General features: G+C 44.2%; 38 protein-coding genes (1 of these 38 only partly in view). 2 read left to right on the forward strand and 36 right to left on the reverse strand.

Annotated elements, in window-relative coordinates; genetic code table 11:
- The 30 genes from FHW88_RS17965 to FHW88_RS18110 form a co-directional block, all read right to left on the reverse strand.
- Positions 1 to 238: the start of a discoidin domain-containing protein gene (locus FHW88_RS17965; protein ID WP_176627382.1), read on the reverse strand. Its footprint begins 2,729 nt before the window's first position; 238 of the gene's 2,967 nt are visible here — the first part of the coding sequence; its start codon is at positions 236 to 238; its stop codon lies beyond the left edge, outside the window.
- A 279-nt stretch (positions 239 to 517) separates the two neighbouring features.
- The gene (locus tag FHW88_RS17970; protein WP_176627383.1) at positions 518 to 2,794 is read right to left on the reverse strand and encodes a GH92 family glycosyl hydrolase; all 2,277 of its coding nucleotides are present in this window, start codon (positions 2,792 to 2,794) and stop codon (positions 518 to 520) included.
- Positions 2,795 to 2,841: 47 nt separating this feature from the next.
- A complete protein-coding gene (locus tag FHW88_RS17975; RefSeq protein WP_218117233.1) occupies positions 2,842 to 4,041 on the reverse strand; it encodes a DUF4185 domain-containing protein in 1,200 nt (399 codons plus the stop codon).
- A gap of 10 nt (positions 4,042 to 4,051) precedes the next feature.
- The gene (locus FHW88_RS17980; RefSeq protein ID WP_176627384.1) at positions 4,052 to 5,224 is read right to left on the reverse strand and encodes a prolipoprotein diacylglyceryl transferase; all 1,173 of its coding nucleotides are present in this window, start codon (positions 5,222 to 5,224) and stop codon (positions 4,052 to 4,054) included.
- 83 nt (positions 5,225 to 5,307) lie between these two features.
- Positions 5,308 to 8,400 (reverse strand): SusC/RagA family TonB-linked outer membrane protein, encoded by a 3,093-nt coding sequence (locus FHW88_RS17985; RefSeq protein ID WP_176627385.1) that lies wholly within the window; start codon positions 8,398 to 8,400, stop codon positions 5,308 to 5,310.
- A 40-nt stretch (positions 8,401 to 8,440) separates the two neighbouring features.
- The gene (locus tag FHW88_RS17990) at positions 8,441 to 10,147 is read right to left on the reverse strand and encodes a RagB/SusD family nutrient uptake outer membrane protein (protein WP_176627386.1); all 1,707 of its coding nucleotides are present in this window, start codon (positions 10,145 to 10,147) and stop codon (positions 8,441 to 8,443) included.
- 28 nt (positions 10,148 to 10,175) lie between these two features.
- Positions 10,176 to 13,274 carry a SusC/RagA family TonB-linked outer membrane protein gene (locus tag FHW88_RS17995; protein WP_176627387.1) on the reverse strand — a complete coding sequence of 1,033 codons (3,099 nt, stop codon included), beginning with the start codon at positions 13,272 to 13,274 and terminating at the stop codon, positions 10,176 to 10,178.
- A 96-nt stretch (positions 13,275 to 13,370) separates the two neighbouring features.
- A complete protein-coding gene (locus FHW88_RS18000; protein ID WP_176627388.1) occupies positions 13,371 to 14,375 on the reverse strand; it encodes a DUF4961 domain-containing protein in 1,005 nt (334 codons plus the stop codon).
- Positions 14,376 to 14,398: 23 nt separating this feature from the next.
- Positions 14,399 to 14,842 (reverse strand): DUF5004 domain-containing protein, encoded by a 444-nt coding sequence (locus tag FHW88_RS18005; protein ID WP_176627389.1) that lies wholly within the window; start codon positions 14,840 to 14,842, stop codon positions 14,399 to 14,401.
- A 25-nt stretch (positions 14,843 to 14,867) separates the two neighbouring features.
- Positions 14,868 to 16,619, reverse strand: a complete 1,752-nt coding sequence (locus tag FHW88_RS18010; RefSeq protein WP_176627390.1) for a RagB/SusD family nutrient uptake outer membrane protein — start codon at positions 16,617 to 16,619, stop codon at positions 14,868 to 14,870.
- A gap of 285 nt (positions 16,620 to 16,904) precedes the next feature.
- Complete coding sequence (locus FHW88_RS18015) at positions 16,905 to 17,735, reverse strand: alpha/beta hydrolase (RefSeq protein WP_176627391.1); 831 nt, start codon at positions 17,733 to 17,735, stop codon at positions 16,905 to 16,907.
- Between the two features lie 15 nt (positions 17,736 to 17,750).
- Positions 17,751 to 19,136: an SGNH/GDSL hydrolase family protein gene (locus tag FHW88_RS18020; protein WP_176627392.1), complete on the reverse strand. Its 1,386-nt coding sequence runs from the start codon at positions 19,134 to 19,136 to the stop codon at positions 17,751 to 17,753.
- Between the two features lie 42 nt (positions 19,137 to 19,178).
- The gene (locus FHW88_RS18025; RefSeq protein ID WP_176627393.1) at positions 19,179 to 20,873 is read right to left on the reverse strand and encodes an RICIN domain-containing protein; all 1,695 of its coding nucleotides are present in this window, start codon (positions 20,871 to 20,873) and stop codon (positions 19,179 to 19,181) included.
- Positions 20,874 to 21,002: 129 nt separating this feature from the next.
- Complete coding sequence (locus FHW88_RS18030) at positions 21,003 to 23,342, reverse strand: GH92 family glycosyl hydrolase (RefSeq protein ID WP_255485367.1); 2,340 nt, start codon at positions 23,340 to 23,342, stop codon at positions 21,003 to 21,005.
- A gap of 402 nt (positions 23,343 to 23,744) precedes the next feature.
- On the reverse strand, positions 23,745 to 24,803 hold the full coding sequence (locus tag FHW88_RS18035; protein WP_176627394.1) for an alpha/beta hydrolase: 1,059 nt from the start codon (positions 24,801 to 24,803) through the stop codon (positions 23,745 to 23,747).
- A 144-nt stretch (positions 24,804 to 24,947) separates the two neighbouring features.
- Positions 24,948 to 25,361 carry an SRPBCC family protein gene (locus FHW88_RS18040; protein ID WP_176627395.1) on the reverse strand — a complete coding sequence of 138 codons (414 nt, stop codon included), beginning with the start codon at positions 25,359 to 25,361 and terminating at the stop codon, positions 24,948 to 24,950.
- A 3-nt stretch (positions 25,362 to 25,364) separates the two neighbouring features.
- Positions 25,365 to 25,868, reverse strand: coding sequence for an SRPBCC family protein (locus FHW88_RS18045; protein WP_176627396.1), 504 nt, complete (start codon positions 25,866 to 25,868; stop codon positions 25,365 to 25,367).
- Positions 25,865 to 26,185 (reverse strand): ArsR/SmtB family transcription factor, encoded by a 321-nt coding sequence (locus FHW88_RS18050; RefSeq protein ID WP_090527244.1) that lies wholly within the window; start codon positions 26,183 to 26,185, stop codon positions 25,865 to 25,867. Before FHW88_RS18050 ends, FHW88_RS18045 begins: the two co-directional genes overlap by 4 nt.
- Before the next feature lie 50 nt (positions 26,186 to 26,235).
- Positions 26,236 to 26,616: a MauE/DoxX family redox-associated membrane protein gene (locus FHW88_RS18055; RefSeq protein WP_176627397.1), complete on the reverse strand. Its 381-nt coding sequence runs from the start codon at positions 26,614 to 26,616 to the stop codon at positions 26,236 to 26,238.
- A 130-nt stretch (positions 26,617 to 26,746) separates the two neighbouring features.
- Positions 26,747 to 27,946, reverse strand: a complete 1,200-nt coding sequence (locus FHW88_RS18060; protein ID WP_176627398.1) for a Gfo/Idh/MocA family protein — start codon at positions 27,944 to 27,946, stop codon at positions 26,747 to 26,749.
- 10 nt (positions 27,947 to 27,956) lie between these two features.
- Positions 27,957 to 28,964, reverse strand: a complete 1,008-nt coding sequence (locus FHW88_RS18065) for an FAD:protein FMN transferase (RefSeq protein WP_176627399.1) — start codon at positions 28,962 to 28,964, stop codon at positions 27,957 to 27,959.
- Between the two features lie 211 nt (positions 28,965 to 29,175).
- Entirely contained in the window at positions 29,176 to 29,931 is a 756-nt protein-coding gene (locus tag FHW88_RS18070; RefSeq protein ID WP_176627400.1) for a DUF6882 domain-containing protein, read from the reverse strand.
- Between the two features lie 419 nt (positions 29,932 to 30,350).
- Positions 30,351 to 32,480 carry a family 20 glycosylhydrolase gene (locus FHW88_RS18075; protein ID WP_176627401.1) on the reverse strand — a complete coding sequence of 710 codons (2,130 nt, stop codon included), beginning with the start codon at positions 32,478 to 32,480 and terminating at the stop codon, positions 30,351 to 30,353.
- A 96-nt stretch (positions 32,481 to 32,576) separates the two neighbouring features.
- The gene (locus FHW88_RS18080; protein WP_218117234.1) at positions 32,577 to 34,778 is read right to left on the reverse strand and encodes an alpha-galactosidase; all 2,202 of its coding nucleotides are present in this window, start codon (positions 34,776 to 34,778) and stop codon (positions 32,577 to 32,579) included.
- A 60-nt stretch (positions 34,779 to 34,838) separates the two neighbouring features.
- Positions 34,839 to 35,765 carry a metallophosphoesterase family protein gene (locus tag FHW88_RS18085; RefSeq protein ID WP_176627402.1) on the reverse strand — a complete coding sequence of 309 codons (927 nt, stop codon included), beginning with the start codon at positions 35,763 to 35,765 and terminating at the stop codon, positions 34,839 to 34,841.
- 4 nt (positions 35,766 to 35,769) lie between these two features.
- Entirely contained in the window at positions 35,770 to 38,109 is a 2,340-nt protein-coding gene (locus tag FHW88_RS18090) for a hypothetical protein (RefSeq protein ID WP_176627403.1), read from the reverse strand.
- A gap of 9 nt (positions 38,110 to 38,118) precedes the next feature.
- Positions 38,119 to 40,677 (reverse strand): hypothetical protein, encoded by a 2,559-nt coding sequence (locus FHW88_RS18095; RefSeq protein WP_176627404.1) that lies wholly within the window; start codon positions 40,675 to 40,677, stop codon positions 38,119 to 38,121.
- A gap of 175 nt (positions 40,678 to 40,852) precedes the next feature.
- Positions 40,853 to 42,697 (reverse strand): RagB/SusD family nutrient uptake outer membrane protein, encoded by a 1,845-nt coding sequence (locus tag FHW88_RS18100; RefSeq protein WP_176627405.1) that lies wholly within the window; start codon positions 42,695 to 42,697, stop codon positions 40,853 to 40,855.
- Positions 42,698 to 42,715: 18 nt separating this feature from the next.
- A complete protein-coding gene (locus tag FHW88_RS18105; protein WP_176627406.1) occupies positions 42,716 to 46,141 on the reverse strand; it encodes a SusC/RagA family TonB-linked outer membrane protein in 3,426 nt (1,141 codons plus the stop codon).
- A 288-nt stretch (positions 46,142 to 46,429) separates the two neighbouring features.
- Positions 46,430 to 47,557 (reverse strand): FecR family protein, encoded by a 1,128-nt coding sequence (locus FHW88_RS18110; RefSeq protein ID WP_176627407.1) that lies wholly within the window; start codon positions 47,555 to 47,557, stop codon positions 46,430 to 46,432.
- Between the two features lie 630 nt (positions 47,558 to 48,187).
- Here FHW88_RS18110 and FHW88_RS18115 point away from each other — a divergent pair.
- Complete coding sequence (locus tag FHW88_RS18115) at positions 48,188 to 48,757, forward strand: RNA polymerase sigma-70 factor (RefSeq protein WP_090527209.1); 570 nt, start codon at positions 48,188 to 48,190, stop codon at positions 48,755 to 48,757.
- Positions 48,758 to 49,014: 257 nt separating this feature from the next.
- On the forward strand, positions 49,015 to 49,704 hold the full coding sequence (rpiA, locus tag FHW88_RS18120; RefSeq protein WP_176627408.1) for a ribose 5-phosphate isomerase A: 690 nt from the start codon (positions 49,015 to 49,017) through the stop codon (positions 49,702 to 49,704).
- Positions 49,705 to 49,707: 3 nt separating this feature from the next.
- Here rpiA and FHW88_RS18125 read toward each other — a convergent pair whose 3' ends face one another.
- The 6 genes from FHW88_RS18125 to FHW88_RS18150 all read right to left on the reverse strand — a co-directional run bounded on the left by FHW88_RS18125 (position 49,708) and on the right by FHW88_RS18150 (position 57,670).
- Positions 49,708 to 50,304, reverse strand: coding sequence for a TetR/AcrR family transcriptional regulator (locus FHW88_RS18125; protein ID WP_176627409.1), 597 nt, complete (start codon positions 50,302 to 50,304; stop codon positions 49,708 to 49,710).
- A 3-nt stretch (positions 50,305 to 50,307) separates the two neighbouring features.
- Positions 50,308 to 50,907, reverse strand: coding sequence for a TetR/AcrR family transcriptional regulator (locus tag FHW88_RS18130; protein ID WP_090527202.1), 600 nt, complete (start codon positions 50,905 to 50,907; stop codon positions 50,308 to 50,310).
- 247 nt (positions 50,908 to 51,154) lie between these two features.
- Complete coding sequence (locus tag FHW88_RS18135; protein WP_176627410.1) at positions 51,155 to 52,564, reverse strand: efflux transporter outer membrane subunit; 1,410 nt, start codon at positions 52,562 to 52,564, stop codon at positions 51,155 to 51,157.
- 36 nt (positions 52,565 to 52,600) lie between these two features.
- Complete coding sequence (locus FHW88_RS18140) at positions 52,601 to 55,756, reverse strand: efflux RND transporter permease subunit (RefSeq protein WP_176627411.1); 3,156 nt, start codon at positions 55,754 to 55,756, stop codon at positions 52,601 to 52,603.
- A gap of 51 nt (positions 55,757 to 55,807) precedes the next feature.
- Complete coding sequence (locus FHW88_RS18145) at positions 55,808 to 56,980, reverse strand: efflux RND transporter periplasmic adaptor subunit (protein ID WP_176627412.1); 1,173 nt, start codon at positions 56,978 to 56,980, stop codon at positions 55,808 to 55,810.
- 102 nt (positions 56,981 to 57,082) lie between these two features.
- Entirely contained in the window at positions 57,083 to 57,670 is a 588-nt protein-coding gene (locus FHW88_RS18150; RefSeq protein ID WP_090527190.1) for a TetR/AcrR family transcriptional regulator, read from the reverse strand.
- Between the last annotated feature and the right edge of the window lies 1 nt (position 57,671).

Genomic DNA, 57,671 nt, shown 5'->3' on the forward strand with positions numbered 1-57,671 from the left:
CGTATGATGAAAATACAGTACCAGGTACAATAGCCTTTACCCAATCAGTAGCGGCGTAACCGCTTTTGTGGATGTCAAGACTATCGGCTCCCAGGTCGGTCTGGGCTTTTACTTTCCATGTAATTTGTTTATTGGTGTTGTTGAGGTAAAAGATTTCCTGTGCTGATGCCGGGTTGAACAGCAGTATCACCGAAGTAAGTAATAGAATTGACTTTTTTATTTTGTAAATATTGATCATAAAATCGTTTTAGCGGTTGCGTGTTTATAAACGTCATTATAAAGAACGAAGCAATCCCCGATTTGCAAACCGGCTCTGTATAGTTTGGGATTGCTTCGTTCCTACCCATGACAACTTAAAACGGGTGTCATGCTGAGCCTGTCGAAGCATGGTGGGTAGGCCTCTGCGCCCGAGTCTTCGACAGGCTCAGCCTGACAGGCCCTCTTTTGTCATTTCACCTTCAGAGGCCTCCGGATTTAAACATTCGCAATGACGTTTTCCATATTCTTCTTAATTTTGTTATTGAGCTTTTGAAAGCGAAAACGGTCTATCTTCAGAACCAATGCCACGGTTTATAGCCGGTTTATCACCCATTTCAAAGTGTAATACGCCCCCGTTCATAATATCAGCATGACTGATCCAGTTATGGGTATAAGGCTTACCATTAAGCGTCGCCGACTGGATATATACATTTTCCTTGCTGTTATTATTAGCTTCTATCACGAACTTTTTGCCATTTTCCAAAGCGATGGTCATCTTTTTAAATAGCGGACTGCCAATTACATACTGATCGGTACCTGGGCAAACACTGTAAAAGCCAGCGGCACTCAACACAAACCAAGATGACATCTGGCCTTCATCCTCATCGCCGGGATAACCGTTTTCGCCTGCGTTGTACATCTGATCCATTACATCGCGCAAATGCTGCTGCGCCTTCCATGGCTGGCCGGCATAGTTGTACATGTAAAGCAAGTGGTGAATAGGCTCGTTGCCCTGGGCGTATTGCCCCATTTTAAATTCGGCCATCTCTGTCATTTCGTGGATCACCTGTCCGTACCCTCCTACCTTGATGGTTCCAGGCTCAGTAAATACCGAATCAATCTTAGCAGTAAAATTCTTCTCTCCGCCCATCAGGTTGATCAAGCCCTGCGTATCCTGAAAAACAGACCAGGTCCAGTGCCAGGCATTACCTTCGGTATAGGGGCCACCCCAATCCATAGGGTCAAAAGGTTCAATCCAATTACCTTGGGCATCTTTCGCGCGCATGAAACGGGTTTTGGTATCAAACAGGTTTTTATAATTGTACATCTGCCGGGTAAAAACATCTTCATAAAATTTATTACCGGTGAGTTTAGCCAGTTGATATCCGCAAAAATCATCGTATGCAAACTCCAGCGTCCAGGCAGTTGAACCAAGGGTTTGCGGCGTAAAAGGCACATAACCATTGGCATAATATTCCTTCCAGCCCGGGCGGCCATTGGCACTGCCCCACGGACCTTTATTGGTAGCTTCATGATAGTAAGCCTCCAGGGCTTTTTTGGGGTCGAAGGTGCGGATCCCTTTTACCCAGGCATCGGTTAATAGGGATATGGCATGGTTACCGAGCATTCCTCCCGTTTCACCCGGGAACGACCAGGCCGGCAACCAGCCGCATTGCTGCTGCGCATCAAGCAAGGCATTTACAAGCCGGCCTTCCATCTTGGGGTGCAACACCGTATTAAGCGGGAATTGGGCACGGAAAGTGTCCCAAAAACCATTATCGGTATACATATAACCGTCATGTACCTTGCCATCGTAAGGGCTATAATAGTATGGCTTCCCATCTTTATTATATTCAAAAAACTGGTGTGAGAATAGATTGGCGTGATACATGCAAGAATAAAAAGTCGCCTTCTGATCTTCCGTAGCCCCCTCAATGGTCATACGGCCAAGCAACTGGTTCCATACTTTATCAGCAGCTTTCCGGGTATCATCAAATGATTTGTATTTACCCAGTTCAGTTGTCAAAGTAAGTTCGGCCTGCTCCGGGCAGATATAGGACGAAGCTACTTTCGCTTGTACAGTTTCTCCATCTTTAAATTTGATATAGGCCCCGATACCTTCGCCCTCTGCCGATCCATTCTTTTCCGAAAGGGTATTCTTTTTATTTTCCCAGGTGCCGTAATCGGTAAAGGGTTTATCAAAAATAATGACAAAGTAGTTCCGGAAATCTTTAGGGGCCCAGCGGCAATTGTTTACGTACCCTGTTATTTTCCGCTCGGCCGGGATGATTTTTACCCCGCTCATTTTAGTGTAGCCATCTAAAACAAGATAAGAGGCTTTACCTTTCGGGAACGAAAACCTCAGGTGCGCTCCCCGTTCGGTCGGCGACATTTCGGTTGTAATATTATTATCAAGTTTTACCTTATAGTAACCTGGTTGCGCTATCTCGTTATCGTGGCTAAATGATGCCGCCCGTTCATCTTCATTAACAACTAATTTCCCTGCAACAGGCATGAGCGAAAATACCGCATAATCATTTACCCACGAACTGCACTGGTGCGATTGCTGAAAACCGCGAATGGTGTGCTCAAAATACTGGTACTTCCAGCCATCGCCGTTTTTGCCGGTTTGCGCCGTCCAGGTGTTCATGCCGAAAGGCAGCGAAGTAGCCGGATAGGTGTTACCGTACGACAACTCATATTTGGTATTAGTGCCCTGCCGGGTATTCACATACTTAACAAGGTTAGCCTCCTGTGCAAACAGGTTTCTGGCATAAATAAGCGCAGCAGCGCATACAAGCGAACGTATTTTCATTGGGTTATATTAAACACTAATTCCATTCGTGCTCCTTCAATTCGAGCCTATTCGTGTTCGTTAAACTTTACCCTGATAAATCTTGGCCTGTACAGGTTTGGATATTTCTTCAGATCGTTTAAAAAATCAACGGAGTTAATATTGTAGCTGATCAGCAGTTCACCGGGCTTTGATAAGCTTGGATGCGCCTTGGCATTATAAACCACAAACGTTTTGGCGATAAGATCAGGCTTGCAATCCCATAATTTAATGATCGGGCCAAACGGACCTACCGGGCTTGCACCTATCCGCATCCCCACCGATGTGGTCATCCCCCCTACCTGGAATATCAGCGCGTAACGACCATCCGGCAGCGGGCTAAAACTTAACTCATTTGATACGCTGCTTGTTACATTGGCAACCTGTTCCATATCGGCAACCCAGGCTTTGCCATTATAGAAAGTCCACTTACTATAATTTTCAAAATCCCCTGGTAGTACACGGGCAACCATCAGGTGCTTGGCCATGCCACGTACCCCATAAACATAAATATAGCCATCGGGCTTTGGCGCACCGGCTTCTTTGGTATTTACGTAAATGCCGGCACCAAAAGAGCCGCTTTCCCCTTTCTGATCTACCAGGTAAAACGGCGTATCCATTTGTTTAAGATCTTTATACGGCGGCTTGCTGTTTGCCGGGATCTTGAGGAGAGTATTGCCAACTTCCCTGAAACCAAATGCTTCGTTGCTTACGTTATGCACCCTGTACCCAAAAATGTAGATATTGTTATTCAATGCCTGGTTTACAAAGCCATCGCCAAGCCAGTAGTAATCTGTAGCTCCTGTTTTAGGTGTATGCGGGATGAAAATAGACTCCGGCTTTCCTTTGGCATTTTTATCCCAATAAAATTTCATTTGTTTATCCAAAGGCTCGTTGCCTTTTAGTTCAGCTACCGCATTGTGGATCATGATGGCCCCCGGAGCCATAGTGTTATCACGCACCGCGCCTATCATGCTATCGCTGAAAATAAAAAGCACTTTATCGTTATGTTTTGCCTGGCCGGTCTCCTTCCCATTCAAAGGGATAGTATAAATACCATCGCCCCCGAACCAGCCCGAATCACGCTTTAAAATTGCCGACCATTCCGGCGCGGCCTCTACCTTAAATTTAATATCGGTAAGATTAACGGTATCAGCTTTTTGCGCAAAGGCCCTATTGGTTAAACCCAAGCTCAAACAAGCTAAACAAACAAGGGTAATTTTCTTCATTAAATAATATTTATACAGGTAAATGTTTATGATGATGGCTTTTGTGTTTAGCAAACAGCACAATAAAGCCTGTTAACCCTCCCATCAGCATTAAAAAGCCAATGAAGCCGGCCTGGGTAAATGGTAAACCTAAAAAATGATAAACCGGGTTTATCCGGATCTGCTCTATCAAAAAACGTTCGGTACCGTTGAGCACAAGGTAAAGGAAAAACATAAAACCGGGTGTAACTATCCGTTTACGAAAAACCCACATCAGCAAAAACATACCAGTGCAAAGAGCAGCCTCATAAAACGGCGTGGGGTATACCGGGTTAGCCAGTTGATTGCAATAGTTACCCAGGCAACCGGGCAGCAGTGTACCGGCATTGATAGCATTATGCGGATAATTGAACGCCCACATCCAATCGGGCAGCCAGCTTAAAAAACCGGGTTTTAGATGTGCGTTAACCTTACCCCAATCACCATCACCCGCCAGCTGGCAACCAATACGACCAATGCCATACGCCAGCATCATACCCGGCGAACCGATATCGGCAAGGTGCACCAGTTTCATGTTATGCCGGTGGCCGATATACAAATAAGTCAATGCGCCAAAGATCAGGCCGCCGTAATAAGCAAACCCATTGGCCGAAAATATAGTACCCAGCGGATCATGTCTCAACCTGCCAAAATGCTCAACGATATCAAAAAGCTTGGCGCCAATGAAACCGAAAAATCCAACACTAAAAACAATCAGCCCCATTAATTGATAAGGGTGTACAGTATATTCGGTTGTTTGCGGTTTAGGCAATGCAAATTTCTTTCGTTCGCGGTAAATCCAAAAGGCAAATGCACCGCCAATGAGTACGCCTGCTGTTAAATTTCCCTGCAATGAAAGAATATATGCCCGCGGGTTTGCAGCAAAAACCTGGTAATTAAAAACGGCTCCAAAAAGTTTAAAGCCAAATAAAAAACCGGGCAAAAAATTAATGATCATTTCAGTTGCTGAAGCTGGTTTTCCGATGATTACCTTCCGCTTAAATGCACTGATCTTTCCAATGGCTTCATATCTTTTAAATTCTGAAGTAAACACTATGTAGGCAAATAAAAAGGCGAGTGCAATAAAAAAGCCAAGCGTTTGGATAGGAAATCCAATCCGGATATGGAAGAGATGATATATCAGATCGCCGATGGTTGGAAACATATCCTAATTTAAAGTTTATCTGCCAAATCAAAAAAGGAAGCCGGCACCGCAACGCCGGCCCCTTATGGTTTATCTATTGGTTTTTAAAAACCTGCCTGGATGCCCAGGTTAATCACCCGCTGGTTAATGTACGCATCGCCCGCGGTATTGGTAGCAATTTCCGGGTCCTGCTGATATTTTTTGTAGTTATCAAAAGTGAGCAGGTTATATGCGCTCATATAAATGCGGGCGTTGTTAATCTTAAATGGTAACAGCTTGGTTGGCAATTGATAACCGATATCAACCGTTTTTAACCGCACGTAATGCGCGTTTAATAACCAGTAATCAGAAAAATAAGCCGTAGGGCTGTTTACCGAAGTTGGATTGGTAGTTAACCTTGGGAAGGCGGCATTGACCAGGTTTTCGGGTGTCCAGCGTTCCTGGTGTATGGGTTGAAACTGGCTTTGAAATGGTTCGATACCTGTACCAATCACCGCGAAACTGTAATTGAACGATCCCTGCAAAAGCACACTTACACTAAAACCTTTGTAAACTGCCTGCAATGAAAGACCGAGTATGGTATTTGGCAGGTTTGGATTGCCTATCGGCCTTTTGTCAAAAACGTTAATAATGCCGTCACCGTTCAAGTCCTGGTATTTCAGATCGCCGGGCTGCAGTGGGATACCGTTATCTGGCACGGGTACCGATTTGCTTCCCGAATTGATGGCGGCAATATCGGCAGCGGTATAGTATCCTAAAAAGTGATAACCATATTGCTGCCCGATTGAATGACCGGTTTGCGCCAGCCATGGATATGCCGGGGTAGCCTCATCTTCATATAGGATCTTATTTTTAGCATACGAGAACACGAAACCAACGTTGTACTGTAATTTGCCAAGCGTGCTATGATAGCTGATCTGCCCGTCAAGGCCCTGGTTACGGGTTTTACCGATGTTTACGGCAGGCAAACCAACACCCAAAATCTCCGGTATACTCCCCGGTGTAATCAGCTGATTGTAACGGATATCGTGGAAATAATCGGCCGTGATGGATATTTTATCATTAAACAAGTTGGCATCCAGGCCTATGTCGATCTTTTTGGCACGTTCCCAAACTACGTTCGGATTGCCCAATGAGCCTTCATATATAGTATTGTAGTTTTGAGCTGTTTCGCCAAAATTGTAACCACCGCCCTGATTGTAAACCTGGTTATATACATAACGGTTACCCGGCGCTGCATCCGAACCAACCAAACCATAACTGCCCCTTATTTTCAAAAGACTGAACATAGGGAGAGCCTTTTCAAAGAACGACTCTTTAGCGATGTTATAACCAAAGCTCACAGCCGGAAAAATCCCAAAGCGATGATTAGCGGCAAAGCGGTCGGTGCCGTTATAGGCTACGTTAAAGTCGAACAGAAATTTCTGTTTAAAGTCATATCCCACCTTGCCCGATATACCGCGGAACTTTTGCGGCACACCAACCTGCGCGCCATCAAGCAGCGGATAGGTGAAATACGTTTGCGAAGTTTGATTGAACAACAACAATCCCGAAAAATGGTGCGAACCACGGAATGTCCTGTCGTAGTTGGCATAAAGCTGCAGGTTGTAATTATTGGTATTGATATCGGTGCTGCCCGTTAAAGCATAAGTTTGATACACATAAGTAGCACCCGGCCTTAAGGAATATTGATTAGTAGCCGGATCATAATGATAGGCAGGGATACCGCCGTTAAAAATTTGCTTGGTAAATTGTTCAATACTTGAATAAGCAACCCTGCCTGTTACCGAAAGGCCATTGGTTAAAGCATCAAGCCTTTGCGTAGCACCAAAAAGTACATTAAAATCGGTACGGCGGGAGTGTTGATAGCCTCCTGTTGCCAGCCTGGCGTTAAGCGTTGGCAGGTGATCGGGATTAAATGATGAATAGGCGTATGAATAACTTCCGTTAGGATTAAGATATGGCGCCGTAAAAGGCGTTTCCTTGGTAAAATTATATACCTCGCTTACGGCGTTCTGGTTATAAGGCTGGTTCAGATCCGAAAAACGGGTGGTAATGTCCAGTCGCAGATCAAGCGTTTTATTGGCTTTCAGATCGAGGTTTGAGCGAAAGTTATAGCGTTTGAAATAGTAATTGGTATTCACCAAACTTTGCGGATCGGCAAAATCACGTACCAAACCATTTTGGTTTAAGGCACCTCCGGAGATAAAATATTTCACCCCGGTTGTACCACCCGAAATATCCAGGTTGGCATTGGTTTGATAGGTATATTTCTTGAAGATCTTGTTATACCAATCAACATTGGGGTGACCGTATGGATCGGATCCATTTTTAAACAAGTCAAGGTCCTGCTGGGTAAAGCTAAGCGGGATGCCGTCATTATGCTGGGCCTCATTAATCAATACCGCTGTATTATATGAATCTAAAAACTGCGGCGTTTTAGTAGGCTGCTGGATGCCACTTTCCACACGCAGGTTCACTTTAGGGGTGCCGGCCTTGCCGCGGCGGGTGGTTACCACCAATACGCCGTTAGCACCTTTGATACCGTAGATAGCTGTAGTTGACGCGTCTTTCAGAATCGAGATGCTTTCTATCTCATTAACATTGATCTGCTGCAGCTGGTCATAGCTGTACTCGATGTCATCTACAATAATCAGCGGCTGGTTACCCGATGGGTTTAACGAACTTACCCCGCGGATATAAAAATCTGAAGCATCCTTACCCGGCTGGCCCGAACCCTGCTGCGAAAAAAAGCCCGGCAATTTACCGGTTAAAGCATTTTGCACGTTGGCCGTTGGCACGGTACGGATCTCGCTGGCCGAAATGGAACTTACAGCACCGGTATTGGTGATCCTTTTTTTGGTTCCGTAAGCTACTACGGCTACTTCATCCAAACCGTTGGTATTGGTTTGCAGTATGATATCCATTCTGCCCGATTCCGACACGCGGAGCTCACGCGGGATATAACCGATAAAACGCACAATGATGGTATTTGACTGCCCTTTAAGAACAAGCCTGAACTTACCACCCTGATCTGTAATAGCACCGTTGTTAGGAACACCTTTTTCAATTACCGATACCCCTGGCAATACCCCGGTAATATCGCGTACAGTACCTGTTACAGTCCTGCTTTGCGCAAATGACACCGCCGGGAGCAGGATCATTAATATCTGGAAGAGAAGTATTATTTTTCTCATAAAGCTTAATTTTTTTGGTTTAACTGGCTGAAGTTTGAGATTACCATCCTGGATTTTGTTTCATATTCGGGTTCTTCAAAACCTCGTCATAAGGTATTGGGTACAGGTACATCTTAGGCGCTTCGAATTTGGTAGTGAGCGCGTTCACCACATTATAGGTAAGGCTGGAGCCTATCTTCACAATGCTGATCCCCTTTTGTGGCTGGTTCATAACCGTTTCAGCAATTTTCCAGCGGCGGATGTCCCAGTAGCGGTTCTCTTCAAAAGCCATTTCCAGGCGCCGCTCATTTTGGATGATGGCGCGCATCTCCGCTTTGCTCATACCGGCTTTAAGTCCGTAATTGCCGGTGCCCGCATCTATCCCTGCCCTTTTCCTGATGCTGATAACAGCATTATAAACCTCGGGAGTTGCTCCGGCCGATTCATTGAGTGATTCGGCATAGCCTAAAACCACATCAGCATAGCGCAGGATCTGCCAGTCTATGACATGAGCAGCGTAGGCATTGGTGTTTTCAAAATTGCCCATGAACTTGCGAATGTAATAGCCTGTTTTGGTTTGCTGTAATGAGCCGTTGGGTTTGCTGGCCCCTCCTTCATACAATTGCAGATCTGAGTTAAGCCATCTTGCACCGTTATAGAGCACGGTATAGGTTAAGCGCGGGTCGCGGTTCTGGTAAGGATTATCAGGGTTATAACCTGATGCCGGATCAGTAATAGCCAAACCGCTTTTCATGGGGAAGGCATCAACCAATTGCTGTGTCGGACTGGTTTGCCCCTTGCCTACTGCCCCGGTAAATCCAACCGGACCGTTAGTGGTTTCAATCGAGGATGAATTATCTGTTTGCCGGATAAATATATTTTCAGAGCTGTTTTGAGTCAGAAATACATCTTTAAAGCTGGGCAATAACGAATAAACATTCAGGTCCATTACCGCTTTTTCGGCAGCAGCAGCCTGTGCCCACCTGTCGGCGCTAAAATCGGTGTAACCTGTTAGCGGATTTGAGGCATCAATATTCTGTCCGTTAAATAATGGGCTTGCAGCATATAGCAGTACTTTGGCCTTTAAAGCCATGGCGGCGCCTTTGGTAGGGCGGTGATAATCGGCATTAGGGTTGCTCAGCGGCGCGGTCATCAGGGTATCCTTAATGGCATCGCATTCGCTTACAATGTAGTTGATACAATCGGCAAAGGAATTACGTGGCAAGGCCACATTATCCGTTATAGTAAACACCTTGTTGCCCAATAAGGGAACGCCACCGTAACGTTTAACCAGTTCAAAATAATACAGTGCCCTTAAAAAACGTGCCTCGCTTTTCCATACATATTTCATGGAGTAACCATGGTATTGTGCAAGTACCGGCACTACATCAATATTGTTCACAAACTCATTTGCCTTGCGGATGCCTGCGTAGTAATAAGCCCAAAGGTTTTCACCGGCGGGGATGGTATATGAATTATAAGATGCTGTTGAAAGTATGGTTACTACATTTGATGATACCGAAGCCGATGACATGGCATCATCACTGGCCGCGTCAAGGTAGTCGTTCCCTACCCTGTTGTGCCCGTTTTGGAGCGCTGCATAAATCCCATACAGGAACATTTGGGCATTGGTACCTAAGGAGTCCTTTTTGTCAAACACGTAATTGATAGTCACCTTATCAACCGGGAACTGCTCATATTTTTTACAGCCGGCCATTATGGTTAAGATGCCGGTGGCCGCTAAAATTATTTTGTTGAAACTCTTCATGATCGTAATATTTTTATGATGGCCAAAATCAAAGCTTAATGTTAACGCCGGCATTTATTACCCTTTGAATTGGGTAAGCAGTACCGTATACCTCCGGATCAAAATCTTTGTAGCCATACAGTGTATACAGGTTTTCGCCGTTCACAAATATTCTCAAGCCCGATAGCCTAAGCTTATGCGCCCACTCATAAGGCAGGTTGTAACCTACCTCGGCATTTTTAAGCCTTATATAGTTGCCCTTGCGCAGGTACAAGGTTGAGTTGGCGGTATTATTGGCGTTACCTATTGATAACCTTGGCGCAGTAGCCGTAGCAGCGGTTTCGGGTGTCCACCGGCCTAAAATGGTGTTGTACGCCTGCCCGCTGTAAGTAAGCCCGAGGAAACCCACACCTGCAAAGCCGTTCACCTGCGAGTTATTGAACATCAGCTCACGGTTCGCTACGCCCTGTAACAGGAAACTCAGACTAAAACCTTTGTAATTGAAACCCGCCGAAAAGCCATAATAAACCAGCGGCCGGTTACCGCCTATAGCCGAAACATCAAACTGGTTGATAATATGATCGCCGTTAAGGTCTTTGTATTTTACATCTCCTGCCTGTGCGGTGTAACCGGTAGTTGTTGCACTGGTGGCAGCATCCTGGGCATCCTTGAAATAACCGATAGTCGTGTAACCATAAATAGCGTTGGTTGAGCGACCGGTATGCCTGAGCCATGGGTAAGGATATGGCTCTTCGTCGCTAAAAATAATTTTTGACGATTGGATAGAGGCATTACCCGAAATAAAGTAATTGAAATTTTGGATGTGATTTTGATAAGTTAAAGTAAGCTCAGCGCCTTTGTAAAGATTAATACCCAAATTTTCGTAAGGATATGAAGTACCTAACAAAGCAATACTGTTTCCTCTAACCTGCAACAGATCATAATACCTGTCGTGGTAATAATCGGCAGTAATATTGAAATGATTATTAAACAGGGAAATATCGGCCCCTATATCCAGCTTGCGGGCTTTTTCCCAACGGATGTATGGGTTGGCCAATGTGTTTTCAAAATAACCCTGTACCGGGCTTTTGCTGGTACCCGTGCTGTATGAATAACCCTGCGAAGGGCCGTAGGTTTGCAAAAAGTTATAATAACCGTAATTATCTACGTTGTTGTTTCCGGTTTTACCATAGGTGGCGCGCCATTTCCATGAGTTTATCCAGCTGAAATTATCTTTAATAAAATCCTCTTTACCCATTTGCCAGCCAATACCGCCGGCGTAAAACAAGCCATATTGATTGCCCGGAGGATAACGGTTATAACCGCTACTGTTGACAGCCGCTTCAATAAAGTATTTACCGTCATAATTATAACCCGCTTTTAATGCACGGTTTGTTGTTACCTGCGAAAGGTCATAGTTTAATACAACCGAGCGTACATCATACAGTGCCATACCGGTTATATTGCTTTTGCCAAAAGTCCTGTCGTAATTAACTGATGCCTGGGCAAACGAGTAGCGGGCGCTTGAAACTGTACTGAACGAATTACTTTGCGCAACTGATGAGCCCACTGCCGAATAAGAACTGTCGGCGTTAAAGGAATAGGCATTATTTTGCAATGAGCGATTTAAAAAACTTTGCGATGAAAAAGCAAGATTGCCTTTTGCCTTTGCCGATAAGCCTGGTGTTATGCTGCTGAGGTCATAATTCAGATCGAGGTTGGCCAGTACATCATTGCTGCTGGTACGCTGATAGCCTGAAAACTCGGTTTGCGAAAGCAGGTTGTTGGTATATGTTGTTGTACCGCCAAATGTGTTATTTGGATTATAAAGCGGATACGCATTATTTGGCGTGCTGTAAAGTGCGCCCAATATGTTTCCATACCCTGCCCCTGGCTGTGTGCTTTGCTGGATACGGCCGAATAACTGCAGATCGACAGTGAATTTTTTGGTTACGTTAACTGCGAGATCGGAGTTAATGATATAGCGGTTAAGATCATTATTGGTGTTGTATGGTACAGCCGATGAGGTGCGGAACATCCCGGCCTGGTCAAGGTAGTTTAATGAAACACTGTACCGCGCTACCTGGGTACCGCCGTTAACATTAAGCTTGTAGCTGGTCATCGGCGAATTATCGCGCAATATGGTTTTAAACCAGTTAACGTCCGGATGCCGTAAAGGGTCGGTGTGGTTGCGGTAGGCGTTAAAATCGGCACTGCTGTAAAGGGCCGGCTTACCATCGTTTTGTAACGCTTCATTATATAAATACGCATATTGATAAGCAGGCAGCGGGTTTGGCAAGCCTAAAGGCTGCTGGGTGCCTGTTTGTGCAGTGAATGAAATATGCGGCGTACCCACCTGACCACGTCTGGTAGTAATAAGTAAAGTACCGCGCGAACTGTTGATGCCCAGCATCATATTTGAAAGCGCATCCTTTAATACCGAAACCGATTCGATACTTTCCGGATCAAGCGACGCTATCTCACGCTGAACACCATCGATAATCGTTATCGGCCCCTGCCCTCTTAATGAAAGGCCGAATTCCGTATTATCATTGGCCGAATAATTATTGTGCTGTACTACCGCCCCGATAAAATCATTTACAGTCTGCACACCGGTTTGAGGTGCGGCGAAACCGCTATACTGCTGGGTATATAAACCGGGGAGTTGTCCGGGTAAAGCATAGGTATACAAAGTTGCAGGGGTGCTGGTAAGTTGATTGGTATAGATAGTTGATATGGCACCCACATTTTTTGATGTGCTTATGGTATCATAAAGCACATTAATGGTTTTAGATGCCTGAATATAGGTATCTATGAGCCTCACCGTTAAGTTAGCAGTGTTTTTAACAGTAACCTGGCGGGCATTATAATTCGCAGCGGTAAATACCAGGGCATCTCCCTTTATGGCGTTGATAGCAAACATGCCGTCTTTACCGGTAGTCAGGGTACTATTTTTTCCTTTATTGATTACTTTAACACCCTGCAGTGGGTTACCATACTCATCAAGTACAATACCGCTTACCTGACCGGGCCGTACAGGCGCCACGGCAGTTGTATCCTGCTGCATGGCTGCATAGCTGGTTTTAACCAGTAGCAGCATCAACAGCGTGATACCTGTTAAACATTTATTTATGTAGCAATAAGCCATATTTTTCAGGTTTAAAATTGTTGGCAAAAGATTTAAATATCGTTTTAGCAGATCCTGTATAGTTAGGTGCATCTGCTTGTTTATTTCATCTACAGATCAACCGCATTTAAATGTATAGGTGAACGGGGCATCAGTATTACCATAGCCTACCTTTACCTTGCCTGTTTTATCGGTAAGGAAGTACTCCATTCTTGTGATGGTTTGCGTATCCCCTGCATTAAAGAATGATCTCGGCCAAAACGTAAGCTGGTACTTTTTACTGGTGGCAGTAGTTTGTTTCAATAATGTTTTAGAGGTTTGCTCACAAACGTTTATGGTTTTCCCATCGCTGGTGTAGGCCTTTGCGCACAGGTAAACTTCACTTGCGCCGCTTAACTGTGTATCGGTAACTGTACCATCAAAAGTCAGGGTTACAAAATCGTTATCCAATGATTTTGGCGGATCGATTGTGGTAAGCTGCGGGTTACAAAAGTCAACCAGGTCACCGCTGCCGCCGGTTACTTCAAAACAGGTATTACCAAGCAGCACACTGTAATAAGTACCATTGCCATCGCTGGTAAAACCGTTGCCGCTATCGGTTATGGTATAGCCCAGTTTAACCAACATGTTATTATTATCGGCGCCTACTTTTGTTTTGATATTCAGGTCGACAATAAACTCTACCCCACCGGTATGGCTGTAGGCTTTATCAGTTTGGTAAGCCACCCATTCCATATCATCAATAAGGTTACCACCGTTACCGAAAGTTTTTTTCATGTATGCCGACCAGGTAAGGCCGTCGCCCTTTTTGGGCAAAGTACCGTCGGGTATCAGGGACATGGTTCCATTACCTTGTTTGCTGGTGTAAGTTATGGTGGTATTCTGCGCTGCCTTCCAGCCTTTAGGTACCAAAAAACCAAAAATGAGGTAATCGGGGCCCCCATCTCCCACGGTAGGGATATCACAGTGTACCGTTATCGGCACAACTGAACCTACGGCAGCTGTGGCCGGCTGATCAACACTGGTAATTTGCTCACCACAGCAGGCTAAAGCAATACCCAGCACCACCAAAGCACACAGCTTCCATAAATTTTTACCTTTTATATGTAAATATGATTTCATAATTTATCGGTTGCTTTAGTTTATCAATTGGCTTTTTCAAGCACGTACACATAAGTATTATTGGTACAGCCCGGACTGAAGGTTATGCTAAGCTGCCTTTTGCCGTTTACTATAGGATAAGTAAAAGCTGTTGAAACCGGCTTATCGCCCGTGGCAGTAAAGGTGATCTTAAACGGATACTGCGGATCATCAAGTGCAAAAGCACCATCCTTGCTTACCAGGAAGGGCAGCTTATTTACCAGTGTGTATCCCTTATCGGTGAAATTGATCCGGAACTGGCTAAAATCAATAATGGAAGTTAAATCGGTGCCATTACGGGTAGCTTTGATCACCCGCCAGTTGCCGGCGATATCTTTGGGGGCCTCGCTTCCGGGAACTATCTTTTCGGTTTTACATGATGATACTGCCATCATAAAGACAGCTATCAACAGCAGGTAAAACCATTTTGCTTTGTAATTATATTTCATATCAATACTACTATACTGTCGGTGATTAATAGCCCGGGTTCTGGGTCAGTTCGGGCGATTTGGCTACCTCGCTTTGCGGGAAAGGCCACAGGTACATCGCTTTACGGAAATTGCGTTTGCGCACATCAAATTGTTTGTATGCTACTGCCGCACCATCCCGGTCAACCTCCATACCTTTAGTAACAATGTTGTCAGTTTGGTCGGCAATTTTCCAGCGGCGCACATCCCAAAAGCGGTGCTCTTCAAAGGCCAGCTCAATACGGCGTTCATTTTGAATGGCTGTACGCATATCAGCCTGGCTCAAACCCGCGGGCAACTGGTATGGGTTTAAGCCCGCCCGTTGACGGATAGCCTCAACTGCCGAATAAACTAATGCGGTTGGCCCTTCATATTCATTGGCAGCTTCGGCATAGTTCAGCAAGATTTCGGCATAGCGGATCAATGGCAGGCAACGATCTGTCCGGTGCATAAAATCGTTGGCCACGGCAGCCGGGTCGAGCATTTTATTGGTGTAGTATCCGGTGGTAGTGCCAACATGTACGGCATCAGGCCCTGTTGTATTTCCGTTGTATTTACCAACAAAAATATTTATGGGTGATGTACCCGACGAAAGCCTGATTTGCAGAGGTGTTTGGTCATGGATGATGCTATAATCCAAACGCGGATCGCGGTTAGCATATGGATTATTGGGATTATAGTTTGATGTAGGGTCTGTTATATTTTTACCGTTGCTCATCGGGAAAGCATCAACCAATCCCTGTAGGGGGAAAGCACCGTTTTTACCTGTACGCGTTGGCGGCTGCCATAAATTCTCTAAATCCACGTTGCCGGTCGGGCGCATCAACTGGAAAATATATTCGGTATTTACACGCTTGGTAAACAACTTTTGAAAGCCAAAACCCGGGGCAGTGGCATTGTCAACGTTGAGACTATATACACCTGTTGAGATAACGGCAGCCGCAGCTTGTTCGGCAAGTCTCCAGCGCTCTTTATCGTAAGCCGGGTACCCCACCAATTCAAGCGTTTTACCCTCACCGATAGATTGCCCGTTGAACAAAGGGCTTGCGGCGTAAAGCAGCACCCTCGATTTTAAAGCGAGGCAAGCCCCTTTTGATGCCCGGCCATAATTTACCCCCGATTGCACAGTCGGCAGGTCCTGCGCTGCCGCGTCACACTCGGCAAGGATATAATTCACACAATCGGCATAGGTATTGCGGGCAGCGGGGATCTTATCCGTATAGGTGTAAACACTGTCGCCAAGTAAATGCACACCGCCGTAATGCTTCAGTAATATCGCATAATACCAGGCCCGTAAAAACCGCGCCTCGGCTTTCATTTGTGTTTTGACGAAATTATTGATGGGTGCCTTAGGCAAATTTTTAAGCAATTGGTTTACCGAGCGGATATTGGTATAACAGGTTTTATACGCATCATCGGTAACCACGGCGGCATTGATGGTGCCCGTTTCAAATGCCAGGGCTGTTGATCCGGCAGATGCTGATACTTCCGCTTCGTCGGAGGCAGCGTCGATACCGCCGTTAGGTGTAGGCGAAAGTATTGGCCCGTAGGTAAACCTTCCTGCCGCCGCACTAAAACCAACATTGCTGTAAATGCCGGCTAAAAACGATACGGTATTGGCACTATCGGTAAACACTGTCTCGCCGGTTAGGTTTGATGTTTGTGTTTGCCCCAGGAAACCTTCCTTTTTACATGAAGTGAAAACAAGGAAGCCCCCGAAAACCGAATAAGCAAGAACCTTAAAGTAAAGTTTTTTCATACTATAGGGGTTAGTTAACATCATGCTTCGACAGAGAAAATATAAAATCGTTTTAGCAATTTCATGTTTTAACCCGCGGAGCAAACGTTTTAAAAGCTGTTTGTTAATTGGTTTATAATTCAGATGTTGAAATCTGATACTAATATAGTTTATAAAAACGATTTAGCAAATTTTTCGAGTTATTTTTTTATAATTTTTAAAATCACAATTTCGATACCGGAATTTTAACAATTACAACATTTGCAATCGGTTGAAAATGTTGTAATTGTTATTATAAAAAGCTATCTATTTTATTCCTTCAAAAAAACGACTGAAATACAGTGCCTGGTAGTTAATGGAATTGCCCCAAAATTCCCAGGTATGGCCCCCCGGCCTTACGGTATAATCATGAGGAACTTTGCGTTCAAGCAGCTTTTCATGCAGTTCCTGGTTGGCCTGGTAAAGGAAATCGTCATAACCAACGTCAAAAGTAATAGCAAGTGAATTGGGTTTCAACAGGTAGATGAGGTTTACCACGCTGTTTTGTTCCCACCTGTCGGGGTGTTCGCTGTATTTACCCAATACGCGTTCGATGCCGAAACTATCCGGAAAAGGCCTGATATCAACCGCGCCACTCATGCTCCCGGCAGCACCAAATTTATCTAAATGCTTAAACGCTATATACAACGCGCCATGTCCGCCCATACTCAAACCGGTTATGGCCCTCCCCTTCCGGTCGGTTATGGTTGAATAATGCTTATCAACCCAGTTCACCAGCTCGGTACCTACATAGGTTTCGTATTGTGAATCCTTAATAGTTGGGCTATCAAAATACCAGCCCGCAAAATCGCCGTCGGCACAAACTATAATAAAATGATAAGTATCAGCCAAACCGGCAACAGCAGGGACTTTTTTAATCCAATCGCTGTAATTGCCGCTAAAGCCATGCAGCAGGTATAATACCGGGTACTTTTTGGTGCTCGAATAATCGGCAGGCTTGATCACCACAGCCTTAATGTCTTTGTTCATTATGGCACTGTGGGTCAGCACCGTATCAACCGTTGCGGCGGCAGCTTTCAAACTGCAGACCGCAAAGCCAATAAATAATGGAATAAATAGTAACTTTTTAATATTCATCAGTTTATAGTGATTTTATTTTGAGGCGATGATGGTGATGCGATGGTTTTGCGGTTTATTGATGGCATAGATCTGGTTGGTAAGTACATCCATTTCTTTTTGCCAGGCATCGCGCAGGCTTTTGTAGCGGGCACGGGTATAGTTGTCTTTATTTCCGTTAACAAAAATGTCTTTTTTGGCATACTTGCTTATGGTATCCATAGCGGCGTTGGTATCATGGAACAACAAGCCTTTGCCTTTTAAAAAGTCAAACTGCATCCAGGTATACATGCGGATACGCCTTTCAATGTCCCAGCGCTCCTCGTTCAGTTCCCTGATCTGGATGGCCTGCTGATATTGCGGTGTTATAGTGATCTCGGCCAGGTTGATACCTGCGCCCAATTGCTCAGCCGACCAGCTACCCATTTTTTCTCCATCGATAAGGACATCATAATTGGCTGTTTTTAACCCTTTAACGGCAAGCAACTCCTGGTTCATTTCTTTGGTAAACGGCACAACCTTAAGCGCATCGGCTTGTTTTTTTCGGTTTCCCCAGCCACGCGGAATGGTATCAATGGGATAAGGCAATGAATTTGCGAGGTAATTGAACGATACAGAGTCTGCCGAAGAAACCACGTTAGTTACTTTACAATTCACCGCCTTAACAGCCTTTTTATTTTTAGCATCCACAGTCACGTCAGCCACTACCTTATTGCTAAAGCCCTGCGCCTTTAGAAAAAGATAAGCCATTACGAGATGCCCGTCATTGTCAGGATGCACCCTGTCATTAGGCGTTAAGCTGAAGGTGGAATCCTTTGCCTGCTCAAGCAGATTGATCTCTGTCATGGGGTGGTAGAAATCAACATAACCCCAGTTATTTCTCTTCGCCGCTGCTTGCTGAAAATCGATCACCTTTGAAAAAGCCGCACTTTTTTTAGGATAGATGTTTTTGACAGTAAACTTGCTGGTTTCGTCATAAGGCGAACCGAGAATAAAAATTTTTCGGATCTCGGGGTGTTGCTTTAGTTTGTTTTCCAGCAGTGCATAGTTATCGTATGAGCCCTGGATCCTTTTATCCATAACATCCTGTGCATCGGGGCGGTACCATTCAAAATACCCGGTGTCGTTCATGCCCCAGGTAAGGGTTAACACATTTGGTTTTTTGCTGAACACATCATCTTCAAAACGGTCGTTGATCTGCCCTACAACATCGCCGCCAATGCCGGCGTTATAGCAGGTTATCCGCATGTTAGGGAAACGGGTCATATAATACAGCCAGATGTAAGAGTGGTAATGCCCCCCATCCGTAATACTGTTGCCAACAAAAGCCACCCGGTCGCCCGCGCGAAATGGCGCTATGTTTTGGGCAGTTACTGCTCCCCGGGCTGCTATCAGTACTAATAATAAAATCAACTTTTTCATTAACTGTTAATTATAATGTGTTCAGCAAAAAATAAATTCAAACTATAAACCCACCAGGCTGTACGGAACCCTTACTGCTTTTACCTGGTAAAAGTTAGGATCCTGGTTATTATTTACGCAGGTGGTTGTGCTGCAGCTGCCGCCATCACCATTATAATTAAGGCAATAGGTAACAAGCAATTCGTTATGTCCGTTTATAAACTCAGCGTGGATGGCCGGGGTATAGTACTTTGCCAAATGGCCCTGGTAAACATCATTGATGGTGAAAACCATTTTAGGCGCAGTGAAAGGCCCCTTAGGACTATCGGCCGTTGAAATATAAATGTTATGGCTCGCCGGATCACAAAAATAGCCCAGGTCCATTTGCATCATTACATATTTATTGTTCACTTTTGATATGGTCACATTTTGCTGCGTGGTATTGCCCGCACCTACGTTTATAGCTGCCGCCGAAGCGGTTGTACGGGTTGACGACCATGAAGAGCCTGTCCAGAACGACCAGTTAGACGGGTTACTTACCGGGAAGCGGGCCAGGAATACATTGGACGTATTGAAGAAAACGCTTTTGCTTCCGTAAACATATACCGAGTCGTTAGTAGCGTTTTTAACCATCCCGTTTGAAAACCCGGTTTCTGTTTGGCCCGACATGCCCGCAGGTGTTAATCGTGCGGCTGTACCCCAGTTAAGTCCGGATGTATTTTGAGTTAAGTCATAAAGCACCTGGTTTTCGGGCGTAGCACCGTTGGCCGATTCAAATGTGTAAAGATAAACGTGGCTACCGGCCTCAATTCCCGCGCCGGGCCAGCGGTAGGTTGAGTTATGATCGCCCGGGCTTTCAATGATCTCCATGCTGTTTACCGGCGAATTATTGGTAGTGATATTTGGCGTAAGGGATTGATCCCAGCTGTGACTGGCCGGCTGCAGCAGGGCCGAATTATGATACTTAAAAAACTGGCAATATAACTGTCCGTTACTTTGAAGCTGTGACGATTCATAGGCATCCTCAGTTATCCAAAGCACTTTTCCGTTGTTGGCCCCATAGGTAAGCGGGATACTTTTTCCCTCATCAAAAGCCACGGTGCCATTGGTACGGTGAAAAAAATTCACGACATCATCGTCGCGGTAAGCCTCGGCTGTAAGCCCGTTAAGCAGCCAGGTTTGCGCCGTATTCCCGGCAACAAATACTTCCTGGGTAATAGGCGTACCATTAGTGGCAGATGATCCATGATTGGTGACCGCAAGCCCATTACCCACATTAATAATTTTATAAACGCCGGTACTTACTGCCTGAATATACCATTGCTGGGCATTGTTGGTGTTGGCTTTATCCTGCCATAAGCCTGTACCGGGATTCGTGGTGGCCAAGGGTACTTCCAGATATTTACCGCTGGCTACGTTCATGATCTTAAATTTGGTGGTGCTGGTTATAGCGCCGCTGCCCTGTTGTACAATTATCCATTTTTGGTTGGGAGCCGTGGCCGTACCACTGCCCGAGTATTGGTTTTGCTGCGCACCGGTGCCATCGTTAAGCATACCGCTGCTATTAATTTCAATAGCTTTACCGCTTAAAACGTTGGTGATAAAAAAGGTTCCGTATGAGCTTACCGGCGATCCGCTGGTTAGTTGTACGGAATCTGTGCGTACAAAAGGTTTGGGGTATTTAACGGCAGCTTGTTTACTGCACGAGGCCAGCAAGGCCATGGCCGTCATGGTACAGGTGAACAGGTTTGTTTTCATAATTTGGTTTGGTTTATAATTTGGTTTGATGTTTGGTCGGTGCTATAAAATCATTCAATTTATAAAATCGATTTAGCAATTCTATATAAAAAACCTGCTCATCTTTCCTTTACTCATATCCCTAAATTATTAGATCCCCCAGTTTTTATTGGGTGTTGCGCCCATACTTAACTCGAGCGTACCGCCGGCAGCAATATCCTTATAATCTATATAGCATTTATTGTAAGCTTTGCCGTTAAGCTTTGCCCCCTGTATATAAATATTTTTTGCCGAATTATTATTGGCGATGATGGTAAAGGTTTTACCCTTTGCGTATTTAGGATCAAGCTTTAACGATACTTTATTGAATACCGGACTGGTGATCTCCTGCCTGGTATCGCCGGGACAAACCGGATGCAAACCACTCGCTGCCAATACATACCAGGCCGACATCTGCCCGACATCTTCGTTGCCTACCAAACCCTCTACGGAATTTTTATAAGCCCGGCGGCAGATCTCACGGGTCCATTTCTGGGTAAGCCATGGAGCGCCCAACCTATTATATAAAAATGGAACATGGTGTACGGGCTCATTGGAATGATTGTAGTAATCATTCCACATCATGTTATCGGGCGTTTTTTCAAAAAGATTATTCAGATCGGCTATTACTTTTTCCCTGCCGCCCATCAGCTTTGCCATACCATCAACATCCTGCGGTACAAACCATCCCTGCTGATAAGGGTTGCTCTCAATACAGCCGTACCATTGTTTAATGCGCCCCTCCGCAGGCCATGGAAGCCAGTTGCCGGTACTATCCTTAGGCCGGAACCAACCTTTATCCGCATCAAAGATGTTTTTAAATGCCTCTCCCCTTTCGCCGTATTTTTTTACGTCTTGTGTTTTGTTAAGCGCTTTTGCAAGCTGTGCAATGCACCAATCGTTATAGGCGTATTCAAGCGTATAGCTTATGCTGCCACCACCCGGAGTAAAACCCTTATCGCCATTGCCAAATTTTTCAACAGTGCTCACCGCTAATTTATAGGCATCTGGTATATTATAATTACGGATGCCTTTGGCATAAGCATCGGCCAATACAGCTACAGCCGGATTGCCAAGCATACAACCGCTATATGCATTCAGCAGTTCCCAGCGCTCCAGGTAATCTTTCTTCTTTTCATTGGCAAGCGTAACCAGCGAATTAACCAGGTCATTAACCAGCGAAGGGTTAATAATGGTTTGTAAAGGCATCTGGCTCCTGAAAACATCCCACCCGCTAAATATGGTGCGTTTTTTAAATATTGTAGTATGATGCACCTTGCCATCGCCGCCCATATATTGCCCGGTAACATCGCTTACAATGCGGGGATCGATCATGGTGTGATACAGCGCCGTGTAAAACACCGTTTTTTGCTCATTAGTGCCCCCCTGGATACTGACTTTTGATAAGGCGTTATTCCAGAGGTTAACGGTATGCTGATGAACAGCATCGAAATTCCAGTCCTTTATTTCGGCTTGTAAATTGGCTTTGGCACCGGCTATGCTTACAAATGAGATACCCGATTTAAGCAACACCTGTTCACCGGCTTTGGTAGCAAACTCGCTATAAAAACCAAGGTGCTTTCCCTGCTTTTCCTTCAAGCCTTTAAGGATCTCAGCATTAGCTACGCGTTCCTGGTATTTATCGCCGGTAACGTCGTCCAGCTTACGGCCCCAGTCGCTTGGAATATCGGCACTCCAAACGCCAAAATTTTTAAGCGGCTTGCTGAATTGGGTATAAAAATATACTGTATAATCTGCATGACCGTCACCATTGCCCCAGCCGCCACCCTCAGGGGTGCATTTCATAAAGCCCTCAATAGTATGGTCATCAACTACTTTTACATATTGCAGCGTTGACGTTCCCCCTACCCTCCGGGCCAGATCAATCTGGATACGCGATTGTTTATTTTGTGGAAAGGTAAAGCGCAACATACCGCTATGAGGGGCGGCAGTGGCTTCGGCCTTGATATGATTATCAGTTAGCAGAACACTGTAATATCCGGCCGATGCTTTTTCAGTGCTTTTATCGTAAGCAGAACGATATCCAACCCCTTTAGTGCCTGGTTTACCGGCACTGGTTTTAATTGGCCCTGCTGTAGGCATTACCAAAAAATTCCCCAGATCGCCATACCAGCCAATGCCACTCATTTGGGTAAAGGCAAAGCCTTCAATACTTTTATGTTCATAGCTATAGCCCGAGCCATTGTCGCCTCCGGTTATGGTGTTTGGGCTTAACTGTACAAGCCCGTAAGGTGAGGCAGCGCCCGGAAAGGTTTTACCTAAGCCATGGTAAACCCCTGCCCCATCGGCACTGGTGCTGGCTCCTATAAAAGGATTAACATAGGAAGCCGCATTTTGCGCTTTCAGCACTGTTGCCGGAATAGACAACATACCCGTGGCAAATACGGTTATTAAACATTTTTTTAAGGCTGGCAGCGTAGTTATGTTCATAATAGTAGTACCGGATAGAAAGCTTCGTTTACCGTAAGTTTTTTTTGACAGATAAACCTTCAGAACTAAAATTGACCGGTATTTATTAATTGGTTATTGCACGACCAAATTATATAATAAAATCGATTTAGCAAATTTTTGTTAATTTTATTTTTTAGGCTTAGCTGTGTTTAAATTAGCGACTTATTAATTATTCAATAAAATTCATTGCCGTTGACTTCAGTCAACGGAATAATGCAGTAAATTTAAGGGGCTTTAGCCAAAATACCATCTGAATTTGGCTAAAGCCCTCTCCTCATTGGCTATTTTACCGTTGGCTGAAGCCAACGGCAATGAATAAATCACTCTTTAAACAGCTTCTTAGAAATACTTAATGGCTTCCCTTAATATTACAATGCTGTATTACAACCATTTGCTAAACCAATCCAACGTCATTTTAAAATGTTCAGGCGTAGATGTATGGAATAGCTTTGGCGTTACATCGCGCATAATCTTATCGGTTGCCCCTTTCGATTTATATGCTTGTATGGCCGAAGCGTAAGCTATGTTTGCTCCGGGAAGCGGGCAATTGGGATCATTTTCTGTGCCTACAATCAACATGGCACGGGGCGCTATCAATCGCAGCAGCGAAGGGCAATCAAACTCGCCGGTGATACCGGGTAATAGTTTATCCCATACAGCCTGTACATTACGCCTGTTTAAGACCGAATCGCCAAGGTCTTTAGCTGCCTGCAAATGCGCTCCCCGGATAGTACCTGCACGCCCCTGCCATTTATCATTATCTAACGACCATTTGAAACTTTGGACTGCAATATCCAGCACAATTACTTTTATCCGCTTATCTACTGATGCCGCAAGCCATGTTTCCATCCCTCCCATGGATATGCCGCCCATACCGATGCGGTTAGCATCTACATCAGGCCTGCTTGCCAGGTAATCGGTTACCCGCCAAAGGTCAAAAGCGGTATCAAACAAAAATGGATGGGCTTGATGTGCTTTGTCCTTATTTTCCCAGGCAGCGGTGGCAGCTGCTACGTATTCCTTTGAGCCATGTGCGCCTCCGGCAATGCGTTCGCCATGAAAGCGGGCATCAATGGCTACGCCCATGATCCCTCTTTTAACCAATTGGTACAATATCTTTTTGTTGTCCTCCTTTTTACCGCCTGTACCGTGCAAAAAAATTACAGCGGGATATAATTTCGTGCCGGCAACAGGTTTGTAAATCAGGATAGGTACCCGCTCATTCTTTTCGCTATAGATAAAACCGTGTTCTATAATAACTGAATCTGTACGAGTGATAGTAAAAGATGGACTTAACGGAACACGAGGCCTTTCCAGCAGTTTTTTAAAATCAGCGCCAACCTTATCAACAGGAGGATAATTTATTTGCTGCGCAAATGAAAGCAAAGAGCATAACGATAATGTAATGCCGACACAAAGCACTTTGATCTTAAACAACATAACATGATTGATTTACCTGTACAATGTATAAAATATACAGCTTAATGAGTGTAACAATACTAACATGTAATAAAAAGCACAAAAGCTGAATGTTTCCATCCAGCTTTTGTAAAACTATCATTAACGACAACTTTCCTGAGCACGTTAATTTTCTTCGGCGTATTTCTTAAAGTTGTTGAGTATCGCCTGCCAGCCGTTTTTCTGCATTTCAAGGGGATTTTGATCTTCAGGATCGAAAGCTACCTCAACTTCGGTTTGATCGCCATGCGCTTTGAAGGCAACAGAGGCCTGCCTGCCGTTTGGCATGGTATAGGTAAACTTTTCGCCATCAACAATTTCGTCATAAGTTGCTTCAAAGTCAAAACCGAAGCTTCCATCTTTCGCTTCCATTCTTGCCGAGTATTTTCCGCCTACCCGCATATCATTTGATGCAGAAGGACATTGCCATGAAGGATCTGCAAAGTTCCATTTTGTAATGTGTTCGGGATTGGTGTAATAATTCCAAACTTTTTTAGTATCTGCATCGACTGTGGCGGTAACGGTGATCTTGTCGCTCATTTTTTACTTTTTTAAGGTTAATAATAATTGATCCAATTTTTCGAGGGTTGCCATCATTCCCTGTTCCATACCCATCTGGATAACAGTTTCCAAATCTGAAAGCGATTTGTAAGTTACAATGGTTTCTACCAAAGCGTTTTCTCCTTTATCGGTAAAAGTTACAAGCCACTCCGCGCGGGGAAGATCCTTATTTATTTCACCTTCTGCATTACAGAAAGCATCTAATGATGTATAGTAATCAATAGGTTTGATTTTCAGATAATCTGTCCATCCCCAGTATTCTGTACCATTGGGCTCTACCATGGCATAGTGCCAGTGGCCACCTTCGCTAAAATCCATTGATTTGGTTTTGGTGGTTAAGGGCGCTGGCGCAAACCATTGGTCAAGCAATTCCTGCCGGGTGTAACAATCCCAAACCAGTTGCCTGTCGGCTAAAAACTCACGTCTGATGGTCAGCGTATTTTTTACTTTGTCGGCAATAAAATCAAAGTGCAAGTTGTTTTTCATTTTTGTTGTTTTTTTAAGGTAGCTAAAAGGTTATCGAGTTGCAGGAACCGAGTTTCCCAAATCTTACGGAATTGCTCCAGCCATTTGTCTATTTCTTTCATTTTGTCAATCTCCAGTTGATAGTAGATCTCACGCCCTTGGTGTTCCTGTTTCACCAGTTCGCATTCGGTCAAAACCTTCAGATGTTTTGAAATTGCCTGCCGCGTAGTGTCAAAATGCTCGGCGATGGCATTAGGTGTCATTGCCTGTAAGGCGATTAAGGCGATGATAGCCCGCCGTGTAGGGTCGGCAACAGCCTGAAAAATATCTCTTCTCATTGAAGTACTATTTACGAACCGGTTAATAAGACCGCCGGTTCATTTAAAACTTATTTCCTGATCATGGGCAGGTATTTTTCCCAATTGTCAATAATTACCCAAAGAACAATTGCGATCAATACTAATACGATAGGTAAACCTGATGGGGCCATACTAATATTAGCCAATAAAATACCGGTTAAAAGAGGTACAAGTACTAATGCGCCGAGCGCCCTGGTTCTTGGGATAATCAATAATACACCGCCAAGGATTTCCATGGCACCCACCAGCGGCATTAGCCAGCCTATTTGCATAAAGGCCTGCCCCGCTTTCACCATTTTTTCGGGCATTTCTTTAGGCATGGGCATGTAATGAAAAAATTTGTCACAACCGGCGTTGATAAACATTAGCCCGGTTAACAGGCATAAAACAAATAGGATTTTAGTTTTCATGGTTTGGTTTATTTAAATAAGAAACTGATTGGTTGCAAATATATGCGCAACTAATTGGTTTCACAAATTTATTTTGATTTTTTTAGTTATAAACACAAAACCCCGATATCTGCGATATCGGGGCTTCTAATTATCCTATTTTATAACTGTTATCCCAGTTGCAGATCTTTTTGCTGTACAGCGCCTGGTTGCCCAGGTGCACACTGATGGCGGTGCGGGCTCCCGTGAATACATTACTATCCGGTAGCTCATTATGCTGTATTTTTTGATAAAAATCGTTGAATGCATACCAGGTACCATCTTTCGTCGCCTCGGGCAGAATGGGTGTGCCTCCTTCTTTATTCCATACAATACGTGTTGCACCGGTTACGCCGTCTACAGTCCCTTTTTCTTTCAATAGTTTTTTCTCGGGGTAAAACATGCCCTGATCAGTTAGCAGGGATACAGTACCCAGGGTACCTTTAATCTTGAAAAGATAGCCGTCATGCGCATTGCCGCACATCGCGCCGAAATTACCGATCAGGCCCAGGTCTGGGTAACGTAACATCAATTGTACGTTATCATAGGTCTCCCTGCCATCTTTAAACACATCTATTCCACCGGTGGCAAAAAACTCCTGCGGATGGGTATCAAAAACCCAGTTAATAAAATCAATCTGGTGCGAAAGCAGTTCGGCCGCCAGTCCGCCCGAATATTCTTTGTACATGCGCCAGTTGATGGCCCGTTCCAGTGAAGGATCAGGCACCGGGCGGCGCCAGTTGCCATTGCGGTCCCAGCGGCAATCTACTTGCGTTACTTTGCCCAGGTAGCCTTTATTGATCATCTCTTTAACCCGGTAATATAAAGGCGAATAGCGGTACTGGTGACCAACCTGCAGCACCTGGTTGCCGCGCCCATGCATCAGGCTCACAAGCTCAAGCGCTTGGTCAATGGTATAGGTCATCGTTTTTTCCAGGTATAAATGTTTGCCCGAGCGGATAACATCAGCAGCCACAGCGTAGTGCAGGTACAGCGGAACAGCGATGATGATCGCCTCCACTTGCTTATCATCAATTAATTTACGGTAATCCGTATATATTTTTACCGAACCTGGCTTAACCAGCTTTTGTGCCGCTGTCAGCCTGAAATCGAGCACATCGCATAAGGCAGTAATATGGAACTGATCGGGCATTCCGTTAAGGATATTCATAATCCCGGTACCACGGTCTCCACAGCCGATCACCGCAATTTTAACAGGATCAGCTGCCGGCTGCAGTGCGCTCAAGCTTTGGTTTAGCAATAGTCCCCCTGTTAGCAGGCTTGTATTTTTCAAAAAAGTTCTTCTCTCCATTTATCCAGTTTTATTGTTGATATCCTTTAAAGTAAGTTGTAACCGTATCTGCTATACGGCCATCCGGCTTCCGGTATACAATATAAGCACCCAGATCCTTCCGGTTTTTCAGAAAGTTCAATGTGCGTTTTAATCCCATTGTCATAAACCCGTTATCATAACCATCCGCTGTTATTGCATCTTTTGCATAAACGGTAACGCTGATCATTTCGTTTTGAATTGGATAACCTGTTAACGGATCCATCAGGTGCGAAACCTGTTTGCCGCCTGCTTCATGATGTTTGCGGTAATTGCCGGATGTAGTAATGGCGCCATCCCCCGGCTCAATCACTTTCCGCATCGGGGCCGGATTCAGGTCATCGCCACTGATGCCTTCAATGCCCACCTTAAACGGTTCGTTTCCGGGTTTATGGCCTTTAATGCGTAATTCGCCACCCAATTCGATGAGATAGTTATGAATGGAATGCTGTTCCAATAACGAAGCCAGCAGATCGACAGAATAGCCCTGCGCGATGCCGTTGAGATCCAGTTGTACTTCCGGCTGGGTTTTGTGTAAAAAAGTACCTTTCAAACTGATTTTATCTGCTCCTACATGATGAAGGAGGTTTTGTACTTCTTTCCGATCGGGGTCATGTGCCGGTTTAATTACACCAAATCCCCAGGCATCAACCAAAGGTTTCACTGTGGGGTCAACCAGCCCCCCGGTTGCGTGGCTGATCTGCAGCGCACGGGTGATCAGCACACGAAAAATCTCATCTATACGGATACCTTTTGCAGAATGGTTGAACCGGCAGATAAGCGAATTAGGCTGATATAAGGACACCGACTGATCAAAACGCTTTAACAGGCTGTCCGTTTGCGCTGTATTCACCAGGCTTTCGGGCGCATAATACACGATACTATATGTGGTACCTTGTGCATACCCCTTCAGTTCGAAGCGGCGGAGCGGCTCCTGCTGTACGAAAGCACAGCATATCAAAATAAAGACGCAAGGATACGCCAGTAAGGTCGTTTTCATAGTCAGATAGCCAAATGTAAGCATTCAGCCGCTTTTTCATCTCATTGCGTGAAATAAGCATAGCGATCATCTGCGGTGCCGGGAGTATTTGTGAAAAAAATGGAGGTATTTGTTGGATCTGTGCGCTTCAAAGTATTTCCAGAGAGAGTCAAGCCGGATATTCAAATCCATTCTACAGTAAGCTCAACCTATGAATATACAATGGAGTTGTTCAATCTCTCTGGTTCCTGTCTTTAATTTCAAAATAACATTGATTGCAAACAACTTTAATGTCTGCGAAAGCCATTGCGTTATCAGTCCACTCGCCGTCTCTGAGCCTGATCTTTTCGCACTCATCACACCATGCCTGATAGTCATCATCAGGATCAAATGATGGATGGGAATCGAAAGCCTCATGGAAACCAATAGATTTATTACTAATTAAATGCTGACAGACAAATGCAACACGATCAGACACATGTGTTTCACAATCGATATACTTATTTTTGAGATCGTTGTATTCTGCTTGTGTTAGTTCATTAGTAAAAATAAAATACATAAACAGATGATCGTGCGGTATGCGATATGAACCAATCGCGTTTAACAATTTTGCCGAAATCGCGGTCATTTCCCAACCTGTATATTCATCCCCTTCAAACAGACCTTCAATAAGCTGTTCAAAATCGTTTTCTAATCCGAAAGCTTTCACTTTTTCCAAAGAACGGCTGACGTGTTTGGGGGTGGTAATGTTATCCCAAGCCCATTTCCAGGTGTTGTCTTTGGTTGAAAATGAACCAACATCAACGTATTTAAAATACAAATTTCTTTCATTGTCCGATTTGAAATGAAATGCACCAACGCCATGGTCGTAAAACCATTCATCATAACTATCAATATCATACAACTTCATAAATTCAGGTTGTAACGACATTAGATGTGTTACACATTGACTTTTAAATTCTTCAAAATCGTGTTCCTGTGACAGCATAGAACGAATTAATTTTAAGTAAACTTAAGATTTTCAACAATAAAAAAAACGTAAGCAAAACATACGTTCAACTTACTATTTTTCTTTTCGTACTCAATCCCGATCGCCTCACGAACCAATTTTTAGATGATCTGAAACAGTTGCCGTTCTATTTGATGATTGCGGTCGATCTAAAATTTCTAAGCCGTTTTCAATTAAACCTTCATCGGTACAACAAAAAGGTTAATAGTTGTTCTAATATCTTCGCACTGTATGGATAACCTGCGTATAAGGAAAACCCAATTTAGCATCAGAGGCTCATCTTTTTTACACCCCAGCCAATAGTAAGCTGTATTTCGTTCTACCTTATCATCAAATTAAAACGGCTGGCTATAAACAATCAATACCAGCTATTTGGAATGGTAACCTATTTTCTTTAATTAATCGATTAATAGCTTAGCATTTAAATACAACGCCATTATTTCATCTCTGTTCAATATCCGGCCGAATACTTTTATATTAGTTAAAAACGCCGGAGCTGAAAGATGGCCGCAGCTGCTTCCTATAGTTTTTAGCGGACAAATGAATTGCTTTTCTACAGATTCTGTTTCTTTACCATTGATATATAAAGTACAGGTATTATGTCCGCCGGTCAAAGTTATTTGCGTCCATTTATTTACAGGGACAGTGCCATTAAATACCTGCCGGTAAAAATCTTCACCCTCACCTGCGTACTCTTTATAGCCAACAGTCCGGGCAATACCTAAACCGTTCTTGCCTGATTTTTTATCTTTAAGGTTTAGGAAAATTGTTCCGTAGGGCGATTCGAACAGTACCGTCGTTGTATCGCGGGTATCTGTTTTTTTAACCCGGAAGCTCAATGTCCAGGGTTGTTCTAATTCGTCGGCTGGTAAGTTTAGCCGAACAAAATCATGCTGATCAAGCGCTAATACAGATTTTGATTCATAACCAGCCAAAGGTTTTATTAACTGTTTATTTACAGCATCGGGTAAAGTATTTTCTTTAAAATCGACGTCAATGATTGGATCACTGTTTTTGGAAGCATCCAGCAGCCTTGTATCATTTACTTTCGGTACGTTTTTCAGGCCGTCAACTCTCCTTATAAATTCATCAAAAGTGGGTGACATTTTATTGCCCCATAGTTTTTCGGCCATTACGGGTAACGCCACCGCAACCTCGTCTGCCGTTTCATGATAGGTAAAACCCATTGGCCCAAGATCATTCCATACATGCAGCTTCGCCCCTAACAAATCAGGTTCGCCCGGGTTTAGCTGCTGGTTTGGCCCGAAATCATTCGGTGCCCATTTTTCATACAAAAACTTATTATCTACGCCATAGTAATTTGTACCCGGAACAATATACAGCCACCCGTCAGTTGATTGTACTACCTGGTGACCCGCTTTAATCTCCTCCTTCGCATTATTACCCAACCACATATCAATCATTATATTGCTATCAATAGGGGTAAATCCCGGCATTTCGTTGTATCCGGACCATATCATTACTTTTTTCCCTTTAGCACCTATGTATCTGTTGAAATGATTGATATAGTTACAAAAGCCTGCTGCAAAAGCCTTGCGGTCTTCTGTCGTAGTAGCCTTTTTAAATCTGTACTCATCAGTTCCGATATGGAAATAGGGCGATGGAAATAAGGGCACAAATTCATCGAAGATCTTTTCCATTATGGCGGTCGTTTTGGGATTTAATACATCCAGTTGCCCGTCCTGTAACTTCTCATTTTTTAGCTCGGGGGCAATATCCAAAATACTCATGGCATGGGCGGGCGCATCAATTTCCGGGATGATATTTATGCCGCGATCTGCGGCGTATCGTATCAATTCCCTGATTTCCTGCTGTGTGTAAAACCCATCTGTTGATGTTAGCTGCGGATATGTTTTGCTTTGGATCCTGAAAGCCGCGTAGTGCTGCCCGTGAAAAGCCTGATCGTTTAAATGCAATTGTAATTGATTCATTTTATACCAGCTCATGCGGCATATGTAATCTTTCAGCTGCGATACCGGGAAAAATTTCCGCCCAACATCCAGCATAAATCCCCTAAAAGGATAGGCAGGGAAATCTGAAATAGTATAACAAGGAATACTTTGCTTATCGGTGCTCTGTTCAATTAACTGCAACAAAGTTCTGGTTGCATAAAAAACACCCGCCTCGTCCATTGCCTTTATAATAACCTTATCCGGTTTGATTTCCAGGTGATAAGATTCTTTTTGGAGTTGGGTTAAATGACGCCGCGGTTTGATTTTTATGATGATATCATTCTTCCCTCCTTTTGCCTTTAACCCGGCTTGTTGCTCCTTGCTTCGCAACGCAGCCAGGTCTTCAAGGAATATTGCAACAGTTTTTTGTGTTGATACAGATGGCTTAAATTTAAATACCGTAGCAGAATTGATAATGAAGCTGCCGCTACCTGCCTGCCACTGATGAACCGCCGGTATAATATTCGGCGCAATGTTATTCACCTGGGCGTGCAGGCCCGATTGTATTAAAACAAAGAACGTGATGTACGTGATTAATTTTTTTGTTGAGATCATTCAAATGAATTTCGATGTGGTTGTAAATAACAATTAAGAAAACTGGAGGGGTAATTTTGTTGCTTCTCCGGTGGTTTTAACCATATCCGTAGCCATTTATTCAATAGTAAACCATGTATAACTCTCGGGCGCTATATTGAAGGTTAGTGTGATCTCATATTTCCTGTTAACAGGATACCTTTTAGCTACCCCTCCCTTTTCCCTGAGCAGGGCCGAACTTGTTAAACCTGTGTAGTACAGGGGTACCTTAATGGTTCTTGTGATCGCAACTTTAAGCGGGTTGTAAAGCATGATCATTCCTTTTGTACCTAGTTTCGGGTTCACATGCAGCAAACCATCCCAGTCCCTGCCGTCGGCCCGGCGAAGATGGATAATATCGGAGTTAAGGATGCTGCGATACTTTTTATACCAGTCAATTACACTTACCACCATCTTGCGGGTAGCCTCGGTATCATACAATCTTGGGCCGCGGTAACAGGCCTGGACTCCCGCCCCGTAATATTGCACCATCAATTGTTCATAATCTTTCAAATGATCCGAAAGCGGTTCCAGCACGGCTTCGGGGCCACCGCCCTGATACCGGGTAAGCGGTACAAATCCCCAGCCCATGGAAGGGGTCTTTTCCCAGGTACCATCAAAAATATTCTGACGGTTCAGGATCATTTGCTGATCACGAGGCAAAGAAAAATTAACTTCCCGGTAGCCTAAGGCAATTTTATTGGTGCCATCCAGAAAATACCAGTCGGGAGCGTTTACATAAACACCGTGCTCATTGCACCAATGATATAAACCTTTTTGCAGTTCCATTTGCTGCCATTGGCTATCATCCAGGTTTTTATGGCCGGGATGTGTAGTTGACGCACAAACGTCGCCGGGATAAGGGCCGTCATTTTCAAAAATATCGAACCCGGTTTTACCAATAAAGTATTTTAATTTATCCAGATAGGCCAGGCCCCATTTGCTGCCCAAACAAGGGGCATTACCAAAGAACGCAGCCACATCCGGCTTTTTTGTTACCGGATCGATCACATCATCTTCATCACTGATCCGCCTCGAACTAAATAAAGAATAGCCCCCTATCAGGATGTGTTTACTATGCGCGTAATTTGACAGTGTTTTCCAGCGTTGGATGTTGACAGCCGAGCTGTCTTCCATATTGCAATGGCTTCCAAAGCTGAGGATCAGGGCTTCATATCCTGTCGCCGCGCATTGGTCTATAGCCTTTTTTACATCATCATCGTTACGGCTTACGAGGTGCATGAAGATGGGATTTTCTGTTGTCCATGGAGCTATAGTGCTGTACATTTTCCTGATAGCCAATCCCCTCCTTTCGCGGTCATAACTATCCATCAGTAACTCATAAGTACGAACCGAGTTAAAAACCTGCCCCTTTCCCAAAGCTATACCAGTAGCCTTTTCCGGATATACCTCCAATAAACACGGCGTTTGGTAATTATAATTTACCTGTGATGTATAATTGCTATCGGCTTTCCAATGGGTAGTTTGGTCGCTGATATCATATCGCATAGAGTTGTTGAAGGCATAATTAGTCTCCAAATAGAGCCCGTGCTGTTTTTCCATTTGCGCCGGCGAGCCAACTACGGCACTCTCCTCCTCTACCGTTGCAAGCACCTCATTTATAACCCTGTTTAACGTTATCGCTTTATTTCCTTTATTCTGAACCGAAAGCCATTTTACCATAAGAGGAATATTATTATACAGTTCATAATGTACAGTAACAAGCAGATCTTTTAAACCGTCAACATTTGATTTATAGGTAAATGACAGCATTTTACCGGAGCCAGGTGCGGTATTAAGCGCCCATCCCCGCGGTTTCCAACGGATGTAAGGAGGAATATCCGTTACCGAAAACGATTGAAACTGAAAATCATTTTCATTGCCTTTGAATCCGCTTACCCATTCGGGCAGCAGATAGGCATTCTCCTTTTGCCCGTAAAGGCCTCCGATATTATATTCCCTGCCATCAACAGTTAACTTCGCTTCGGGCTTTACAGCCCTCAGCAATTGCTGGCCGTTGCTCATATTGCTGTAATCAATGCAGGCCACATTTTGCTGAATCCGGAAGGTCCTTTTTACTAAACCATTGCTCAAAATAATGTTTTTACCATCAGCATAAACATCGGCTTTTTGCTGAACCGGGTTTACCAGCCAATCCTGAGAAAGGATCGGCCTGTTATTTTCCTTCCAGACAGGTAATTTATTATTCGCTTCTTGTGAACTGGCGATGTTGATGATGCCCCAAAAAGCAATCGTCGAAAAAAACAGCTTTCTTTTCATTTATTTCTTTTCAATTTGTTCCATATTTTAAAAGCAACACTATACGGGCAACCTGTTCAGTCAAAACGAATGCGGATAATAGCGGTTACTTACGCTTCCATCTTCAAATAAATCTAATATAGCATAGCCAGGCGGGGTTTCGCGGTAATAACATTTAGCCGCCGAATCACTATCGCCGTCTTCCCACCAAAATCCACTTAAGGCGCCGTTACAATAGTAGCGAACGCCATCATAACCGGCCTCATCAAGTAAATGGATATGGCCGCTTATACAAGTGATTGTTTTGTCGCGATGTTTATTAAATAAGTTGGTAATATATCTTGCATCTGTATGGTTGCCTCCTTCCATTATGGTGCTTACGCCCAAAATCGGGTAATGGCTCATACACAAAACGGGGGTGCCGCGCCGCAGTGACGCCAGGTCGTTCTCCAGCCACTTTCGCTGTTCGGCATCTAATGAACCTGCATTATCATTATTGCTGTCGAGAATGATAAAATGCCATCCATGCTTTTCAAAACTGTAAAAGCGGCCGGGCATTTCAAGCTGAGCGATAACATGCGGTTTGCCATACATGCTGTCGGATTTGTCAGGGCAAGCCCACCACATATCATGATTGCCCAAACAACTGTATACTTCATATCCCTTAAATCTTTCACGGGCGTTTTTCCATATCGCCCACTGTTCGTTGACCCGTTCACGGGTAATGTTATTGTAGTCGGCAGCGAATATGGAATCACCTCCGTTTAGAAAAAAATCGACCTTATGTTTCTTTATTTCTTCAATGCAGCGCCCGAAACGTTCCGGCGCATTGTATTCGGGGCGGATATGTACATCTGTAATATGTGCTATCCTTAATACCCGTTTCTTTTCATGCGGACCGGCCAAAGCATTCGGTTCGCGTTTTACTCCTAATGGCAATGATATGGCGAGCAGCCCTATCCCCTTTACCAGGTCCCGCCTTTTTTTTGAGTCGACAGTGTTTGTCATGTTTTTAGTTAAGTGTTTTAACGGCCAAAATTTTGTTGCCGGCTGTGATTTGCAGCTGTACTTTTTGTCCTGTTTTTACCATCACTTTAGGCCAATGTAAAAACGCTGTATACGGAAGCGGCTTCTGAGCCTGGGCACTGCTTTCTGCAAAAACGGCTACGTTGGCATCATACCCGGTGTTGTTGCTCACCAGCAGTGTGGTCGATTTCCTATCCTTCTTCAAAATAGCGGCAGCCACATGATCAAAAACCAGGAGTTTCCCCTTATCTGTCTGAAGATAAATTCCGGGCAGTTCAATGGCCATTAACATGCCGTTTGTTTCTGTCCACGAATTCCGGGTGTTTATAAAATTGCCAACACTGCCACGGCCTTCGGCATCACTGGGCTGAATCCGTTCCATGCTTGATCCGATAAGGTTGTTGGTAGTATAATGACCTGGCATATTTACTGCTTCGGCGTGCGCATGTTGAATATCCCTTATTAAATCTGCATATAATTTGTTACCCGTTGCACGGTATAATTTGAACAGGTAATCGCCCGAGGCTTCACAAATACCCGGAGCCGAATGTTTATTTTGAATACTGGCCCAAACTGCCCCGGCCATATGGCAGTTCAACTTTGCGATCTGACTGCAGGCTGGAAAAACAGGATCATAGGACAATACCCAGGTTGAACAAAGCGCCGCCTCTACCTCAGCCTTCTGTAACCAGCTTTTATCGCCCGTAACGTTGTATAAGGCCATCAATGATTCTAAAAAACCAAATGCTGATTCTGAATTAGCATCCATACTAATATCCCCGCAGTCGCCGCCAGTGAGGCCCTGTTTTACCACATCGCGCTGGTAATAATAATTTGCAGCCCCCCTGGCTACTACAAGCCACTCCGGATGATTAAAGTAATTTGCCGCAATAGCCAGTCCGCCGGGTGCAATTGCTCCTGCCGTAGAATTGAACACGGCTATCTCGCCAGTTTCGGGCACAATGTACTGCCCAAACTCGCCGTATCTTTTCCAGGTATTAGTAAAAGCTTCGGCCAGTTTCTTAGCGGCCGACTCCCATTCGGGCTTAATTATAACTCCAAAACCCTGCGCTTTCAGCAGCAACAGATGTTTCATCAGCCACAATAAAGCGTCACTGTTTTTGCGTACCATAGCCTGGCCTTCCGCGAAATCGGGGTGCATTTTTTCAAAAAGGAGGCGGCCATTTGCTTCTATTCCGCCGCAAAAAAAGCCGCTTTTCCCCTGAAGTTTATTCACTACGAAATCGATCTCCTCCGCCACACGCTCACGTTCTTTTGCATTATTAAGCGCCAGCATAGGATAGGTATTCATCATACCGCTCACCCAACCTAACTGAAAATCGTCATTATTTTCGGGCTTGTAATAACTGCCTGCAGGAACATGTATAAAATTGCCGCTGCATATTGCCGAACCTACTGCAAGTAACTTACTCATAGGTAATATATTGCGGGGGCTATTTGGCCCGGTTATATCCTTACGTACCTGCATAAACTTCGTAAGCAAATCGGGAATGCTGCGGGCATCAAATACATATAACCTCATCGCAATGGTTATATGGTCGCCGGGTTTCCAGTCGTGTGCTTTATCACCACTTTCATGAAAATCCCCAAACCCGGGCGCCAGTCTGCGCACTGCCGGTGCCGAAATGCTAAAGCTGCAACTATCTTGTTTTGCATTTTCTGCAATGGTAAGGCCACTATTGCCCAACTTAGTTTGCTGTGTGGTTAACAGAATAAAGCCTTTCTTTAGTGACGGTGAATAAAAGCACATTGCCGGCGTTGCTGCGTTGCCGGTTTGTAACTGCACCAGCGATGCTTTATCGGGTTCTGCGGATAACCTGGGGTTATTTGAAATGGTTAGCGGTACTTTGGGGTTATAGTACATATCCCTGGTGTAGGGGGGATTGTACCCGTTGCCAATAGCAGGATACCTGTTCCCGTTATACATACTTGCAGGCACCATAACATAATTCTTCCTGCTCCAGCGGCTGAAGTCAAAAGACACCTCCAGGGCCGTGGCAGTTGCATGGCCTTCTTTTAACATAATATCGGCGGTGATATCCAGTATCCCGGCGCTTGCACCCTGTTTTGCGGTTAAGTTAAGCGACCACTGGGCACTGTCTGTTGTCAGGCTGTTGTTCCCGAACACAAATTTATTTAATGCTTTGGTACCCTCATATTGGATAGCACTTACATGCATACTTCCATGCACAGCTTTTAAAAAATCTGGGGTTATAGGCTTTTTTACTCCCTGCGCATGGGCAATGCCTAATAAACATGTATAAATTACGAATGCGGAAAGGCTGCTTTTTTTATTAAAGTTCATGTTAAATCATCAAAGTTTTATGCCCGGACCTACGGATGAAACCAGCAGTTCCATATTTACTTTTTGATTGCTGTTATGCAACGCGCTAACCTGGATTGACGATGCCCCGTGCGGAAGGCTCAAATTGCCCTGAGCTGGAATTTCAGCGATCTTCTTTCTGTTCTTATCCGCTACATAGCAAGTATTATCCTTCAGGATTATAAATTCGCCATTGGTAATTTTTTTGTCGATTGAAAGTTCTGTACCGTCCTGAAAAGTGATCCTGATGCCATCAGCATACCCATCTTTTTCGGCAGATGAGATCCGTATCGCACAATCCAGCGGCTGCGCATCAAATTCATTATTTAACCGGCAGGTATTTTTTTCGATAGTGTATTGCTGGTCAGGAAAGCGGGTTTCACGTACAGGATATAAAACGAAAGACTTTTCGCCGTTTTGCGCCAGGTGAAATTTATAGTTTAAATCTTTTAAACGCTCTTTTACTGCTTTGGTGAAAATATTCAATGCCCTGGCATTTTCCCAGGCGCGGTATGCTTTGAAAATGTTATTCTTTTCCGGGCAATTTTCAACAGCGTGCTGGCTCAAACCAAGCATGTAGGTTGCGTTCCATCCTATTGATTTGGCTTCCAGGTTTTCAGCATCGTATAAACTCCAATCACTCTGCAAATCAACTATTCCGAATGTTGCAGGTAAATAACTGCTCTCAAAAACATATCGCATATCTTTCCCCTCTATTCCCCATTGGTTCAATACCGGATTAAACATATTATTGCCGCCGCCAACATTGCAAACGCTCATATAATGCCAGTTGCCTTCATAAACCGCGCTGCCCATCACGCGGAGATAATCACCTCCATTTTTTGCGTAGCTATCAAATAATTTCCTGAAAAATTGCTTAAAGGAATATTGCCCCTGTCCCTGGTATATGCAGCTCTCTAAACCATCAAAATCAATATAATCCATTCCCCCTTCTGTAAGCCACTTGCCATAATAATCCGCGTATACTTTTTGCAAATTCATATCGGGAACAAAACCACGATAGCAGTTAGGCTGTAGCTTTACTATTGTAGTACCCTTTCTATAGGAACCTCTTTTGGTTCCATAAAGCCCCCTTTTGATATGTAAAAAGGTGTAAGGCTTGCTCTCGCTAATGCCATTGTATTCTATAAGCTCCTTCCCTATTTTCAGTACATTGGTATGGTTACCTTCCCATCCACCAAACTCGTTGAAATAGGCCCTGTCGGCCACCGTTATAACCGTGTCCTGATCAGTAAGATCTTTGGTTATAATGGTGCGCTGCATAATGGCCAGGCTATCGCTTGGTACCGGGGCCACATCGCTGTTATTATCAGGCTGCAAAAACTCGCACAGGGTATGCAGTCCATACCTGATCCCATTTTTTTTCATCAATGCGCCATAGTCCGGAATGTTCATGGGAGCTGCGTTGTTGAAATTTATTTTTCTGTTGGTCCAGCGATTTTGTGGGTTGGGATAATATTCGCCCCATCCTTCGTCCTGTACGCCTTTGATGGCTAATTGATGAGCATAGGTGATCAGGCTGTCATGAGCGCCATGCCACGCGATGTCAGGGCGGTATGCTTTAGGGTCTTTGATCCATTGACCATCAATTTCGGGATGCGGCAGCCCTTCCTTTAAAACTATTTGTTCGATAGTGCGGAGCCCGACAGAATCGGGGCAGGCCAGCAAAGCAACCGAAGATCCGATAAAATCGGCATTTACCGGCGGCACCAACTGGTACCTGGCCGAATTTACTTTCCCATCCAAATTATCGGGTAACACCGGGAAGCGTATCATTTGTTCCTTTCTGCGGTCTCTTGAGTGCATGCAAACTGTAGAACCAAAAGCGGGTTCAAGTCTTGCTCCGTTTCCGTAATTCATCCGGTAATACTCTTCCGGATGTGAATAAAACGCCACATCATTTATCCCATCTCCGCCGATTGTGAAAGTTTGACCTTCCTTAAGGTTTGGAGGCAAGGGGTATTTCAGCGGATCAGGCGAATGAATAAAATAGTACATGAAAGACATGTCGCCTCCTGTTGGGGGGCCGCTGGTAGTATTGTCATTTAAACCAAGTATGCCAAATGCGAAATCATCATCTCTTACTACGCCCAGGATATCTCCAATTGTTTTAGAGATAGTTAATTTATAAGGGCCCCAAACGATATTATCAACCCCGTTTCGCGGCTTAAGCGATACCAGTTTCAATCGTACATACTCCCCTTTTTCATCAGTTTGTACCGTTGCCACCGAACCATTAGGATAGTGTAGCGTTATGCGCTTATTGAGCGTGTTAAATGCAGCAGATACCGGCAGTATATAGTTTTCGCCTTTGTACAGACTAAGCAATGCAGAAACTTTACCGGCAGGGCAATATTCTTTATGGGATGATTTATCCTTAATACTGGTAATAAACCCACGTTTGTTTATACTAAGCGTAACAAACTTTGTGTTTAAAGTAATGGTTTGTGCATTTGCCTGCGGGTGAATTACCAGCATCATACTGAACGCCAGGAGAACTAAAAAACCTGTGTTCAATTTATTTATCATGTTATAAAAACTCATATATAATCAACTAAAAAAGCATTTCCAATTTCTAAGCACCGCTTTCTGATCAATGATAAAAGAGGGCGCCCTGTACCACCATACAGGGACGCCTCTTCAACTAAACCTCAGGTAGTCTCATTACCGGAAGTACACTTAAAAAATAAAACACATTCGGCACCTATTGTATCACCGGATTAAATGTTCCGCCATCCCATCCTATATTTTGCTGCAGATTTTTGTTTTGTAAAATATACTGCGGATCAATAGGACCGAAATAATAGGCATCGGGTATATTGATTTGACTGGTGGCACCAGGATCTATCGGCTCATACCTGTAATTGGTAATAGCCTTAAGAAAAGCGTTACGATCAAACGATGCCGGTGAATTTACTATCAGGTTAGAAAGCTGTGCCGCAATCCCGCTATTACTTTGCGTAATATCAATACCATATTGAGAGGATGCAGCCGCGCTGTTAAAGTACGGCCCGTAAGCATGCAGCGTACCCATGTTATTCAGTACACTAAACATCCGCCTGCGCCTTAAATCCCAAAATCGCTTTCCTTCAAAAGCAAACTCTATTGCCCGTTCGGTCATAACAGCGTTCAACGTGGCCTGATAATCAGAACCAACCGAGGCAGCCAATCCATAATTTCCTGCTCCTGCTGTTACATGGGCCCTTTGGCGGATTTGAATAATATAAGCCCTCGATTCAGCCGGGTGCTGAACTTCATTAGCAGCCTCGGCAAGGTTAAGTAAAACCTCAGCATACCTGATGATAGGCCAATCAAAAGCCTGGCGGTTCCAAACGCTTGAACCCAATGTGGTATCAATCCCCTTACGGCAATAAAAACCCGTGATATTATAATTGGGTGTAGCTTTGTACGCATCATCGCCGGCTATCGTGTTAAAAATCCATTGCACACGTGGTGTAATATCCGCAAAGTCGTACCTGGCGCCATTATATACAATTGTTTGATAGAAGCGCGGATCCCTGTCCTTCCAAAACTCTGTAGGGTCATATCCCGAAGCCGGGTCGGAAATTGGGAGACCATTTTTCATGGGATAAGCCTGCACCATCTCCCAGGTTGGATCGCAGGAGCCTGCAGCGCCAGAGGTTTCAGTTAAAGGCCTTTGCCCTTGTTGAAAGCCATTTGTTTTTTCGGGATAATGGTAACGTAAGCTCAAAACCATTTCCTTAGCAGCCCCTGCCTTATCATACCACATGTTCTCATTTGGTTTTGCAGTATTATCGGTATATAAGCCATAACCATCAGCATCTAACTCAGTTTTAGCGGCCAGTAAGGCACTATAAGCATCATTCCAATAAGTGGCATTAGGTGTTTTGCAAAACAGAGGACTTGCTTTTAATAACAGGGCTTCGCCTTTTACCGCCATAGCAGCGCCTTTGGTAACCCGGCCAATATCATTTGAACCCCAGGTGGCCGGCAATAAATTAATTGCGCTATCCAACTGTTTGCCAATAAAATCAAAACATTCAAGTGACGAATTTCTTTTTACCAGTAAAGTATTTATATCGGCTGTTGGGTCCTGAACCGCGGTAATGATCGGCACTCCTCCTAATACCTTTACCATCCTGTAGTATAAATATGCGCGGAAGAAGTATGCCTGGCCTTTCAGGCTTTTATAATCAGCATCAGATAGAGCAGATTTACTTTTATCAATATTCGCAAAAAAGTTATTGATAGACCTTACCCTTCCCCAGTCCCAAACCCTGTCGGGATAACCGCTTTGGCTTGTATAGGTGCCTTTAAGAAAAGAGTTAAGCCCATTGCCGCCACTGCCGCCAGAATAAGCCTCGCCGGCCAGTTCTTCGTTCCTGTTCCAGGAAGGTAAAATATTATAGAAGTCGGTTACATATCCTTTTACAAAATCAGGACTGCCCCATTCCTGCTCCGGCGTAATTGGGCCTCCCGGATGATCAACATCAAATACCTTTTTACAGGATATTGTTAAAGCAATCATCCCCAATAAAACGAATAGTATATTGAATTTAAGTTTCATGATCTAATAATTTAATGTTTAAAGTGTTACATTAAGCCCGCAGGTAAACCCTCTTAATACCGGGTACATTCTGAAATCGCCGCCCAGTTCAGGGTCCCAATCGCTTACATGGTTCCATTGATACAGGTTTTCGCCGCTGAAATAAACTTTCACAGCTTTAACTTTTATTTTCGCCAACAAGCTTGCCGGCAAACTGTAGTCAACAATTAAGGACTTTAACCGCAGGAAAGCGCCATTTTTTAACCAGAATGTAGATGACACCTCGCTATTGCTTGTGCCTTGCCAGTCGGTCATAATAGGGCTTGGCATGGTAGCGGTAGAGGCTGTTTGCGGTGTCCATGCATTTTTCCAGATGGTTAAGTTATCATTACCAGGCAAAGGCCGCCTGTAGTAAACATCGGTAGGCATAATATCGTAGCGACCCAAACCGGCAAATACTGCGGTGAGGTTAAGCCCCTTCCAGCCAAATGTGAAGTTGAAGCCATAATTAACACGCGGTATGCCGTTTTTTGAAATGATTTGCTGGTCGTTCCCATCAATTTTCCCATCAGGCGAATCGGTACCCAGCGGGCCCCTGATGTCCTTGTACATCAACATTCCGGGCTGTGGCTTGCTGCCAAATATGGTGAAATTAGGGCCGTTGGCTTTTAAGATATTATCTACATCCTGCTGCGTTCTGATAATTCCGTCGGATACATACCCCCATATAACCCCGTTAATTGGTTGTCCGATCAGGTTCTGGTAACCACGAACCGATGCAGCCTGGTCAACCTTCAGATATTTGTTGGCAGAATATGACCAGTTGCCAGACACACGATAGAAAAAGTCATTGATGTGCCGTTCGTGGCTAAGAGATAGCTCAACACCCCGTGCCGATGCTATTCCATAATTAACTGCAGGCAAGCTTGCTCCAACAGTACTTGGGACCGATGCTACACGTGCGCCGAGAATATCGGTGGTTTTTTTGTACCATAAATCAACAGTTCCGGTAAGGATTCTTTTTGGCATGCCAAAGTCTAACCCCAGGTTATAATTATGATTTTTTTCCCATGTGATGTTGGGGTTGATAGTTGAACCCAACGTTGTTGAAGGCGGAAGCCCGGATCCTATATAAATACCTGAGTTTGCGTTAAAGTTGTAGGTTTGTTGCCACTGCCATGGAGCGGTATTATCTGTACCGGTTATACCGTAAGAAAAACGCAGCTTCAAAACATCAAGGACTTTAGTATAATTTGCAAAGAAGTTTTCATTGGCGATATTCCAGCCTGCTGAAACGGCCGGGAAATATCCCCAACGCTTATTTGACGGAAAAATATAAGAACCGTCGGCCCTCATGGTAAAGCCAAGCAAATATTTTGAGGCGTAATTGTAATCGACCCTGCCAAAATAGGAAGCGAAGCCTGTAGGCTGGTTCTGATCGCCCCTGATGTACCAGTCGGTACTATTGGTTGATCCACCATTAATTTGCTGATAGTTAGGGTTACTATAATTATCGTCCCAAATGGTTGAATAATGGCCCCGGTATGCCGATTGTTCATAGCCGGCAAACGCGCTGATATTATGACGGCCAAAAGATCGGTCATAATTCAACATCAAATCCAGTTGGTAATTAGATGACTGCGAATATGACTCCTGCAATTCTGTAGGTGCACCAATTCCGGAAATCTGGGCTTGGTCTAATATCTGATAGCCTCCTGATCGTGTTAAATCCAATTTATCGGTAACGATGTGGTTATGGTCGCCACCGGTTTGGAAATAATAAATGTAAGGTGCATTACGCCATGCTTTGGTGTAATTATTGGTGGTATTGTAAGCGAAAGTACCCTTTGCTGATAGTCCGGTTATGCCGGGGATCTCATATTTCAGTTGAAAAACCGGGGTGATATTGTTACCCGACGGCTTGGTGTAGCCACCATTTCCCTTTGCCAGGTTGGCGGTATTGGTATTATCAAAGTTGCCAACGGGAAGGCCATTAATAAAAGAGGGCCGGCCGGGATTTACCATTAACAACCTGTTGTACATGTTCGACAAATTGAAATCCCCATAATCATAGGCCCAGAATGGACGGCTGCCGTTATTCCATTCGCTTTGGATATTTAAATTATAGCTCCATCGCTCGGAGATTTGTCCATCTATTTTTGCTGTTAAATTATATTTACGGAAGGAATTTGAGGTTGCCCCTTCCTGTTGGAAATAACCTGCCGAGATGTAGTACCTGGCTGCTTGCGAACCACCGCTTACGGCTAAGTTATGTGAAGTATTCCAGGGATTACGCCAGGTATCTTTTAACCAATCGTATGAATGTGTTTTGAAATAATCCAATTCATCAGGTGTATAATAGCTGGGATCGTTTGCCGGCAAACCTTTTTGGGCAAATGCCTCATTGGCAAAAGTATAAGCGTCAAAAGCGTTCATTCTCCGTGGTGTAATTTCACGGTTATTCATTGTATATGATGCATTGTAGGATATAAAGGTCTTATTAGCTACGCCATGTTTTGTTGTAATCAAAACAACACCGTTACCGCCCCTGATACCATAAATCGCGGTTGACGCGGCATCTTTCAGGATACTGATGTTATCGATATCGGCCGGGTTAATGGTGGCAAATGTTGTTGCATCCCTTACAAAACCGTCTATCACGTATAGCGGGTCTGTTCCACCCTGCCAGGTGGAGGATTCCCTGATTTTAATATTAGCGCTTGCGCCGGGATAACTACCTTGCGTAGTAACGGTAACGCCCGGTGACAGGCCTTGCAACAAATTGGCTGGGGAAGATGTAGGGCGGTTTTCAAGTGCAGATGATTTAATTACGCCTATTGCACCTGTCAGGTTTTCTTTTTTCTGTGTACCATAGGCAACCACAACTATTTCGCTAAGCCCGCTTACATCGGCTTCCATCTTTACCAGCATAGGTGTACCGGGAGTAACCTGCAATTCTTTTTTCACATAGCCAACAAATGAAAAAACAAGTGTTGCGTTCCCATCCGGAACCTCTATGTTGAATTTACCATTGGCGTCGGATATTGTGATGGCTTGACTTCCCTTTACTGAAATAGTCACGCCGGCCAGCGGTATATTTTTGTTATCAAATACCTGCCCGCTTATCTTAACCGGGCTTACATTTAAGCTGGTAACCACATTATCAACAGCCTTTTCAATTTGCTGGAGAACAATGTTGTTATTAACCTTTTTATAAGTTAAGGACTGATTTTTAAGGCATTCCTTTAATGCCTCGTCTATTGAGGCATCTTTCAGATGAATGGTTACACTTTTATTTTGTACATCTTTTGAATCATAAAAAAACACATATCCTGTTTGTTTATTTATCTGGTTAAGTACTTTTTTCAGTGAGGAATTTGTTTCATCCAGGTTAATTTTTTGACTATACACTTTTGCACTACATTCAAGAAGGGCAACTAACATGATCAAGGTAGTCAATTTCATAACTAATAACATTTTGCGCGGCCACGGACAACGCATGGCCATTAAAAAAGCATTTAATTTCATACTTTTGTTGAGTTGGGTTAACAGATAGTTAGAGACACTAAACATATTCCCGTTTTGCGGGGAGGGTTAACTCAATATTTAACCGCATTCCGATTGCCCTCGGGATGCGTTTTTTTTTGAGTTAACCTTATGGGGATGGGCCTAAATTTTTGAAGGCCGGGTGTGTATTTATTTTTCCATATGGTTCCTTTTATTTTGAGGTGAATAATTGGTTAATTACAGGTGTTAATTCATTACAATAATTGTTTTCCCATCTATTTTGTAATGTATTTGCTTAAAGCTCAGAATATCCAGTATTTGTGACAGATTGACGTTCCTGGAAATTTCGCCCGAAAAACGCCGTGAGGGTAATTGTCCTTCATATTTGATCTCCACACCATACCAGCGCGAAAGCTGCCGCATTACTTCCTGAATATTATTGTCTTCAAAAAAGAAAAATCCATTTTTCCAGGCCACCACTTCATCCGCATCTACATTCATAACATCGATCAGGCCGTGGTCAAACCTTGCCTGCTGCCCAGGTTTAATGATATTACTCACTTTCCCGGCTGATACTTTTACACTGCCTTCGAGCAGGGTAGTTTTAACAGCTTGCTCATCATTGTAAGCATTGATGTTGAAATGGGTTCCTAATACTTCTACGGTTTGCCCGTTTGAAATAACTTTGAAGGGCTTTTTGGTATTGTGTGCAACTTCAAAATAGGCCTCGCCGGTAAGTTCTACCCTACGTTCGTTACCATTAAAAACTACCGGGTATTTTATTGATGACGATGCGTTTAACCATACTTTAGTACCATCGGCCAAAATAAATTGATACTGCCCGCCTTGCGGCGTAGCTGCGGTGTTGTATATAATGTTCTTTGACGGATGGAAGTCCACAACAACATCCTTATAACTAATTTGGCCATCGGCGGCTTTTTTTATAACGATGTTACCCTGACGTGCGAGTTTTCCAATCTTTGCACCATTTAATACAATGGTACTCCCATCCCCTAATGTTAATATGGCTTTGTTTCCGCCGGGGGCTACATCCTGTTTCTGAGGCTTAATTGCAGCTATTTGCCGGCGGGAATTATTATTAATGGTAAAAAAGTATCCCCCCACAGCCATAAAAAAAAGTATTGAAGCAGCTATTGCCCAACGCGATAATTGTATCCTTTTTGTTCTTCCCTGTATTTCATTCAGCAGATTATGAAGGCTCTCTTTCTGATCTTCTTCCAATTGCTCCTGCGACAAATAAGGATCGCTGTGCTTGTATTTTAAATACCAGCTTTCAACCAAAGCATTCTCTGCCGGAGTAGTCATGCCGCTGTTATACCGTTCTATTAAATCTTCGATGTCTTGTGGTTGCATAATCGTTAAAGGATATATCATCCTTATTACCCCATATACAACTACAACCGGGGGGAGGGAGTAGATGAAAATAAAAAAATTGAAAATAATTTACCAGATCATAGATTGGGGGAAGGTATCACCTGCTATTATTGTAAGAAAGCTTATTGAACACCTGGCTTATATTCAGCTATTTCAAGTCGCCGGATCAAGATCGTTAATGCTTTCGGATATAAGAATTTATCACAAATAAATTCAACGCAAACGTTTGTTTATCGCAACAAGGCTTATAAATATGTTTTTTGAGTTTTATAAGCGCGAAGTGTTGTTATTGAAAGCCTGCATTAATTACCCCGACGGTAAAATCTTTACCAATCAGTTAAAAATAGCGCTCTTAATCAGCTGATTAAAGCGACATAGCGCTTGCATTGAGGGCAAGAACCTTTTTGTTAAAGCTGATTCGCCCAAATTAACGCAAACGGTTGCGTAGAACTTTAGCGCTTAAAATCACTCCAGTCCTCTTAATTTGTAACAACAATTATACGATTAGATAAACAGGGACCCGGTTTCAGGCGATTCGTTTATCCCGGGCCTTAATGGTCATCAATCAATAAATATCGCTTTGCAAATTTATAATCAATGTAAACTTTAATGGCTTTGTACGGTAAATATAGTGACGACGATTTGATAACGCTGTTAAGGCAAGATGACATATCTGCTTTTACGGCGATTCATTCGCGCTATTACGGAGCGTTATATCAGCATGCGTATAAAAGATTGCCGGACAGGGATACTGTTAAAGATCTTTTACAGGAGCTTTTTATCCATTTATGGGACCAAAGAACATCAATTGATATTAAAGGCAGTTTACAGGCTTATTTATGTACCGCTGTACGGAACAAGGTTTTAAATGTTTTTAAGCACGAGAAAGTAAAAGCCAATTACATTACCTCATTAATTAATTTTGAGGAAACCTGCGAATCTACAACGGATGAAAATTTAAGAAATAAAGAGCTTATAGCCCTGATTAAGGCCGAAGTGAGCTCTTTACCTCCAAAAATGAAACTGATATTTGAATTAAGCAGGGATTCAAACCTGTCGCACAACGAAATTGCCGAAATATTGGAGATAAGCCCCTTAACTGTTAGAAAGCAGGTAAACAATTCTTTAAAAATACTGAGGGCAAAATTAGCGTCACATCTGCTAACGCTGTTTTTATAACCAGGTTTTAACACTTACGTGGTGTATTTTGATATGCGATAATACCATCCTAACCGATTACAAAAAATTTATGCTGTTTTAAAATGTTCCCGGTTTTGATTCGTCTTCATTATTAAAGAAGGTTAAAATCATTAAATAAACAATAACATGAAAAAGCATATCATATCAACAGCACATAGTCAGTTGTGGGAGGGCATAGACGACTAAAAGAGTAAATTAACAAAGGTTATTAGCGGCAGGTGCTGTATCTTAGCGCCATGACGGATTATAAACTGGAAGCAGCTAAAGCCGCTTTAACCTTGATTACCCCCAATCAAATTATTGGTTTGGGAGCCGGGAGCACCATAGCTCATTTGGTTAATATGTTAGCCCAGGATCGTAAGCTTGCGGCTTCCTTAATATTTACCTCATCATCATTCAAAACAACTCAACTGCTAAGCACATACGGTTTGCGCATTCAGTCGCCTGCGTTGCTTAATAAACTCGATATCTATTTTGATGGCTGCGACCAGTTTGACAGCGAGCTAAACGCCCTGAAAAGCGGCGGCGGCATCCATACTACCGAAAAGATCCTTGCCTCAATGGCGCAGGAATTTATTTTGCTGGGCGATGAGGGAAAATTCTCTGCCCAACTTAACGCTACATATCCCCTGGTTATAGAGATATTACCCCAGGCTTTACAAATTGTACTGGCAAAACTGGCAACCCTATTTCCCCAGGCTACACTTACCCAGCGTATGAGCACACAAAAAGATGGTGCGTTGATATCTGATAATGGCAATATGCTGATCGATGTACAATTTACTGAACTGCCCGAACCGGTTAAATTAAATACCCTGGTTAAAATGATACCAGGTGTTGTTGAACACTCTTTATTTTACCAAATGGCCGGCAGGGCAATTGTTGCTGGCGAAAATGGTATCCGGACTATAAGGCCTCAACGCTAACCCTCAGTTGGGATTATTTAAAACGGCGATACCCTTGAGCGTACACACGCCATAGTTAAAATGGTTTAAAAGCTGCAGCTGAACATCCCATAAATTAAATTCGGCATGCGGGTATATGGAGGCGTTAAAACCAAGTTCAATCTGGTTAACCCGCATAATGGCAATTATTCTGGTATCAATTTCGGGACGGACATACCCTTGATCGATGCCCTTTTTTAAAAGCTTCCCGATAATATTTACCATGAAGCCTGTTTTAAATTTCAGGTATAACATCCAGCCTTCATGATGGTACTTTTGCAGATCGAACAAGACAGCAGGGTTTACCCTCGAAAAGATCTCCCCTGTACATTTGGTGAGCTCAACCATCTCATCCATCATATTACCCGCGTCACTAATAATTGAGCAAAGCATTGCCTCATCATCGGCCAGCCGCTTTTTTACAAGGGCGGTAACAAGCTCGTTTTTGTCCCTGAAATGCTGGTAAATTGTTTTTTTGGAGATCCCCAAATGCCGGGCAATATCATCCATAGTAACGCTTTTTATTCCCGCTTCAAGAAAAAGCGCTTCGCTCCCGTTTAAAACCCGCTCCTTATCAATCATAGCTTAGGTAGTTATCAACGCGGTGATCCCTCTTATAGCGCCGATCAGGATCTCCTGGTTCATTTTTTCATCCCGTGTGAGCTGGATCATGTTAATGGCTATCAACCCGTGAATTACGGCCCAGTAGGTGTAATATCTTTTTTGAACCTCTTCGTCACTTACTTCGCGGGGCGCGTATAGCGTACGGATCACTTCAGAAACCATCTCCGGAAAAACCAATGCTTCCGCTATCCGGTTTTCTACCGGGCTGCAACCTGTACCAACGGCAAACATCAACTGGTAAAGCTCCTTATAGGCAATCGCAAAGTTCCAGTAAGCCAACCACATAGCCTCCATCTGTTCAATGGCGTCTGTATGTGCCTCTTTTGCCAACTTCACCATAGCTGCCAGTTTCAGGTGTCCCTTGCGGGCAAGCTCGGTGTACAAAGCTTCCTTGCTTTCAAAATATTCGTAAATAGCGGGAGCCGTGTACTCGATATGCTCAGCAAGTTTCCGCATACTTAACGCATCACATCCCTCACACTTGATCATATCCAACGCAGCGTCCAGTATTTTTCGGCGGGTATCATCCTTTTGCCGCAATATCCGTTCTTTACTTCCCATGTTTTAACCTCTCAATCACAAGCAAAATTTACTTTAATTTATTCATTAATAAATAATTAACCATAATTAAATTATCAATTTGGTTTAGATGATTGTATGATAACAGGTTTTACAAAAATCAATTAGTTGGCATAGATAATAAATGTTTAAACAACTTCAAAATATGTCAAAATCACCACTGGCTATAAAAAAGCCCGGCAGCTCAATTGCAAACCGGGCTTCTTGATTAACAGGGAGGTAATTCCATCTATTTCCAGCCACCCCCTAAAGCGCGGTAAAGGTTAACTATGGCTTGTAATTCCTGCAAATGATCGTTAACGCCGCTTAACTGGGCAGCAAGCAAGTTTTGTTCTGAAGTTAAAACATCGGTATAGTTAGTTGCCGAGCTGTAACGCAGCAACTCCTTGGTATAATCAACCGATTTTTCGAGCGCCTGCAACTGTTTAACCCTTGAACCTTGTTTTTCAATGGCGTTTTGATAGGAGAACAACGCGTTGGTTACCTCCTGCCCCGCCGTGAGTAATGATTTTTGATAAGCATAATAAGCTTCCTGTTGCTGGGCTTGTGCTGTTCTTAAACGCGCCCGGTTTTGACCTTTGTTAAAAATGGGCTGGGTAATGCCGCCAACAAAGTTGTAAAATATGGAATGATCAAAAAAGTTCTTCAACTGCAGGGTTGATAAACCGGCCTGCCCGGTAATGGTAAGCTGCGGATAAAAATAAGTACGTGCCAGGTTGGTATTTTCAAACGCGCTCCTGAAGGCAAACTCAGCTTCCTGCACATCCGGGCGGTTTTTTAAGAGCTGGGATGGGATGCCCGTTTTCAGGTCGGCTACGGGTTTCTGCTCGCTTAGCGTTGTACGTTTGATAGTGCCCGGGGCCCTTGCCAGCAAAATGCTTAATGCATTCTCGGCTTCGCGGATGCTTTGTTTAAGATCGGGGATGGTAACCTCGGCGGCATAACGGTTAGCTTCGCTTTGTACCACCGCCGCTCCGTTTACAACAGCCCCTTCCTTCAGGGCTTTTACGGTCTCTACATCTTTTACCCGTATGGTAAGGGTTTGCTGAGTGATAGCCAATTGCTCATCAAGCGCCAGCAGGTTATAATAAGCGTTTGCTATATCGGCTATGAGCTGGGTTTGAACCGCTCTTTTAGCAGCGTCACTTTGCAGCAATGATGCCAGCGCCGCTCTTTTCGAACTGCTTAATTTACCCCAGATATCGGCCTCCCAACTGGTACTCAAGGCTGCCTGGTAAGTAGTGGTTTTCAGGTTGAACGAGTTGGCAAACTCAGGCGGAAAATTTAAGCTTGCTGCTGATGTTTTTGCCCGCGTAACGGTTCCGCTTCCTTCCAGGCTTGGCAGATATGCCGCCTTGCTTTGGTTAAATGTTGCCTGCGCCTCGTTAATGCGCTGTACGGCAGTTTTTAAATCGAGGTTTTCACGTAGCCCCTCCTGGATCAGGTTTACCAGTACGGTATCAGAAAATAGCTGGCTTACCGGCATGCTGGCCATTGATGTGGTATCGCTGATGGTGGCATCGCGATACAACTTATCGGTATTTACTACCGGCTGCTGGTATTTTTTTGTAACACATGAGGCAAGTACCGCGGTTGCTGCCAGCGTAGCCAGTATTTGCCGTTTATATGAATGGATCATTTTTTTGCTTATTTATTGTTCTTAAAAATTTTGCGGTCAGGCTATCGTTTCGGTTTCAATTTCTATTTCTTTTCCGGCAGGTTTACCGCTTACGCGTTCCTGGAGCGACTGGAAGATGATGAACAGTACCGGGATCACAAACACACCGAATATGGTACCGATCAGCATCCCGCCTACAGCGCCTGTACCTATTGAGCGGTTACCTTCGGCACCTGCTCCTGATGCAATCATTAGTGGGACTAAGCCCAGTATAAATGCGAAAGATGTCATCAGAATAGGCCTTAAACGGGCAACCGAGCCATCAATAGCGGCCTGCACAATGCTTTCGCCGTTACGCCTGCGGGCTACCGCAAACTCAACTATCAGGATGGCATTTTTGGCTAACAGGCCGATGAGCATGATGAGGGTGATCTGCAAATAAATATTATTTTGGATGCCGAAAATCCTGGCGAAAATGAACGCGCCGGCCAAACCTATAGGCAGTGACAGTAATACAGCAAATGGCAGGATATAGCTCTCGTACTGCGCACTTAATAAGAAGTATACAAACACTAAACACAGCAGGAAAATAAAAATAGTTTGACTGCCGCTGGCAATCTCCTCGCGGGTAAGGCCCGAAAACTCGAATCCATAACCGGCAGGCAATGTCTTTGCGCCTACTTCCTGAATGGCTTTAATGGCATCGCCTGTGCTGAAGCCCGGTTTCGGAGCGCCGTTTACCGAAATAGAAGTAAACAGGTTAAAACGGTTAACTGATTCAGGGCCGTAAACCTTTTTCAGCGTAACAAACTCAGATATGGGCGCCATCGTATTATTGGCATTGCGCACATACATGTTGTTCAGGCTGCCGGTGGTACCCCTGTAAGCGGCATCTGCCTGGATCATTACACGGTATTGCTTGCCAAATTCGTTAAAGTTGGAGGCATAAACACCCCCAAAATATCCCTGTAAGGCGCTTAATACCGAGTTTACAGTAATACCGGCATCCTTACATTTAGCCACATTAACATCAACCAAAAACTGCGGGAAGTTGGTATTAAAAAACGTAGACGCATATTGAATTTCCGGACGCTGGTTTAATGCGCCCAGGAACTTGCCGTTTATTTCGGCAAATTTCACAATGTCGCCGCCGGTTTTGTCCTGCACCTGGAACTCGAAACCGCTGCTGTTACCAAAGCCTTGCAAAGTTGGCGGGGCAAAGAACAGGACGGTAGCACCTTTAATACCGGCTGTCATGCCAAATAGTTTACCGATAACGGTGTTCACATCAGATCCTTTGGCCGTGCGTTTGTCCCAGGGTTTCAGCTTAACCATGATTAAGCCATATGAGCCACCCGCGCCGCTCAGTATGCCTTGACCTGCAACCCTGATAGTCGACTCCACTTCGGGCAGGGACCTTACCATACCTGATACCTTGTCGATAACCTCGGTAGTACGCTCCAGTGACGCGGCAGGCGGCAATGAGATATCGCCAATAATAAAACCCTGATCTTCATTAGGCACAAAGCCCGATGGCGTTGTTTTTAGCAGGAACCAAAATATCAACCCAAAAACCGCAATGCCGGCAATCGAGAGCCATTTTTTGGCCGCAAGAAAGCTTACAGATTTTTTGTATTTGCGGGTAATTGTATCAAAACTGGTATTAAAGGCTGTATAAAATCTTTGTAACAGGCCTGTTTTATGATGCTCGCCTTCGGGATGCGGTTTCAATAACAGCGCGCACAATGCCGGGCTTAATGTTAAAGCGTTTACTGCAGATATAAAAATCGCGACAGCAAGCGTTAAACCAAACTGTTTATAAAACACCCCGGTTGAACCGGTAATGAACGTTACCGGGATAAACACGGCAGCCATTACCAAAGTGATGGATACTATAGCGCCGCTGATGTCATTCATGGCGCTGATTGTAGCCGCTTTTGCCGATTTAGCCCCATGATCAAGCTTGGCGTGTACGGCCTCAACCACCACAATGGCATCATCCACCACAATACCAATGGCCAGCACCATGGCAAATAGCGTAAGCAGGTTAATGGTAAAACCAAACAGTTGCAGAAAGAAAAAAGTACCCACAATAGCCACAGGCACCGCGATAGCCGGGATCAGCGTGGAACGGAAATCCTGAAGGAATACGAACACTACGATAAACACCAATACAAATGCTTCAATCAGGGTGTGCACAACTTTTTCTATCGAAGCATCTAAAAAGTCATTAACACTAAAAAGGGAAGTATAACTAATGCCCGCAGGGAACGTTTTCGACGCCGCCTCAATGGTCTGCTCGCAGTTTTTAATTAACTCATGCGCGTTTGAACCCGCGGTTTGATAAATGGCTATAGCTACCGCAGGTTTGCCATTCATGGTAGTAGCATTGGCGTAACTTTGCGCGCCAAGCTCAACCCGCGCTATATCTTTCAGGCGCAACAGCTGACCTTTGGTTGAGGAGCGGATAACGATGTTTTCAAACTCAGGCACACTGGTAAGCCTGCCTTTATATTTCAATACATACTGGAACGACTGGTTATCGTTCTCTCCTACTTTACCCGGCGCGGCCTCAATATTTTGCTCGGCCAGGGCATTGTTCACGTCATCGGGCACAAGGCCGTAGGTGGCCATTACATCGGGCTTTAACCAAATACGCATGGAATAATCCTGTATGCCAAATGAGGATGCATCACCTACACCGCTGATACGCTTGATCTGCGGCAGCACGTTAATGTTGGCGTAGTTCTGCAAAAATTTCTCGTCGTAGCTTTTATTATCGCTCGACAGGGAAAATACCATCACCATACTGCTTTGGCGTTTACTGGTGGTAACGCCTGCCTTGGTAACCTCGGCAGGGAGCAAACTGGTGGCTTTTGACACCCTATTCTGCACGTTTACCGCCGCCAGGTCGGGGTCGGTACCTTGTTTAAAATAAACAGTGATAACAGCGCTACCGTCATTACTTGCAGTAGAGGTCATGTAGGTCATATTCTCCACGCCGTTAATTTGCTCTTCGAGCGGTACGATAACACTTTTCATTACCACTTCGGCATTAGCGCCCTGGTATGATGCGGATACCTGCACGGTAGGCGGTGCTATATCGGGGTATTCTGATATGGGCAAGGTTGTAAGGCCCAGGATACCCAGTATGACTATAATTACCGATATTACGGTAGATAATACTGGTCTTTCAATGAATGTACGTAACATATTGTTTATGTTGATGCCGGGTAAAAAGGAATCCGGCCGGTGTTGTGAAAATTATTTTAGATCTTTATATACCACGGCGTTTTCCTGTACTTCCGGTTTGATAACCATACCGTCTTTTAAACTGCCTGCGCCATCGGTAACAATGGTATCACCTGCCTTAAGGCCCTCGGTAACTACATAATATTGGCCTGTGGTGAGGTCCATAACGCTCACTTCGGTATTTTTAACCGCTCCTTTACCGTCAACCACATACACAAAATGCTTTCCCTGCAGCTCATAAGCGGCCTTTTGAGGGATTAGCACGGCATCTTTTACAGTCTGGGGGATCTGTATAGTAGCACTTCCGCCGCTGCGGATCAGGCCAACAGGGTTAGGGAATGCTGCCCGGTAACTTGCCGATCCGGTTTCGGTATTAATTAAACCGCTGATGGTTTCCACTTTACCTTTTTCGGCATAGGTGCTGCCATCCGGCAATACCAGTGAAACAGGCGGCGTGTTAGCCAGCTTTTCATTCATGGTTTTTCCTTTTACCGTTCTCGAAAAATCAAGCAGCTGCTTTTCATTCAGCGCGAAGTAGGCATACACTTTACCAATATTGGATACTGTTGTTAATGGCTGCGCGGTTGAACCGGTGATGAGGCTACCTAATTTATAAGGAATGGCCCCTACCACGCCATCAACCGGGCTGGTTATTACCGTATAACCTAAATTGGTTTCGGCGTTTGCTAAACTGGCTTTTGCCTGAGCGAGGGTGGCCTTGCGGGCTTTTAATGTATACTCCGCCGATTCAAGCTCATAATGGCTGATGATATCTTTTTCAACCAACGGCCTGGTCTTGTTAACCTGCAGTTGGGCAGCGCTTACATCAGCTTCGGCACTGGCTATGGCCGCGGTCGCGGTGTTTACATCCTGGGCATATTGCGGCGCGCTGAGCTTAAAAAGCAGCTGGCCCTTTTTTACAACGCTGCCCTCGTCAATGTAGATCTTATCTACATAACCATCAACTTTAGGACGGATCTCTATATTCTGCTGCCCCTGGAGTGTGGCAGGGTATTCGTTGTTTAGCGTAGCGTCATGTAAACTGATTTTAAAAACCGGGTAGCTTTGCGGTGGCTGGGGGCCTCCCGCAGCCATGGCGCCGCCCTGGTTTTGGCTGCCGCCACATGACGACAATAAAATTAAGGCGACCCCAAAGCCGGTTAGCAGTTGAACTGTATTTTTCATAAATATAAACTTGTAGTTATTGGAGTGAATTGATATTGAAGACATTGTGATGTGTGTTAAATTATTTTGTTTGACGATTGCGTTAATCACCGGATAAATTTTTTACTGGAAAATCATTTTACAGATCATCTTCTTTCGCTCATTAATGAGGCAGGTATAACTTTCGTTGCTCAGGTTAAAGGCCTTTTTATATATGGGCCCCATGATAAGCGGGTATGACATCAGCGAAAACAGGTTCAGCACAAAATGCATGGGGTTCATCCGTTCAATATTACCTGCTTCCATTTCGGCGCCGATCTGCTCCATGAACTTATTGATATGATGCGGCCTGGCCTCGTTTGTGTACTTACAGATGTTTGAATTGATCTCGGTGATCAGGAAAGTTTCCTGGTAGGGATAATTGTTGGCCTCAGTTAAAAACAACTCTATAAAGCTTTCAACCTTGCTTTTAAACGGCATGTCGGATGCCATAACAGCGTCGAGACGGGTTGTTAAAGCAAGCATTGCTTCCTTAAACACCTGTTCAATTAAAACGTCCTTAGTGCGGAAATAGTAATTTAACAAGGTGCGGCTTACACCGGCCGCGTCGGCGATATCCTGGGTATTGGCATGGAGCCGGCCCTCGGCAAAAAAAATGTGTTTAGCGGTGTCCTTAATTAATTGTTCGGCACCTGTGTCCCTTATCGGCATA

Source organism: Mucilaginibacter sp. SG538B (genome assembly GCF_013376065.1).
Lineage (GTDB): Bacteria > Bacteroidota > Bacteroidia > Sphingobacteriales > Sphingobacteriaceae > Mucilaginibacter > Mucilaginibacter rubeus.

Coding starts and splice junctions, on each gene's coding strand:
- FHW88_RS17970 (WP_176627383.1), bottom strand. CDS start 2,794: ATGAAAATACGTTCGCTTGTATGCGCTGCTGCGCTTATTTATGCCAGA.
- FHW88_RS17975 (WP_218117233.1), bottom strand. CDS start 4,041: ATGAAGAAAATTACCCTTGTTTGTTTAGCTTGTTTGAGCTTGGGTTTA.
- FHW88_RS17980 (WP_176627384.1), bottom strand. CDS start 5,224: ATGTTTCCAACCATCGGCGATCTGATATATCATCTCTTCCATATCCGG.
- FHW88_RS17985 (WP_176627385.1), bottom strand. CDS start 8,400: ATGAGAAAAATAATACTTCTCTTCCAGATATTAATGATCCTGCTCCCG.
- FHW88_RS17990 (WP_176627386.1), bottom strand. CDS start 10,147: ATGAAGAGTTTCAACAAAATAATTTTAGCGGCCACCGGCATCTTAACC.
- FHW88_RS17995 (WP_176627387.1), bottom strand. CDS start 13,274: ATGGCTTATTGCTACATAAATAAATGTTTAACAGGTATCACGCTGTTG.
- FHW88_RS18000 (WP_176627388.1), bottom strand. CDS start 14,375: ATGAAATCATATTTACATATAAAAGGTAAAAATTTATGGAAGCTGTGT.
- FHW88_RS18005 (WP_176627389.1), bottom strand. CDS start 14,842: ATGAAATATAATTACAAAGCAAAATGGTTTTACCTGCTGTTGATAGCT.
- FHW88_RS18010 (WP_176627390.1), bottom strand. CDS start 16,619: ATGAAAAAACTTTACTTTAAGGTTCTTGCTTATTCGGTTTTCGGGGGC.
- FHW88_RS18015 (WP_176627391.1), bottom strand. CDS start 17,735: ATGAATATTAAAAAGTTACTATTTATTCCATTATTTATTGGCTTTGCG.
- FHW88_RS18020 (WP_176627392.1), bottom strand. CDS start 19,136: ATGAAAAAGTTGATTTTATTATTAGTACTGATAGCAGCCCGGGGAGCA.
- FHW88_RS18025 (WP_176627393.1), bottom strand. CDS start 20,873: ATGAAAACAAACCTGTTCACCTGTACCATGACGGCCATGGCCTTGCTG.
- FHW88_RS18030 (WP_255485367.1), bottom strand. CDS start 23,342: ATGAACATAACTACGCTGCCAGCCTTAAAAAAATGTTTAATAACCGTA.
- FHW88_RS18035 (WP_176627394.1), bottom strand. CDS start 24,803: ATGTTGTTTAAGATCAAAGTGCTTTGTGTCGGCATTACATTATCGTTA.
- FHW88_RS18040 (WP_176627395.1), bottom strand. CDS start 25,361: ATGAGCGACAAGATCACCGTTACCGCCACAGTCGATGCAGATACTAAA.
- FHW88_RS18045 (WP_176627396.1), bottom strand. CDS start 25,868: ATGAAAAACAACTTGCACTTTGATTTTATTGCCGACAAAGTAAAAAAT.
- FHW88_RS18050 (WP_090527244.1), bottom strand. CDS start 26,185: ATGAGAAGAGATATTTTTCAGGCTGTTGCCGACCCTACACGGCGGGCT.
- FHW88_RS18055 (WP_176627397.1), bottom strand. CDS start 26,616: ATGAAAACTAAAATCCTATTTGTTTTATGCCTGTTAACCGGGCTAATG.
- FHW88_RS18060 (WP_176627398.1), bottom strand. CDS start 27,946: ATGGAGAGAAGAACTTTTTTGAAAAATACAAGCCTGCTAACAGGGGGA.
- FHW88_RS18065 (WP_176627399.1), bottom strand. CDS start 28,964: ATGAAAACGACCTTACTGGCGTATCCTTGCGTCTTTATTTTGATATGC.
- FHW88_RS18070 (WP_176627400.1), bottom strand. CDS start 29,931: ATGCTGTCACAGGAACACGATTTTGAAGAATTTAAAAGTCAATGTGTA.
- FHW88_RS18075 (WP_176627401.1), bottom strand. CDS start 32,480: ATGATCTCAACAAAAAAATTAATCACGTACATCACGTTCTTTGTTTTA.
- FHW88_RS18080 (WP_218117234.1), bottom strand. CDS start 34,778: ATGAAAAGAAAGCTGTTTTTTTCGACGATTGCTTTTTGGGGCATCATC.
- FHW88_RS18085 (WP_176627402.1), bottom strand. CDS start 35,765: ATGACAAACACTGTCGACTCAAAAAAAAGGCGGGACCTGGTAAAGGGG.
- FHW88_RS18090 (WP_176627403.1), bottom strand. CDS start 38,109: ATGAACTTTAATAAAAAAAGCAGCCTTTCCGCATTCGTAATTTATACA.
- FHW88_RS18095 (WP_176627404.1), bottom strand. CDS start 40,677: ATGATAAATAAATTGAACACAGGTTTTTTAGTTCTCCTGGCGTTCAGT.
- FHW88_RS18100 (WP_176627405.1), bottom strand. CDS start 42,697: ATGAAACTTAAATTCAATATACTATTCGTTTTATTGGGGATGATTGCT.
- FHW88_RS18105 (WP_176627406.1), bottom strand. CDS start 46,141: ATGAAATTGACTACCTTGATCATGTTAGTTGCCCTTCTTGAATGTAGT.
- FHW88_RS18110 (WP_176627407.1), bottom strand. CDS start 47,557: ATGCAACCACAAGACATCGAAGATTTAATAGAACGGTATAACAGCGGC.
- FHW88_RS18115 (WP_090527209.1), top strand. CDS start 48,188: ATGGCTTTGTACGGTAAATATAGTGACGACGATTTGATAACGCTGTTA.
- rpiA (WP_176627408.1), top strand. CDS start 49,015: ATGACGGATTATAAACTGGAAGCAGCTAAAGCCGCTTTAACCTTGATT.
- FHW88_RS18125 (WP_176627409.1), bottom strand. CDS start 50,304: ATGATTGATAAGGAGCGGGTTTTAAACGGGAGCGAAGCGCTTTTTCTT.
- FHW88_RS18130 (WP_090527202.1), bottom strand. CDS start 50,907: ATGGGAAGTAAAGAACGGATATTGCGGCAAAAGGATGATACCCGCCGA.
- FHW88_RS18135 (WP_176627410.1), bottom strand. CDS start 52,564: ATGATCCATTCATATAAACGGCAAATACTGGCTACGCTGGCAGCAACC.
- FHW88_RS18140 (WP_176627411.1), bottom strand. CDS start 55,756: ATGTTACGTACATTCATTGAAAGACCAGTATTATCTACCGTAATATCG.
- FHW88_RS18145 (WP_176627412.1), bottom strand. CDS start 56,980: ATGAAAAATACAGTTCAACTGCTAACCGGCTTTGGGGTCGCCTTAATT.
- FHW88_RS18150 (WP_090527190.1), bottom strand. CDS start 57,670: ATGCCGATAAGGGACACAGGTGCCGAACAATTAATTAAGGACACCGCT.